Origin of the sequence: Flagellimonas sp. HMM57, assembly GCF_021390175.1 — a bacterium.
GTDB lineage: Bacteria > Bacteroidota > Bacteroidia > Flavobacteriales > Flavobacteriaceae > Flagellimonas.
This window is the reverse complement of the sequence record NZ_CP090004.1, coordinates 1,499,463-1,557,133: the sequence shown is the minus strand read 5'-3', so window position 1 is coordinate 1,557,133 and position 57,671 is coordinate 1,499,463. Positions and strand designations below refer to the sequence as shown.

General features: G+C 39.3%; 54 protein-coding genes and 1 pseudogene (1 of these 55 only partly in view). 25 read left to right on the top strand and 30 right to left on the bottom strand.

All coding sequences use genetic code 11. The features are described 5' to 3' along the window. Positions 1–281 precede the first annotated feature (281 nt). Positions 282–1,214, top strand: coding sequence for a DUF3078 domain-containing protein (locus LV716_RS06920; RefSeq protein ID WP_163417020.1), 933 nt, complete (start codon positions 282–284; stop codon positions 1,212–1,214). Positions 1,215–1,563: 349 nt separating this feature from the next. On the opposite strand, the gene hflX is transcribed toward LV716_RS06920, so the two are convergent. Then, positions 1,564–2,778 (bottom strand): GTPase HflX, encoded by a 1,215-nt coding sequence (hflX, locus tag LV716_RS06915; protein WP_163417019.1) that lies wholly within the window; start codon positions 2,776–2,778, stop codon positions 1,564–1,566. A gap of 33 nt (positions 2,779–2,811) precedes the next feature. Between hflX and LV716_RS06910 the strand changes: the two genes are divergently transcribed. Both LV716_RS06910 and LV716_RS06905 read left to right on the top strand, forming a co-directional pair. Further along, a complete protein-coding gene (locus LV716_RS06910; RefSeq protein ID WP_317167632.1) occupies positions 2,812–3,822 on the top strand; it encodes an endonuclease in 1,011 nt (336 codons plus the stop codon). Positions 3,823–3,980: 158 nt separating this feature from the next. Continuing rightward, positions 3,981–6,179, top strand: a complete 2,199-nt coding sequence (locus tag LV716_RS06905) for a S8 family serine peptidase (protein ID WP_163417018.1) — start codon at positions 3,981–3,983, stop codon at positions 6,177–6,179. Positions 6,180–6,275: 96 nt separating this feature from the next. Here the strand turns inward: LV716_RS06905 and LV716_RS06900 are convergent, their stop codons facing one another. After that, the gene (locus LV716_RS06900; RefSeq protein ID WP_163417017.1) at positions 6,276–6,989 is read right to left on the bottom strand and encodes a 3'-5' exonuclease; all 714 of its coding nucleotides are present in this window, start codon (positions 6,987–6,989) and stop codon (positions 6,276–6,278) included. 136 nt (positions 6,990–7,125) lie between these two features. Between LV716_RS06900 and LV716_RS06895 the strand changes: the two genes are divergently transcribed. Continuing rightward, a complete protein-coding gene (locus LV716_RS06895; RefSeq protein WP_163417016.1) occupies positions 7,126–7,932 on the top strand; it encodes a hypothetical protein in 807 nt (268 codons plus the stop codon). A gap of 10 nt (positions 7,933–7,942) precedes the next feature. Here LV716_RS06895 and LV716_RS06890 read toward each other — a convergent pair whose 3' ends face one another. From LV716_RS06890 to hemA, 12 genes and pseudogenes are all read right to left on the bottom strand, one after another. Continuing rightward, entirely contained in the window at positions 7,943–8,413 is a 471-nt protein-coding gene (locus LV716_RS06890; RefSeq protein ID WP_163417015.1) for a methylated-DNA--[protein]-cysteine S-methyltransferase, read from the bottom strand. Beyond that, positions 8,413–9,534 (bottom strand): CNNM domain-containing protein, encoded by a 1,122-nt coding sequence (locus tag LV716_RS06885; protein ID WP_163417014.1) that lies wholly within the window; start codon positions 9,532–9,534, stop codon positions 8,413–8,415. The genes LV716_RS06890 and LV716_RS06885 overlap by 1 nt, the downstream gene beginning before the upstream one ends. Before the next feature lie 34 nt (positions 9,535–9,568). Further along, positions 9,569–10,879, bottom strand: a complete 1,311-nt coding sequence (locus LV716_RS06880; RefSeq protein ID WP_163417013.1) for a serine hydrolase — start codon at positions 10,877–10,879, stop codon at positions 9,569–9,571. 22 nt (positions 10,880–10,901) lie between these two features. Next, entirely contained in the window at positions 10,902–11,891 is a 990-nt protein-coding gene (gene hemB / locus LV716_RS06875) for a porphobilinogen synthase (protein WP_163417012.1), read from the bottom strand. A gap of 73 nt (positions 11,892–11,964) precedes the next feature. Continuing rightward, entirely contained in the window at positions 11,965–12,324 is a 360-nt protein-coding gene (locus LV716_RS06870; protein ID WP_163417011.1) for a four helix bundle protein, read from the bottom strand. A 50-nt stretch (positions 12,325–12,374) separates the two neighbouring features. Then, a complete protein-coding gene (gene hemF / locus LV716_RS06865) occupies positions 12,375–13,277 on the bottom strand; it encodes an oxygen-dependent coproporphyrinogen oxidase (RefSeq protein WP_163417010.1) in 903 nt (300 codons plus the stop codon). After that, entirely contained in the window at positions 13,267–13,761 is a 495-nt protein-coding gene (locus LV716_RS06860) for a hypothetical protein (RefSeq protein ID WP_163417009.1), read from the bottom strand. Before LV716_RS06860 ends, hemF begins: the two co-directional genes overlap by 11 nt. 3 nt (positions 13,762–13,764) lie before the next feature. After that, on the bottom strand, positions 13,765–14,313 hold the full coding sequence (locus LV716_RS06855) for a GNAT family N-acetyltransferase (protein ID WP_163417008.1): 549 nt from the start codon (positions 14,311–14,313) through the stop codon (positions 13,765–13,767). A 9-nt stretch (positions 14,314–14,322) separates the two neighbouring features. Then, positions 14,323–15,347, bottom strand: a pseudogene (hemE, locus tag LV716_RS06850) (uroporphyrinogen decarboxylase). Next, positions 15,340–16,005 carry a uroporphyrinogen-III synthase gene (locus tag LV716_RS06845; RefSeq protein ID WP_163417006.1) on the bottom strand — a complete coding sequence of 222 codons (666 nt, stop codon included), beginning with the start codon at positions 16,003–16,005 and terminating at the stop codon, positions 15,340–15,342. The pseudogene hemE and the gene LV716_RS06845 overlap by 8 nt, the downstream one beginning before the upstream one ends. Further along, the gene (gene hemC, locus LV716_RS06840; RefSeq protein ID WP_163417005.1) at positions 15,983–16,909 is read right to left on the bottom strand and encodes a hydroxymethylbilane synthase; all 927 of its coding nucleotides are present in this window, start codon (positions 16,907–16,909) and stop codon (positions 15,983–15,985) included. Before hemC ends, LV716_RS06845 begins: the two co-directional genes overlap by 23 nt. Next, positions 16,906–18,162 (bottom strand): glutamyl-tRNA reductase, encoded by a 1,257-nt coding sequence (gene hemA, locus LV716_RS06835; protein ID WP_163417004.1) that lies wholly within the window; start codon positions 18,160–18,162, stop codon positions 16,906–16,908. Before hemA ends, hemC begins: the two co-directional genes overlap by 4 nt. Before the next feature lie 208 nt (positions 18,163–18,370). Here hemA and LV716_RS06830 point away from each other — a divergent pair, with 208 nt between their 5' ends. Together LV716_RS06830 and LV716_RS06825 are read left to right on the top strand one after the other, a co-directional pair. Continuing rightward, entirely contained in the window at positions 18,371–19,249 is an 879-nt protein-coding gene (locus LV716_RS06830; protein WP_163417003.1) for an AraC family transcriptional regulator, read from the top strand. 10 nt (positions 19,250–19,259) lie between these two features. Continuing rightward, positions 19,260–20,015: a ThuA domain-containing protein gene (locus LV716_RS06825; RefSeq protein ID WP_163417002.1), complete on the top strand. Its 756-nt coding sequence runs from the start codon at positions 19,260–19,262 to the stop codon at positions 20,013–20,015. Here LV716_RS06825 and LV716_RS06820 read toward each other — a convergent pair. Continuing rightward, complete coding sequence (locus LV716_RS06820) at positions 20,001–20,849, bottom strand: N-acetylmuramoyl-L-alanine amidase-like domain-containing protein (protein WP_163417001.1); 849 nt, start codon at positions 20,847–20,849, stop codon at positions 20,001–20,003. The genes LV716_RS06825 and LV716_RS06820 overlap by 15 nt on opposite strands. A gap of 122 nt (positions 20,850–20,971) precedes the next feature. On the opposite strand from LV716_RS06820, the gene hemH reads away from it, so the two are divergent. Further along, positions 20,972–22,003 carry a ferrochelatase gene (gene hemH, locus LV716_RS06815; RefSeq protein ID WP_163417000.1) on the top strand — a complete coding sequence of 344 codons (1,032 nt, stop codon included), beginning with the start codon at positions 20,972–20,974 and terminating at the stop codon, positions 22,001–22,003. Positions 22,004–22,087: 84 nt separating this feature from the next. Continuing rightward, entirely contained in the window at positions 22,088–23,467 is a 1,380-nt protein-coding gene (locus LV716_RS06810; RefSeq protein ID WP_163416999.1) for an MATE family efflux transporter, read from the top strand. A gap of 17 nt (positions 23,468–23,484) precedes the next feature. Here LV716_RS06810 and LV716_RS06805 read toward each other — a convergent pair whose 3' ends face one another. The 4 genes from LV716_RS06805 to LV716_RS06790 all read right to left on the bottom strand — a co-directional run bounded on the left by LV716_RS06805 (position 23,485) and on the right by LV716_RS06790 (position 26,739). After that, entirely contained in the window at positions 23,485–23,907 is a 423-nt protein-coding gene (locus LV716_RS06805; protein ID WP_163416998.1) for a nuclear transport factor 2 family protein, read from the bottom strand. Positions 23,908–23,921: 14 nt separating this feature from the next. Next, positions 23,922–24,464: an NUDIX hydrolase gene (locus LV716_RS06800; protein ID WP_163416997.1), complete on the bottom strand. Its 543-nt coding sequence runs from the start codon at positions 24,462–24,464 to the stop codon at positions 23,922–23,924. Next, positions 24,465–25,643, bottom strand: coding sequence for a PQQ-dependent sugar dehydrogenase (locus LV716_RS06795; protein ID WP_205600106.1), 1,179 nt, complete (start codon positions 25,641–25,643; stop codon positions 24,465–24,467). 85 nt (positions 25,644–25,728) lie between these two features. Then, positions 25,729–26,739, bottom strand: coding sequence for an AraC family transcriptional regulator (locus tag LV716_RS06790; RefSeq protein WP_163416996.1), 1,011 nt, complete (start codon positions 26,737–26,739; stop codon positions 25,729–25,731). Positions 26,740–26,922: 183 nt separating this feature from the next. On the opposite strand from LV716_RS06790, the gene LV716_RS06785 reads away from it, so the two are divergent. Continuing rightward, on the top strand, positions 26,923–28,020 hold the full coding sequence (locus tag LV716_RS06785) for a lactonase family protein (RefSeq protein ID WP_233759251.1): 1,098 nt from the start codon (positions 26,923–26,925) through the stop codon (positions 28,018–28,020). A 14-nt stretch (positions 28,021–28,034) separates the two neighbouring features. Here the strand turns inward: LV716_RS06785 and LV716_RS06780 are convergent, their stop codons facing one another. From LV716_RS06780 to LV716_RS06770, 3 genes are read right to left on the bottom strand one after another with little or no spacing between them, the layout of a single operon-like run. Beyond that, entirely contained in the window at positions 28,035–28,541 is a 507-nt protein-coding gene (locus tag LV716_RS06780) for a hypothetical protein (protein WP_163416995.1), read from the bottom strand. 20 nt (positions 28,542–28,561) lie between these two features. Beyond that, positions 28,562–29,653, bottom strand: a complete 1,092-nt coding sequence (locus LV716_RS06775; protein ID WP_163416994.1) for a DNA helicase PriA — start codon at positions 29,651–29,653, stop codon at positions 28,562–28,564. Positions 29,654–29,689: 36 nt separating this feature from the next. Next, positions 29,690–30,829: an SPFH domain-containing protein gene (locus LV716_RS06770; protein WP_163416993.1), complete on the bottom strand. Its 1,140-nt coding sequence runs from the start codon at positions 30,827–30,829 to the stop codon at positions 29,690–29,692. Positions 30,830–31,007: 178 nt separating this feature from the next. Between LV716_RS06770 and LV716_RS06765 the strand changes: the two genes are divergently transcribed. Continuing rightward, complete coding sequence (locus tag LV716_RS06765) at positions 31,008–31,373, top strand: DUF2237 family protein (protein WP_163416992.1); 366 nt, start codon at positions 31,008–31,010, stop codon at positions 31,371–31,373. Here the strand turns inward: LV716_RS06765 and LV716_RS06760 are convergent. Continuing rightward, entirely contained in the window at positions 31,366–32,598 is a 1,233-nt protein-coding gene (locus LV716_RS06760) for an NAD(P)/FAD-dependent oxidoreductase (RefSeq protein WP_163416991.1), read from the bottom strand. The two genes, LV716_RS06765 and LV716_RS06760, sit on opposite strands and share 8 nt — an antisense overlap. A gap of 216 nt (positions 32,599–32,814) precedes the next feature. Between LV716_RS06760 and LV716_RS06755 the strand changes: the two genes are divergently transcribed. From LV716_RS06755 to LV716_RS06710, 10 genes are all read left to right on the top strand, one after another. Continuing rightward, positions 32,815–35,952: a glycosyl hydrolase gene (locus tag LV716_RS06755; RefSeq protein WP_163416990.1), complete on the top strand. Its 3,138-nt coding sequence runs from the start codon at positions 32,815–32,817 to the stop codon at positions 35,950–35,952. Positions 35,953–35,960: 8 nt separating this feature from the next. After that, complete coding sequence (locus LV716_RS06750; RefSeq protein ID WP_163416989.1) at positions 35,961–39,077, top strand: glycosyl hydrolase; 3,117 nt, start codon at positions 35,961–35,963, stop codon at positions 39,075–39,077. Between the two features lie 83 nt (positions 39,078–39,160). Continuing rightward, positions 39,161–39,709, top strand: a complete 549-nt coding sequence (locus LV716_RS06745) for a CopD family protein (RefSeq protein WP_163416988.1) — start codon at positions 39,161–39,163, stop codon at positions 39,707–39,709. A 194-nt stretch (positions 39,710–39,903) separates the two neighbouring features. Further along, complete coding sequence (locus tag LV716_RS06740) at positions 39,904–41,310, top strand: ATP-binding protein (protein WP_163417887.1); 1,407 nt, start codon at positions 39,904–39,906, stop codon at positions 41,308–41,310. 223 nt (positions 41,311–41,533) lie between these two features. After that, positions 41,534–42,316: an enoyl-CoA hydratase/isomerase family protein gene (locus LV716_RS06735; protein ID WP_163416987.1), complete on the top strand. Its 783-nt coding sequence runs from the start codon at positions 41,534–41,536 to the stop codon at positions 42,314–42,316. Between the two features lie 27 nt (positions 42,317–42,343). Next, complete coding sequence (locus LV716_RS06730; protein ID WP_163416986.1) at positions 42,344–43,894, top strand: hypothetical protein; 1,551 nt, start codon at positions 42,344–42,346, stop codon at positions 43,892–43,894. 309 nt (positions 43,895–44,203) lie between these two features. Then, positions 44,204–44,851 (top strand): hypothetical protein, encoded by a 648-nt coding sequence (locus tag LV716_RS06725; protein WP_163416985.1) that lies wholly within the window; start codon positions 44,204–44,206, stop codon positions 44,849–44,851. 134 nt (positions 44,852–44,985) lie between these two features. Beyond that, positions 44,986–46,059 (top strand): PA0069 family radical SAM protein, encoded by a 1,074-nt coding sequence (locus tag LV716_RS06720; protein ID WP_163416984.1) that lies wholly within the window; start codon positions 44,986–44,988, stop codon positions 46,057–46,059. 206 nt (positions 46,060–46,265) lie between these two features. Further along, positions 46,266–46,619, top strand: coding sequence for a YciI family protein (locus LV716_RS06715; RefSeq protein ID WP_163416983.1), 354 nt, complete (start codon positions 46,266–46,268; stop codon positions 46,617–46,619). Positions 46,620–46,711: 92 nt separating this feature from the next. Next, on the top strand, positions 46,712–47,959 hold the full coding sequence (locus tag LV716_RS06710; RefSeq protein WP_163416982.1) for an RNA polymerase sigma factor: 1,248 nt from the start codon (positions 46,712–46,714) through the stop codon (positions 47,957–47,959). Between the two features lie 2 nt (positions 47,960–47,961). Here LV716_RS06710 and LV716_RS06705 read toward each other — a convergent pair whose 3' ends face one another. Together LV716_RS06705 and LV716_RS06700 are read right to left on the bottom strand one after the other, a co-directional pair. Further along, positions 47,962–48,426, bottom strand: coding sequence for a GNAT family N-acetyltransferase (locus tag LV716_RS06705; protein ID WP_163416981.1), 465 nt, complete (start codon positions 48,424–48,426; stop codon positions 47,962–47,964). A gap of 12 nt (positions 48,427–48,438) precedes the next feature. Beyond that, positions 48,439–49,863 (bottom strand): Gfo/Idh/MocA family protein, encoded by a 1,425-nt coding sequence (locus tag LV716_RS06700; protein ID WP_163416980.1) that lies wholly within the window; start codon positions 49,861–49,863, stop codon positions 48,439–48,441. Between the two features lie 347 nt (positions 49,864–50,210). Between LV716_RS06700 and LV716_RS06695 the strand changes: the two genes are divergently transcribed. After that, positions 50,211–51,515, top strand: a complete 1,305-nt coding sequence (locus LV716_RS06695; protein ID WP_233759273.1) for a glycosyltransferase family 2 protein — start codon at positions 50,211–50,213, stop codon at positions 51,513–51,515. A gap of 61 nt (positions 51,516–51,576) precedes the next feature. Here LV716_RS06695 and LV716_RS06690 read toward each other — a convergent pair whose 3' ends face one another. The 3 genes from LV716_RS06690 to LV716_RS06680 all read right to left on the bottom strand — a co-directional run bounded on the left by LV716_RS06690 (position 51,577) and on the right by LV716_RS06680 (position 53,522). Then, positions 51,577–52,236, bottom strand: a complete 660-nt coding sequence (locus tag LV716_RS06690) for an HD domain-containing protein (RefSeq protein ID WP_163416978.1) — start codon at positions 52,234–52,236, stop codon at positions 51,577–51,579. Further along, the gene (locus LV716_RS06685) at positions 52,233–52,970 is read right to left on the bottom strand and encodes a 1-acyl-sn-glycerol-3-phosphate acyltransferase (protein ID WP_163416977.1); all 738 of its coding nucleotides are present in this window, start codon (positions 52,968–52,970) and stop codon (positions 52,233–52,235) included. Before LV716_RS06685 ends, LV716_RS06690 begins: the two co-directional genes overlap by 4 nt. A gap of 141 nt (positions 52,971–53,111) precedes the next feature. Continuing rightward, positions 53,112–53,522, bottom strand: coding sequence for a BrxA/BrxB family bacilliredoxin (locus LV716_RS06680; protein ID WP_163416976.1), 411 nt, complete (start codon positions 53,520–53,522; stop codon positions 53,112–53,114). 123 nt (positions 53,523–53,645) lie between these two features. Between LV716_RS06680 and LV716_RS06675 the strand changes: the two genes are divergently transcribed. The 4 genes from LV716_RS06675 (at position 53,646) to LV716_RS06660 (ending at position 57,398) form a co-directional block, all read left to right on the top strand. Beyond that, the gene (locus LV716_RS06675) at positions 53,646–54,383 is read left to right on the top strand and encodes a TerB family tellurite resistance protein (protein WP_163416975.1); all 738 of its coding nucleotides are present in this window, start codon (positions 53,646–53,648) and stop codon (positions 54,381–54,383) included. A 160-nt stretch (positions 54,384–54,543) separates the two neighbouring features. Continuing rightward, complete coding sequence (locus tag LV716_RS06670; RefSeq protein WP_317167631.1) at positions 54,544–55,233, top strand: HupE/UreJ family protein; 690 nt, start codon at positions 54,544–54,546, stop codon at positions 55,231–55,233. Positions 55,234–55,317: 84 nt separating this feature from the next. Beyond that, a complete protein-coding gene (locus tag LV716_RS06665; RefSeq protein WP_163416974.1) occupies positions 55,318–55,755 on the top strand; it encodes a dCMP deaminase family protein in 438 nt (145 codons plus the stop codon). A gap of 14 nt (positions 55,756–55,769) precedes the next feature. Then, positions 55,770–57,398 carry a S41 family peptidase gene (locus tag LV716_RS06660; RefSeq protein ID WP_163416973.1) on the top strand — a complete coding sequence of 543 codons (1,629 nt, stop codon included), beginning with the start codon at positions 55,770–55,772 and terminating at the stop codon, positions 57,396–57,398. Here the strand turns inward: LV716_RS06660 and LV716_RS06655 are convergent. Together LV716_RS06655 and LV716_RS06650 are read right to left on the bottom strand one after the other, a co-directional pair. After that, positions 57,389–57,598, bottom strand: a complete 210-nt coding sequence (locus tag LV716_RS06655) for a hypothetical protein (RefSeq protein WP_163416972.1) — start codon at positions 57,596–57,598, stop codon at positions 57,389–57,391. The two genes, LV716_RS06660 and LV716_RS06655, sit on opposite strands and share 10 nt — an antisense overlap. 16 nt (positions 57,599–57,614) lie before the next feature. Continuing rightward, a protein-coding gene (locus tag LV716_RS06650) for a MarC family protein (protein WP_163416971.1) crosses the window boundary here: on the bottom strand, positions 57,615–57,671 show its end. The gene runs 522 nt beyond the window's last position; only the last 57 of its 579 coding nucleotides appear in the window; its start codon lies off the right edge, out of view; the stop codon is at positions 57,615–57,617.

Sequence of the window (57,671 nt, the reverse complement as noted above, 5' to 3'; positions counted from 1 at the left end):
GCGCAAGAAAGGTGTATTATGGACAAGTTGCCCATGTCAATTGACGGATGCAGGGTTTGGGTTGACGGTTGGGGGTTTTTGGATTTTGGGTGAAGGGTTTTGGGTAAAAGTTGTTGTGTGTAGGGTTTTGGGTAAAGGGTGAAAGGTTATTTTTTGGAAATCAGAAATCAGAAATCAGGAATCAGGAATCAGAAGTTAGGAGTCAGTAGTCAGTGGAGCAAAACTTTACCTTTAAAAGTGACATTTCTTATTTTTGGGGTCTAAACATTAAACTCCATACTATGAAACAACTACTTTTAGCTACGGTAGCCTTTTTTATGATGCTGACCGGTAGCGCACAAACAGCAGAAGAGCTAAAGTCTGAAATGGCTCCTAAAAAAGACTCCATTGCTGCTATTCAGGCTCGGGTGAATGCCCTACAGGCCAAGCTAGATGCCTTGCCCGGTTGGAAAATAGGGGCTTTTGGAACCATTGGGGGAAGTATCTCTGAATTCAACAATTGGTTTGCCCAGGGAATTCCCAACAACTCATCCGGGAATATTGGTTTTACGGTCAATGCCTACGCCAATCTACAGGAAGAAAAATTCTTTTGGCGCAATGCGGCCAACGTTAACTTGGCCTGGGTGAAATTGGATGATAAAGATGATCCAACGGACGATGATAGCTTTAGGGAAGCTACGGATGTATTCAATATTTCTTCGCTCTATGGAAGGAAGCTCAGTGAGAAATTTGCCATATCTGGATTGGTCGAATATCGTACTACATTGTTGAGCAACTTTAACGATCCTGGGTATTTGGACGTAGGGGTCGGTGCCACATGGACGCCCATTCAAGATTTGGTGGTTGTGATCCATCCGCTCAACTACAACTTTGTCTTTAGTAGTGAGGATACCATTTTTGAATCTTCGGCAGGTGCCAAGATCGTAGCGGATTACACCAAGAAAATTGGCGCGATCAATTTTAAAAGTAACCTGTCCATGTTCCAAAGCTATGAAGACGGGGATTTGAGTAATTGGACCTGGACCAATTCCTTTGCATATACGCTATGGAAAGTAATAGGGGTAGGGTTTGATTTTGGCCTGAGAAACAACAAACAAGAAACCTTAAACTATATAGTAAACTTGGCCCCAACCCCAAATGCCGATGCTACTTTCGATACCATTGACAACGAACTACAAACCTATTGGACCTTAGGTCTGAGCTATTCGTTTTAATAGAAAGAGAGAAATTATTATACTAAAAAAGCCGCTCGATCCGAGGGGCTTTTTTTATGGGGTTATGTGTAATTTGGGGTGTTTTAAAAACCAAGCTCTAAGTAGGTTAAGTTTATGAAAGATTAGGTTTGTAACACTATCACTTAAACACATTATAAATCTAGGATTTCTGTGGTTTGTCCTTAAACTTTTGTTGTGAACCTGCAAAAAGTTGTGGTAGAACAGGTTAATGGTTGCGTTTTATCGATCAAAAGATGCGTATGTTCCAAAGTGGGAATTACCAATTGTTATGAAAGGTAAAAATACTGGGATTGTAAACGTATTTATTTTAACAAGAATTACCTTTCAATCAATGATATTCATCCAAATGCTCTGGATATAAAAAATTGTTATATGGAAAGCGAGTCACATGAATATCGCGAACCTCATTGTACACCCGTTTTCTAAACTCATCAAGATTTTCCTTGTTGAGCGCAGAGATGAACAGCGCGCGATCACCTATTTTGTTGTACCACGTTTTTTTCCAATCTTCAATGGTAAAATGAGCTTCGGTTCGTTCGGTGACCAAGTCGTCTTCGTCAATGGTTTCGGGCTTATAAAGGTCTATTTTGTTAAAGACCATAATGTTTTTTTTGTCGGCACTCTTGATTTCATCCAGGATTTGATTTACGGATGCGATATGCTCTTCAAAATTAGGGTGGGATATATCGACTACATGTAACAATAGATCCGCTTCCCGTACCTCGTCCAAGGTACTTTTGAAACTTTCCACCAATTGCGTAGGCAACTTTCTGATAAAACCTACAGTATCGCTCAATAAAAAGGGGAGGTTGCCAATTACGACCTTCCTTACGGTAGTATCTAGTGTGGCAAACAACTTATTCTCTGCAAAGACCTCACTTTTACTTATCACGTTCATTAAAGTGGATTTGCCCACATTGGTATACCCTACCAAAGCTACTCTTACTAGCGCACCTCGGTTGCCTCTTTGGGTTTCCATTTGCCGGTCTATTTTGGCAAGCTTCTTTTTTAAGAGTGAGATTCGGTCACGAACAATCCTTCTATCTGTTTCAATCTCCGTTTCCCCCGGACCGCGCATTCCAATACCCCCACGTTGGCGCTCCAAGTGTGTCCAAAGTCCGGTTAACCTAGGCAAAAGATATTCGTACTGGGCCAATTCTACTTGTGTGCGTGCATAGCTGGTCTGTGCACGTTGTGCAAAAATATCGAGGATAAGACTTGTTCTGTCCAATATTTTACAGCGAAGGAGCTTTTCAATATTGTTCTGTTGCGCAGGGGAGAGCTCGTCATCAAAAATTACCGAACCTATCTCGTTTTGTTTTACATACCGCTCTACCTCTTCCATTTTACCGCTGCCTATGTAGGTTTTTGGGTTGGGGACATCTATGCGCTGCGTAAATCTTTTGGTTACCTCGCCGCCAGCGGTATAGGTCAAGAATTCCAGTTCATCTAGGTATTCTTTGACCTTGCTCTCATCTTGGTCCTTATTGATCACTCCAATAAGCACCGCCTTCTCATAATCTATACTCTTTTTTTCTAGCATTAAAAACAATTAATATGCAAATCTAAACAATGTTTGAAAGCCTTTTTTGTACTTTGTGTTTTTATTGAACTTCAATCCATATTAACATCATATACATTGAATCAGCTGGAAGATTATTCTACCATAGCATTTTACAATCTTGAGAATTTTTTTGACCTAAAGGATGACCCCCATACCCTTGATGATGATTTTACTCCAATAGGGATGCGAAATTGGGATGAGGACAAATATTTTGGAAAAGCCAAAAAGCTAGCCAAAGCTATAGCATCTATAGGAAAGGAAGATAGTGGGGCATCTCCGGTTTTAATAGGTTTGGCCGAAGTGGAGAACAAAAATGTTATCCAGACGCTACTGCACGAAAAATCACTAAAGGATATTGATTATGCGTATGTACATTTCGACTCGCCGGATGAAAGGGGGATAGATACCGCTTTACTTTATAATAAAGAACACTTTACTGTTTTGGAATCCGATACGATTCCCTTAATTGTGGATAACTCAAACGGGGAGCGTGATTTTACCCGCGACATTCTATATGTACTCGGTAGGTTGCACCAAGAAGAGGTGCATATTTTTGTAAATCATTGGCCATCGCGCAGGGATGGTGCCACTGCAACAAGTTATAAAAGAATAAAAGCCGCCCACACGATTCTACAAAAAATAGAAAGTCTTAATACAGCGGTTTCCAATTATATCATAATGGGCGATTTTAACGACAACCCCAATTCCAAAAGTATTAAAACACTTATGGAGACGGGCATGTTTATGAACCCAATGCAAAAGCTGCTCTCACCTTCTACGGGAAGTGCAAATTATAAGGGAAAATGGAGTCTTTTTGATCAAATTTTGATTTCACACAGTTTTTTAAACTATGAAAAGGGAACCCATACGTTTAAAAAAGCCAGTGTATTTGCTCCGAATTTTCTCAAGGAGCGAAAAGAAAAATATAAGGGAAATCCATTCCGAACATTTGCGGGGAAAAAGTATCTTGGAGGTTACAGTGATCACTTTCCTGTTTATATTCTGTTGAAAGAAAATAACTAATCCAATAGAAAGAATTTTTTTCGCAACATAAAAATGCACTTACACAACAGGTCACTTCTAAATTCGTAGTATTTCATCGAAATAACAGGTGTTTTTATCGATTTATCATGAATTGATAAATAACTTTGTAGTCCAAATCTTACCTAATCTGTTTAAGCATGTACTACAAGAAACTTACTTGTGCAACTGGAAACTACTTATACGTAATCATTTCATTATTAAGTTTTTTAACTGTATCTGGACAGTCAAAAACCAGTATAGAATCCATCAAATCCAGTTATGATCACCATAACATTTCTTCTTTTGTATCTAAAATGGAAGTGGAGCACCAATCCAAACAATTCAGAATAGATCAAATACTGAAAACAAAAGGTTGGAAGAAATCTGAGAAGTTACAAGATGGTACAGTCATAGCATTACAAGATATTGGAACGGATGGCACTCCACTTTTTTATACCACATTAAATGATTTTTCGCATCAAGTATCCAGGGCGAATGCCCTTTACGAGGATGGACTCCTAAACTTGGGTCTAAATGGTAGCGGTCTTCAGGTAGGTGTATGGGATGCGGGAGTTGCATTGACTACACACCAAGAATTTGATGACCGTGCAAAGAATTCGGACAATACCAACGAAGTAAGCTTGCATGCCACTTTGGTTACGGGAAACCTTATATCCTCAGGTATACGTCCCAATGCAAAGGGAGTCGCCTATGGCGCACAAGCACTAACGCACGATTGGACAAGGGACAAAATAGAAGTGGCAGAAGCTGCAGCTAATGGCCTGTTGTTGAGCAACCATTCCTACGGAATAAAGTCCGACAGAGTGCCCGACTGGTATTTTGGATCATACATTAAAGTCTCACAGGATTGGGACAAGATCATGTACAATGCTCCATACTATTTAATGGTAAATGCTGCTGGCAATGCTCAAAGATCATATGATAACGAATCGCCAAGTTTTGGAAAAACCGCAGATGGGTTTGATTTATTGCTCGGATTTGGTACATCTAAGAACGGACTTACCATTGCTGGGGCTAATACTAAAATTGGAAACAAGGGAGAGCTAAAAGAAGCTCATATTGCAGCCTATAGCAGTTTAGGTCCAGTTGATGACGGTAGAATAAAACCAGACTTGGCAGGTGATGGGTCTTCTATATTTTCCACAAGTTCAACGAACAATTCAAGCTACGACACTTCTATTGGCACTTCTATGGCGGCACCAGGCGTAACAGGTTCCCTTCTGTTGTTGCAACAGTATCACGAAGAGTTGTTCGGTACTTATATGAAAGCGGCAACACTTAAAGGATTGGCATTGCACACAGCAGATGATGTAGGTGCAAAAGGACCAGACTATAAAATGGGGTGGGGTGTAATAAATGTAAAATCCGCTGCCGTAACATTACAGAACAAAGGTTTCAGTACGCTTATGGAAGAAGAAAGCCTTGCTGAAGGGGATACATTTTCCTTAACGGTCTCTGCCAATGGAACAGAAACATTAATGGCTTCTATTTCTTGGACAGACCCCGAAGGTGAATACATCAATAGAGGTGACTTGAATAACAGGACAGCTGCGTTAACGAACGACCTAGACATTAGGATTACAAAAAATGGCTCAACTTATTTTCCCTGGAAATTGAATCCTGCAAAAGCAAATGATTCTGCCATAAAAGGTGATAATTTGGTGGATCCCTTTGAACGGGTAGAGGTTGCGAATGCAAAAGGCGACTATACGATTACGATTACCCATAAAGGTGGATTAAAAAATGGATTACAGGATTTTTCGCTTATCGTTTCTGGCGTCCAAGTTTCTAAATGTACTATTGATGTACCATCTGAAGTAACCTTGCTTTCGTCATCAGATAATGCTTTAAACATCGCTTGGTCAGACGCAGAGGAAACACTTTTTGAAGTTCAGTACAAAGCCTCTACCGAGGAGAATTGGAAAAATGAGTTGCTATGGAAGAACAATTATGAACTTACCAATTTACAAGTTGGAACTATATACACAGCAAGAATTCGCTCTATTTGTACCGAAAATATGGTTTCCGATTTTTCTGATGAAGTCAAGTTTGAATTCAATGGTACGGAAACAGAACTTTTGATTTATGAGCCTTTAGGATTTAATGAAGAATTAACGGTAAAGGTTTTTCCAAACCCTGCAACGGAATGGATAGCTTTAGATGCCAAACTATCGGAAGATGCCATGTATTCCATTGTTACCACTTCTGGCAATATTGTAAAAAAAGGGAGTGCCATTGACGAGCGTATCAATGTTTCAGATTTGGCATCTGGACTATACGTTTTGGTAGTGGAGGATCACTCAGGAATGAAAAGTTCTAAATTTTATAAAAACTAAATAGTTCTCATAGGTACTTTTTCAAAACAGGCTCAATAGTTTCAACCGAGTTTGGAAAGTTGAAACTTCTACAAAAAACATTGCTTCAGTTGACAGTTATACTCTTTTAATTTCTTCCTGCTCCAATAATGCTTCGTTACGCAATTTAAGGAAAACCTGTGCCGTGGTAATCACATCCAATTCACAGTACGAAACAATTCGGTCCAAATCATTTTCTTCATAAAAAACATCTTTGACCATGCTACCGTCCATGTCTTCTTTTGGAGATGGAATGCCCAATACATGGGCCAGGAGCTTTAGGGAAGTATAGTGTTTGTAATCACCAAATTTCCAAAGTTCCATGGTATCCAAATGTGATACTTCCCAAGGTTTTTTTCCGAACAGGTCCAGTTTATAGGGAAGATTCATGCCGTTAATGACCATACGCCGGGCAATGTATGGAAAATCGAATTCCTTACCATTATGGGCACAGAGCAAATGTCTGGCCTGATTAAAATGGTCCTGGAGCAATTGTTTAAATTGTTTTAGCAATTCAACCTCTTCTCCATAAAAAGAAGTCACCCTAAAATTTCGAATTTCTCCTTTCAAAACAAAATACCCCACAGAAATACAGACCACCCTTCCAAATTCTGCCCATATCCCTGCACGTTCATAAAAGTCTTCGGCGCTTATTTCGTCCTTTCTTTGATATTGGGACTTCTGCTCCCAAAGTATTTGAAAATCTTCATCTAAATCTGAGAAGCTTGGTTTTTGGGGTACAGTTTCTATATCCAAAAAGAGGATATGTTCTAGGTTAAGTTTGTAAAGCATTGTTTTTAAGTAAGTAAAATCTTTAGGAAAGATAAATATTTTAGGATTAATCGATAACCGGTAAAAGAATTGATAAGGAATGCCGTTATTAAAAGAGATAAACTTTTTGCTTTTAACATACCCCAAATCAACTATAATGAAATCCCCAAACATTGATTTTTCCATTAGAACTTTAAAATATGTATCCATGGCGCTCATATTGGTATGGAGCGTTTCGTGTTCAGATTCATCTGATGAAGATGGTCAGACGGAAAGTGAAATACCTGAAGAAGGTTCTGAAGAACCAAAAACCCCACCAGATACAGTTAGCGAATGTTCAGACCCGGGCAGCTTTGTTTTTAATGAAAAGGATGGTTTGGTAAACGTTGAGTTTGAAAATGCGGAGTTTTCTGGAGATTGGGAATTACAAAGCACGGATACAGATCATACTGGGGAAGGCTATATGGTTTGGACGGGGAGTCAATCCTTGGGAAATCCTGGGAGTGGACTAACTACTTTTAAAATCAGCATAACCAATACGGGAACCTATCAATTTATTTGGAGGTCTTCCGTAAAAACAGGTAATAACGGCACAGAACATAACGATACCTGGTTACGCTTTGATGACGCCGATGATTTTTTTGGTGAAAAAGGAAATGGCAGTATCGTATATCCGGCTGGTAGGGATAAATCACCTACTCCAGAAGGTTCAAGTAAAGACGGATGGTTTAAAATTTATAGGAGTGGTAATGATTTAAGCTTTAAGTGGCAATCATCTACATCGGATAATGATGCACATGATATTTTTGTAACGTTTGATGCTCCCGGTACGTACACCATGGAAATTTCGGCGCGATCTTCTGGTCATGCTATTGATAAGTTTGTTCTTTTCAATGATTCATTTTCAAAAAATGATGCGACTGACAGTGCAAATGCTTTGAGTGAGATTACTTGTGGGGATTAAAAAAGAACTCTTAAAATAGCGAAGTTTGCTTTACGGGGCTCTCGTGTTCCAATAGCCACCTTTTTCGGTGTAGTCCACCGGCATAGCCAACCAAATCTCCATTGCTCCCAATGACGCGATGACAGGGAACTACGATCCATAATGGGTTTTTACCATTGGCCGCAGCTACGGCGCGAATTGCTTTTGTATCGCCCAGTGTTTTGGAAAGTTCTAAATAAGAAACGGTTTTCCCATAAGGAATTTGTTGTAATGCTTCCCAAACTTTTTTCTGAAAGTCGGTTCCGGTAGGATTCAATTTAAGGTCAAATTGTTTGCGGGTTCCCTCAAAGTATTCTTTAAATTGATATACTACGTCTTCCAAAACCTCTGGGATTATACCAATAGGTTTTTGTTCGTTCAAAACAGATACAGAAGCAAGCCCATTTTCATCGCCATGAAACTCTGCCAAACCTACAGGTGTTTGCAAATAAGCTATTTCCATTACTCTATCTCATTTTTATCTTCAATAATGCCTAAGCGCTTAGCCCTGCTCTCCCAGTTCTTTCTTGCCAGTACTTGAAGGTCTTCCACATTATCGCTTTCATCCATTATCTCCAATCCGAGCAAGGTTTCGATTACATCTTCCATGGTTACCATTCCGCTAACAGAACCATATTCATCAACCACTAGGGATACATGCTCTTTTTGCTCAACAAATTTTTCCAATAGGTTAGGAATAGGTTTGGTTCTATTGGTGATCAATATTTCCCTTTGTATGGTCGCTAAAGGTTCATTGCCTTTTTTATTGATGATGGCCTCCATGAGTTCATCCTTTAAAAAGTAGCCCGTAATATTATCGACGCTTTCTTTATAAAGGGGAATACGTGAAAATCGAAGGGGCCTGTTCTCTTCAAAAAAGGCTTTGATTGTCATCGCTTCTGATGCAATTTTCATGACGGTTCTTGGAGTCATGACATCTTTTGCCAATATTTCATCAAATTTCAACAGATTTTTTATCACTTTGGATTCAGATTCCTGGAAAACACCTTCCTCATGGGCGATATCTGTCATGGCCGTAAAATCCTCCCTGCTCAGTACACTTCCATGATGTCCCTTTTTGCCGATTAGTCTAGTGAACAATTGTAATAACCACAATAAACCTGTCCATTTAAGTACGAAGACCATAATGTTAAGGGCTTTGGAGGTGAAGTTTGCCAATTGTTTCCAATATGTTGCTCCAATGGTTTTTGGAATTATTTCAGATGCCACCAAAATTAAAATGGTCATTACTGTGGATACGACACCTACCATGAGGTCTTCTGTAAATTCGATACCAAAAATGTTGTACGTTGAGGTGCCATAAAGCTCAGCATAAGCTACTTTGGCCTGAACGCCCACGAGGATGGCGCCTACGGTATGGGCAATCGTATTTAAAGTCAGAATGGCAATTAGAGGCTTGTCGACATCCTTTTTTAACTGTTCCAGCTCCTCTGCGTATTCCTTGCCCTCCTGCTTTTTTAGATTTAAAAACGTGGGGGTTATGCTCAAGAGTACTGCTTCCAAAATAGAACAGAGGAATGAAAAGAAAATTGAAATGAATGCGTAGAATAAAAGAAGTCCCATTGGTTATAGCTAGAGCGAACAAGATAATGAATACCTATTTAATTTTTGGCCCATTCAGTAAGAAGGCTTCATAAAAAATATGCTGTAACGTTGTTCTTATGTTTAGTTCGTAGAGGTTCCGATGCGCTCTTGTTGGATAAACCCTATTGGAAAGAAAAATAAATACCAATTGGTTTTCTGGGTCTGCCCAAGCAAAAGTTCCTGTGAATCCAGAATGACCAAAACTGGATTTGCTCGCTAAGGGAGATGGATAAGCGTCTGCTACGCTTAGCGTGTCATTCCCTATCAAAGGTTTGTCAAAACCCAACCCACGTCTGTTTTCGTTTTGCGGAAACTGGATTCTGGTAAACTCTTTCATGGTTTCTTTTGATATCATCTGTTTTCCATTATGAAGTCCATAATTTTGATATAACAACATCATTTTGACCAAGTCATCTGCCGTGCCAAACAATCCTGCGTTGCCCGAGACCCCTCCCAAAAGTGAGGCATTTTCATCATGAACCCATCCTTGCACCAAATCCTTTCGGAATAGTGTGTCATTTTCGGTGGGAACAATTGCATTTGGAAAATCTTTCATGGATGGATTAAACCCTAAAGTATGGGCGCCAATTGGTTTGTAGAATTGATTTTGTAGATAGGTTTGGTAATCGGTTTGGGTCAATTGGGCAATAAGCTCAGGAAAAATAAGAAATGCCAGCCCTGAATACTTGTAGGTTTTATCATCAGAAACTTTTGAACGATTAATGATACGGTACATTTTTCGTTTAAAGCGGTTTTTGATATAAATATTAGGATAGGCCTGTTTTTGGAATTTTTTGCTTGTTGAGGTTTTTATGAATCTTTTTTTCAGCTTCCCATTTTGCATCACTTTACTTAAAAAAACAATATATGGTGTTAAACCTGCTTGATGACTTAGTATCTCCCTTAAGGTAATACTCTTCTTAGTTTTTCTATTGCGCCAAGGTTTCCAATACGCACTAAAAGGGACATCTAACTTTAGTTTTTTCTCATCCACCAGTTTCATGAGAGCTGGTAAAGGTGCTGTAATTTTGGTCACGGAGGCCAAATCGTATACATCGGTCAGGCTTACTTTTTGAATACTATCATACGTATGGTAACCGTAAGCTTTATGAAAAATCACCTCATTGTTTTTGGCAACCAACACCTGAGCTCCGGGAAAAGCATGGTTTTGTATACCGTTGGTCATTATTGAATCTACTTTGAACGCAACGGATATTGAATCGAAACTTGGTTTTGATAGTATTCTATCCTTGGACAGTTGCTGAGCTTGGGCGTTCCATATCAATAAGAAGATTGAGAGAATCGCCAAAAAGAGGGTCTTCATAAAAAGCTTTTTAATATAGCGTTTAGCCCATCACACGGATAAAATCCTTCGCAAAATAACTTGCAATGATGTTGGCACCGGCTCTTTTAATGGCGGTCAATTGTTCTAACATGACACTGTCATGGTCCAGCCAACCCTTTTCGGCAGCTGCTTTCAGCATGGCATATTCTCCGGAGACTTGGTACACAGCTACAGGTACATCAACTTCGTTTTTTATTTCGCGAACAATATCCAAATATGCCAAACCAGGTTTTATCATAACAATATCAGCCCCTTCGTCAATATCCATTTGGGTTTCTCGAATGGCTTCAAACCGATTGGCATAATCCATCTGATAGGTTTTTTTGTCCTTTGGTACGTTGGCGATATCCACGGGAGCAGAATCCAAAGCATCTCTAAAAGGCCCATAAAAGGCACTGGCATATTTGGCGGAATAGCTCATAATCCCCGTGTTTTGAAAACCCTCATCTTCCAAAGCTTCCCGAATAGTTAGAATACGACCATCCATCATATCGCTTGGCGCAACAAAATCGGCACCAGCGTGTGCATGCGAAACGCTCATTTCTGCTAAAACCTCAGAAGTTTCATCGTTCAATATTTGTCCTTCTGCAACAATCCCATCGTGTCCGTAGGAAGAGAAGGGGTCCAGGGCGACATCGGTCATGACCAACATTTCTGGACAAGCATTTTTTACGTTTTTGATGGCGCGTTGCATCAATCCTTCAGGATTTAGCGCTTCTGTTCCTTTGTCGTCCTTTAAGCTATCTGGAACCTTCACGAACAATAAGACGGAACAAAGGCCCATTTGCCATAATTCTTTTACTTCTTTCTCAAGGTGGTCCAGACTCATGCGATAATAGTTGGGCATGGAAGGAATCTCTTCTTTAATCCCTTTTCCTTCAACTACAAATAGCGGGACTAAAAAGTCATCTGGGGTCACAATGGTTTCACGAACCAATCTTCTTATGGATTCCGATGCACGCAATCTTCTATTTCTTATAAGTGGATACATATCTTTTGTTCTAAGTTTTAAGCTGGAAGCTATAAGTATTTGGTTTTAAGCTTTAAGTTGAAAGTTACTATATCTAAAGTGTTTTTTTGATGGTTTTTATGAGTGCTGCCAGCATTTTTTTGATTTCATCGATTTCTACCAATAAGTCCTCCGCTTTTTTCGGATTTATGAGGCCAAGTTCTTTTGAAACCAGAATTAGATAGTCCAATTCATGCGCAGAGCCAGATGAAATATATAAAAATCGAATCAGTTCTTTCTGTGTTTCCCTGCCACAACCTTCAGCGATGTTGGTTGGAATTGAAACGGATGCCCTATTCATTTGTGAGACCAATCCAAATTGCTCGGATTTAGGATATTGTTCAGTTATTTTATAAATTTTAAGTACTAAATTATGGGAACGCTGCCACACTTTGTAGTTTTTATAATTCACCATAGCTCGTAACACTTAAAACTTTTCACTTAATGCTTAAAACTAATCATAATTTATACCCATTCCTTGGGACTTTGCAGTACTTCAATCAATTTCTCCTCGTCACTTCCTTTTTCTGGATGGTGGTCATATCTCCATTGTACATGCGGCGGAAGGCTCATCAAAATACTTTCGATACGTCCATTTGTCTTTAATCCAAACAAGGTTCCTTTATCATGTACTAGGTTAAACTCCACATACCTTCCGCGTCTTATTTCCTGCCAATCCCTTTGTTTTTGGTTGTATGGAAGCATTTTTCTTTTTGAAACAATCGGTATATATGCTTCTAAAAAACTATTGCTAACTTCGGTTACAAAGTTGTACCAATCTTCCATGGTCATGGTATCGATTGCTTTACAATAATCAAAGAAAAGCCCACCTAATCCTCTCGCTTCATTACGATGTGAGTTCCAAAAGTATTCATCACAACGCTTTTTATAGTTGAAATAGAATTCAGGATTATGCGCATCACATGCTTTTTTACAAATGGTGTGAAAGTGTTTTCCATCTTCTTCAAATAAGTAATACGGCGTAAGGTCTTGTCCTCCTCCAAACCATTGATCGATAATACTCCCGTTCTTATCATACATTTCAAAATACCGCCAATTGGCATGTACTGTGGGCACCATTGGGTTTTTAGGATGCAACACTAGACTTAGGCCACAAGCAAAAAAATCAGCATTTTCAACACCAAAATATTGCTGCATGCTTTTTGGCAGTTCCCCATGCACGCCAGAAATGTTGACACCACCTTTTTCAAAAACCGCTCCATTTTCTATGACCCGCGTTCTGCCACCTCCGCCTTCAGGACGTTTCCAAAGGTCTTCTTGAAATTTGGCTTTCCCATCAACTTCTTCAAGCTTGTTTGTAATGGTATCTTGAAGGGTTTGTATATATGCGTAGAATTTATCTTTCATCGGTTATATGAACTAATTTGTTTTTAAAGGTAGCAAAGTTGGAAGTGGCATCTACTTTTGAGGATGTTGCCGTCATTTCCCTAAAGATTTCGATTACTTCAAGTATTGTTTTGTTGGGATGTTTCTTAAAAATATACCGACCGATTTCATTATTGTGCAAATCCATATTTTTTGCCAGTTTTCGGTTAGGGAAGGCATGTTCGTGCCAATCAGTAATTTTTTCTGACCAGCTTAGGACTCTGATTTTATTTTTACTCCAGCGATAGCAACTTTTAGCAATCAAATAATTCCAAAGTGCATGTCGAAAAGCATTGGCAGGACCATTTTCATAGTGCGCACGGCCATAATGTTGTGTGGAAACTGACATACATTTTCTTGTGGCGGACAGCGTAGGGAAAACAAACAAAGGAAACCGAAAACATAATTTGACCAAAATCCCAATACTTTTTGAATCCAATTGTTTAAATGCCCTAATTGCATTCATTGTTTAGTGTATGGTTTTTGGATGATGAAGCTCAAACAATTCCATATCGAGAATTTCTCCATTTCCTGTTGTGTGCTCTTTTGGCAAAGTTCGTTTCCAAGCAAATCCATTCCTTTTTGCAATTTGTTTACTGGCCAAGTTACGGTCATGAACAATGATTTGAAGTGTATGTAGTTTTGCCTCTTTAAAACACCATGGAATCATTTTTTCAACACAAGTTTTCGTAATGCCCAGTCCTTCATAACGATAACTAATACAATAGGCCAACTCTCCCTGACCTGCTACTTTTTGAAGCTCTTTTACATATAACAGTCCAATAATAGACCTATTGGTATTTTCTTTAATTGTAAACAAGAATTCGTCTTTTGAGACAAACTCCTTAACCTTTTTTGCTACAAACAATTCGGCCAAAGTTGGGGTTAGATTTTGTTGTAACGTTTTTGGAAAATCCGCTTTTAATCGTTCTGAATTTGAAACCACAAAATCGCAAAGCCTCCAAGCATCTTTTTCTTGAATTGGGCTAATACTATAGTTTTCAAAATCGATTTGCATGATAAAAAACTATTCGGTATATTTTTTTACGGCATCAATAAAAGCTCTTGCATTTTCTACTGGAATATGAGGAAGGATACCGTGCCCCAAGTTGACCACATATTTGTCTTTACCGAATTCACGAATCATTTGAGTGACCATTTTTTTGATGGTCTCTGGCGGAGAAAGTAACCGTGCAGGATCAAAATTCCCTTGTAATGTAATATTTCCTCCTGTTAGATATCTGGCATTTTGTGCAGAACAGGTCCAATCCACACCCAATGCAGAAGCCCCAGATTGTGCCATTTCTTTTAAGGCAAACCAACAACCTTTTCCAAAAACGATTACAGGAGCATCATCTTTTAAGGCATCTACGATTTGCTGAATGTATTGAAATGAAAATTCTTGATAATCCACGGGAGACAACATTCCCCCCAAGAATCAAAAACTTGAACAGCGTTTACACCTGCTTTTACTTTGGCCTTTAAATAGGCGATGGTGGTATCTGTAATTTTTTGAAGTAGTTGATGGGCAGCTTCGGGCTGGGTAAAACAAAATCCGCGCGCTTTATCAAAACTTTTGCTTCCCTGTCCTTCGACACAGTAGCAAAGAATGGTCCATGGAGACCCTGCAAAACCTATTAATGGAATCTCATCCTCTAATTTTTCCTTGGTCATGCTTATGGCATCCAGCACATAACCAAGTGATTCCTCTATGCTTGGGACGATGACCCTATCCAAATCTTCTGCAGACCTAATAGGGTCTGGGAGATAGGGCCCAAAATTAGGTTTCATTTGAACCTCGATATCCATTGCCTGTGGAATGACCAAAATATCACTGAACAGTATAGCCGCATCCATACCAAAACGACGAATGGGTTGTATCGTTATTTCAGAAGCCAGTTCTGGAGTTTGACAGCGTGTAAAGAAATCGTACTTCTCTTTAAGTTCCATAAATTCGGGAAGATAACGTCCAGCCTGGCGCATCATCCATACAGGTGGTCTGTCTACAGTTTCACCTTTTAAGGCTCTTAGAAATAGGTCGTTTTTAATCATGTTTTTTAAAATATTTTATAGCTTGAACCAATACATTTTCCACAGTTGGTCTGTTGGCGATTATAATTTTATCTGTGTGCTTTTTTACTTCATTGGCAGTAGTATTGCCAATACAGAAGGCCAAACTTTTTGAAATTGAATTTTCTTGCGTATAACTTTTTATACCGCTCGGGCTAAAAAAAAGAATACCGTCAAAAATGCGATTGAATTTTCTAGGAATCAAATGAGTATTATAGGCTATAATTTGAGTACACCGTATTTTATTTCTTGATAACATCTCCGGTAATTCCTCTCTTCTTAAGTTTCCACATAAAAACAAAAACTTCTCATTTTCATGATTTTTGATGATAAAATCACCTAAATCTGAGGCATTTTCTTCAGCTTTAATGACTTTCATGCCACTTTCTTCCAAAAGCATCCTTGTTTTTTCACCCACACAAAAAGCATTGCATTTGTTTCTATCGAGGTGTTTTGAACGATTCAAAAATGCTTTTACAGCATTCTTACTGGTGAAAATATAATTTTGGTAATTATCAGGAATCGCTATGTCCAAAAATTCAATATGGAGCGCATCATACTCGACCATACCTATTCCCGAGTTGAGAAATAATTCCTTTTGCGAAGGGGAGAGTAATTTAGTGGAGAGCACTGTTTTCATTTCGTATTGCGTCCATAAGTTTATCTCCACCCATATTCAAGACCTCTTTGGCACAAGCTTGTCCAAACCCTGACGAATTTTTTGGTTCAGTCTCTTTTTGGATTTCAATTTTTTGCTTGCCATCCAAAGAAAAAATAACTCCTTCAAAATGAACTGATTGGTCTTTTATTTGAGCCAAAGCCCCAATGGGAGCCGTACAACCGCCTTCAAGCGTTCTTAAAAACTCACGTTCAATTGTGGTCGTAATCTCAGAATCTTTGTGATTGAGCTTTTGAGAAGCATCTTTGGAAAACTCATCATTTTCCTGTGCTACTATAAGCATTGCTCCTTGTGCTGGTGCAGGAATCATCCAGTCCAATTCCAAAGCATCTTTGGGCAATAATTTGATGCGTTCCAATCCTGCTTGGGCAAAAATGGCACCGCTCCAGTCGTTTTCAATAAGTTTTAAGAGCCTTGAATTTACATTACCCCTCAAATCCACTACGTTATGATGCGGATATTTATGCAACCATTGTGCTTTTCTCCGCAGACTACCGGTAGCTATCGTAGCTTCGTTGTCAGATTCCATAAAATCCAATCCTTTGTGAACCAGAATATCATTGGTTACGGCACGTTCTAAAACCGCGGTTTGGACAATACCTTTTGGTAATTGCGTAGGAACATCCTTCATGGAATGTACTGCAATATCAATTTGGCCTTTTAATAATGCAATATCCAAGGTCTTGGTAAAAATTCCCGTAATTCCCAATTCATAGAGTGGTTTGTCCAAAACCTGGTCGCCTGTAGATTTAATGGGTACTAACGTAGTATCGTAGCCTAATGCTTCCAGTTTTTGCTGTACTGTTGTTGCTTGCCACAATGCCAATTCGCTATCGCGGGTTCCAATTCGTATGATTTTGCTCATTTAGAATCGATTTCTAGCTGAAAAACTTTTTGGATAAGCTCTAGACTATCTTCGGTATCGACCTCTGAACTTTTTAAATGGTTTGCAAATTGCTTGGTTATTTTTTGAATGATACGTTCGGAAATGATTTCTGCCTGATTTTCGTTAAAGTCAGATAACTTTCTGGAATGAAAGTCGATTTCTTCGGCTTTCATTGTTTTTAGTTTCTCCTTTAGAGCGTTGATAACAGGGGCAAACTTCCTTGTTTCCAACCATTTTAAAAACTCTTCCCTTACATGGTCTATTATTGCTTCTGCCTTGGGGACGAATTCTTTTCTTTTGTTCAACGTATCGTCTGTAATCTGGGAAAGCTGGTCTAGATGTACCAAGGATACATTTTCAAGTTCCAAGACGTCATCGGACACGTTTTTAGGAACAGAAAGATCTAGAATAAGCAATGGTTTTTTTGTGTAAATAAGTGCTTTGGAAATTGTTGGCAGTTGTGCTCCGGTGGCAACGACTAAAATATCCGCTCTTCGTATTTCGCTTTGTAGGTCCCCGTAGTCCTTAACCGTTAAATCAAATTTTCCTGCAACCACCTCAGCTTTTTCCCTTGTTCTATTGATAAGGGTGATTTGAGAATTCTTGGAGTGCTTTACTAAATTTTTACAGGTATTTCGTCCTATTTTTCCCGTACCAAAGAGTAAAATATTTTTTTCTGAGATATTGGGAACCGTATCTAGAATGTACCTAACAGAAGCAAAAGCTACCGAAGTAGCACCCGATGATAGTTCAGTTTCATTTTTAATACGCTTGCTTGCCTGTATAACAGCGTTGCACAAACGCTCCAGAAAAGGATTGGCCATTTCGTGTTTTTTGGAACGGTAAAACCCTTGTTTAATCTGGCTTATGATTTCAAAATCACCAAGAATTTGACTATCTAAACCAGTACCCACCTTGAACATGTGTGAAATGGCATCATGGTTCTTATATACATAGGCAACTTTCTGAAACTCCTCCACAGTACCTTGGGTCTGGTCACAGAGCATTTTAATAAGTTGATAAGGATGCTGTGCGAAACCATAAAACTCTGTTCGGTTGCAAGTAGATATGGCAAGAAGAACATCTATACCCTGCTCCTTTGCCTGTACCATGATGTTATCTATGGCAGGAACGTCTAGGCTAAACTTTCCCCTAATCTCGGCATCAGCTTTTTTGTAGCTAAGGCCAATGGCATAAAATGAGTTATGTTTGGAAATATGGTAATTCCTCATAAAGGATTAAATCGCGACACAAAAATAGGGGTGTCATATTTCAAAAAATAACGCTAGCGGAACTATAAATATCATGCTTTGGACAATTATCTGTACTTTTAGCTTAAATTCTTCAAAAACACTGTATTTATTGATAAATTTGAATTATTAAAAACAATTTAGAGTCATTCTAAATAGAATTAATCATTTCAAAAAGTAGTATTTAGAGATGGAAAATGTCGCCCAAGGTTCATATGAGGAAATTTTGATAGAAAATGGATTTTACATTCTTAAAATTCAGAACGATACCGATGAGAGTAGGATAATTGAAAGAGAAATCAACAGTTCTTTCATTCAGTTTCATTTTTGCCTAAAAGGAAGGTCCCGGTTTTATTTTAACAAAGGACAATATCATTTAGAAGTATCTGAGGAAAACTCATTACTATTATATAACACACAAAAAGACCTGCCCCTACATTTAAATGTTTCTCCAAACACATGGTTGTTGTCCGTAGTTATGACCATAAGAAGATTTCATTCACTTTTTTCGAGTGAAGCAAACTATATTCCTTTTTTAAGTGAGGACAACAAGGAGAAGAAATACTATTCGCAGGAGGCGGTCTCACCTGCAATTGCGGTAGTATTGAGCCAATTGATGACTTATAACCTACATCCATCCATAAAAGAACTGTATGTAAAGGGAAAAGCATACGAACTAATTTCCTTGTATTTCAACAAGACCCAGAATGCAGACTTGGAACAATGCCCTTTCTTGGCCGATGAAGAAAATGTAAGGCGTTTAAAAATGGCAAAGGAAATCATAATTTCAAGAATGTCAGAGCCTCCCACATTAGCTGAGCTTTCCAAGGAAATTGGGCTTAGTCTAAAGAAATTGAAAGAAGGGTTTAAACAAATCTATGGTGACTCCGTCTATGGTTTTCTGTTTGATTACAAAATGGAGTATGCCAGAAAAATGCTGGAGACCGGAAGCCATAACGTTAACGAAGTTGGGTTGCGTGTGGGTTACAGTACCGCAAGCCACTTTATAGCATCTTTCAAAAAGAAGTACGGTACCACACCAAAAAAATATTTAACTTCCAATGTTTAAAGGATATAAGATGAAGTTTTATAGTTTTCTTTTTTTGGTTGTTTTTTTTCTAGGATGCACAAATGCCCAAGATAAACCTAAGACAGAAGATGTACCCAAAGCCCCAGAATTGGTATTGGTATTTAGCAAGACAACAGGATATCGCCATAAATCTATAGAAAAAGGAGTAAAAACCTTAAAAGAGTTGGGACGACAAAACGGGTTCATTGTATTACAGACCGAAACAAGCGCTGATTTTAATCCCCAAAATTTAAAAAATTATAAACTGGTCGTTTTCCTTAGTACGACTTCTGAAGTTTTAGCGGACAACGAACAAACGGCATTTGAAAACTATATAAAGAACGGAGGAAGTTTTTTAGGGATACACGCTGCCACCGATACCGAATATAACTGGCCTTGGTATGGAAAACTAGTAGGAGGCTATTTTAATGGTCACCCGAACGACCCAAATATTCGTGATGCTAAAATAGACGTTGTAAATAAGGAACATCCATCTACGGCACACTTAAAAGATACGTGGCAACGAAGTGATGAATGGTACAATTACAAAAATTTAAACCCTAATATTTCCGTTTTGCTCAACTTGGATGAAACCAGTTATGAAGGTGGGACAAATGGTGAAAACCACCCTATAGCTTGGTATCATGAATTTGATGGTGGCCGCTCGTTTTATACTGGTGGTGGTCATACCGAAGCTTCTTTTGATGAACCTGATTTTAAAAAGCACTTGCTAGGGGCAATTATATGGTGTTTAGGAAGGAATTAAAACAGGTCTTGCCACTATAATTCCAATATTGTTTTTTATTTTTTTGAGATAGTCGACCAAGGGTTCTTCGGTAATCATTACCGACCCAGAACTCGAAGCATGTAGTAAGTGAATTCTACCGTTTGGTTGGCGAATAGCGATTCCAGTATGGGTTACATCCAACCCTTTTATAGAAGTTGCCAGTGCAATGATATCACCAGATTGAATAAGGCTTTCGTTTTGTTTAATTTGATGTTGTGGAAGAATACATAGATTCTCCTCGGCTATCATTTTCTCAACTTCTAAAATTGCATTGTAGTTGTCATTTTGCTTTAAAAATGGATACAACTTTCTGTGCGTACCCATAAAGTTAATTGCCTTTTTAGTCTCGACACCTCCCAATTTGGAAGTAACGTCCATGACCAAACCTTTTTGTTCATTGTTTCTAATCCATTCTGTAAAATAATGTAAACGAGAAGGATAGCCATTTAACTCTCCATTCCTATACCGAATAGTTTGAAGATTTTTGGTAAAATCCGTAAACTCATATTGTTGGTTTTTGTGTAGCAAACCAAAAGCCACAACATTTTCGACAAAAGTCGTACAATCCAAACCCCTTAGATTCACTACAAGGGTCTCGGTTTCGCCAACTTCCAGTGTTTTCTCAACATAAGGTATTCCCAAAAATGTTTTTCCTATGGAAACAATTGTATTTCCTGTAGCCTCTTCTTCAATTTTTTGAATGTCTTTCAACTTGGAGTAAAATAACGTAGAATCTTTAGAAGTGCAGGTAATCTGTGCCTGCGCAACAAATCCGAAAATCAAAAGGAGATAAAATAAAACCGTACGAAACATAGCCTATTTTGGGTTCATCAAACTAAATTAGGATTATCTATGGAATAATAGAGAAACAAATTGACAGAATCAAATATTAAATCAACCTCAAATAGTATTTTTACTGCTCTTAACGAATTGCTATGAAAGGAGTATTGTTGGTTAATTTGGGCTCACCGGATAGCCCTACCGCAAAAGATGTAAAACCATATCTGGATGAATTTCTGATGGACGAACGGGTAATTGATGTTCCAAAATTGTTGCGGAATCTTTTAGTACGAGGAATTATTCTTCAGACCCGTCCCAAAAAATCCGCGGAGGCATATGCCAAAATCTGGTGGGAGGAAGGTTCTCCGCTAATTGTTATTTCGGAACGATTTATGGAAAAAGTTCAGGAGCAAACAGATATGCCCGTTGCTCTAGGGATGCGTTACGGTAGCATGACCATTAAGAATGCACTTCAAGAATTAAAAGACAAGGGAGTGGATGAGGTTTTATTAGTGCCATTATATCCACATTATGCCATGTCTTCCTATGAGACCGTTGTGGTAAAAGTGATGGAAGTACAACAAGAATATTTTCCAGAAGTCCATTTGACCACCTTGCCTGCATTTTATAATAGTCCAGAGTATATTAAAGTACTATCGGAAAGTATTGCAGATGGTCTGAAGGATTTTGAATATGACCATATTCTCTTCTCGTACCATGGTATTCCAGAACGACATATTAGAAAATCGGACCCGACCAAATTCCATTGTAAGATTGATGGTAGCTGCTGTAAAATCAATTCGGTAGCACACCACACCTGTTATAGGCATCAGTGTTACGATACTACAGAATTGGTAAAAGCATATCTTGACCTTCCCGAAGATAAAGTGAGTTCTTCATTTCAGTCGCGATTGGCTGGTGACCCATGGTTGAAACCGTATACCGATTACGAATTTGAGCGTTTGGCGAAAGAAGGAAAAAAGCGACTTGCTGTGATTACACCTGCCTTTGTAAGCGATTGCTTGGAAACTTTAGAAGAAATTGCCATGGAAGGCAAAGAACAGTTTGAAGAGGCAGGAGGAGAACACTACAAGCATATTCCATGTTTGAACGATAGTGATGCTTGGGTTGCTTTAATGGGCAAATGGGTCAATGAATGGAAATCTAACGAAGTCCTGCCCGTTTAGTTAACGTCTGGTCGAGCGTAGTCAAGACCTAAATCACAATTGTTGTCCATATCCAAACTGCGTTCGATATGACAGCCCATTAGTATGGCAAAGGTTTCATCAGATCAACTGGGCGAAGAACCTATTGGCAAGTTGCTGATCAAACAAGCCGTACCTGCTTCCATAGGCATACTGGTCATGTCTCTGAACATTCTGGTGGACTCCATTTTTGTAGGAAATTGGATTGGTTCCATTGCTATAGCCGCCATCAACGTGGTGCTCCCCGTTTCTTTTTTTATTGCGGCTTTGGGAATGGCCATCGGTATCGGTGGGTCGAGTATCATTTCTAGAGCACTTGGTGCGGAAAACAAGGAAAAGGCATTAAAAACGTTTGGTAATCAAATCACCCTTACCCTTTTGGTGACCATAAGCATGGTTGCCTTGGGGCTCTATTTTGTAGATGACCTTATCCCCGCCTTTGGTGGTAAAGGAACCATCTTTGACCCTGCGAAGATTTATTATACCATCATTTTATATGGAGTGCCGTTTCTTGCACTGTGTATGATGGGCAATACGGTAATTCGAGCGGAGGGCAAACCAAAGTTCGCTATGGTAGCCATGATCATTCCTTCCGTTGGGAATTTGCTCATGGATTATGTCTTTATTTATATTTTTGATTGGGGCATGCACGGAGCGGCCTGGGCAACGACTGCAGGGTATTTGATGTGTTTTGCTTATATCTTCTATTTTTTTACTTCTAAAAATTCAGAATTGAAGATAGGTCCTGCCCATTTTGGATTGGACATGCCGATTTTAAAGGAAATAGGGTCGCTTGGTTTTGTAACCTTGGCACGGCAAGCAGTAACCAGTATCACTTACCTTTTAATGAACAACATTCTATTCAATTTGGGAGGCGAGGCGATGGTTGCTGTATACGCTATTATCGGTAGAATGCTGATGTTCGCATTGTTTCCAGTTTTTGGAGTTACCCAAGGTTTTTTGCCAATCGCCGGATTCAACTATGGAGCCTTAAAGTACGAACGTGTAAAAGAATCCATCTCTACGGCAATCAAATATGCCGCTTTGGTAGCTACGTTGGTGTTTGTTGGACTGATGCTTTTCCCAGAAGCCATCACATCACTTTTTTTGAGCAATAAGGAGAATTTACCGGCCGAAGAATTACTAACGAATGCTTTCGTTTTGGAACATGCGCCTAACGCTATGCGATGGGTCTTTGCAGCGACACCTATTATTGCATTGCAGCTGATCGGGGCAGCGTATTTTCAGGCGGTAGGGAAAGCCACCCCAGCGTTGCTTCTGACCTTGACCCGACAAGGCTTCTTTTTTATTCCGCTTATTCTGATTTTACCCGGTTATTTTGGGGAACTTGGTGTTTGGCTTTCCTTCCCCATAGCCGACGTACTTGCAACTATCGTTACCGGCATTTACTTGGTTAGGGAAGTGAAAACTAAGCTGAAAACATGAAATTGAAATAGTTTTTTCTATTCAATTTGAGTAGCTGCTTTGCTGATGATTTTCCATTCCCCTTCAAGTTTTTTCAATAAGATTATATCGATGAACTTTAGGTTTCTTTTCGGAATTAGGATTTCCGCTTTGGCACAAGCAATGTTGTTGGCATAGTCTACCATCAAAATTTTTCCGACCCTTCCATTGAATTTTCCTTTTTCCCTGTTTTTGAAGAGGTCACTGTATTCTTTTGGGGATAGCACCCATAACTCTTGGTCTTTTTTGGACAAAAAGAGATCAGCTTCTTCATAAAAGGCAGCTTCAATCAATTCTTGATTATTGTAAGACGAGCCATCAAGATATTTTTGTAGGGTTGCTTTAATGCTGTCCTCCTCGGTTTGAGCTATTAAAGAGGCACTAAAGAATACGAACGATACTAAGAACAGTATTTTTTTCATAAGTTGGGGGTTTGTTACCTCAAGGAATAAAAATCTTCAGTGATTTTAAATTTTATTTCTTCATTTTCTTTATAGAGAAAGAATGCACCACCCCATAGTGTTGACACATCTTCAATAATTTTAGTGGCCATTAGGCTATAGACATCTTGACTTTTTAATTGTAAAAATTCTTCCTCTGGCATCCACTTTATAGCTTCCCATCCTTCTTTGACCTTAAGCGTTCCCGATTTGTATTTTGCCATATAGAACATTCTAAGAGCAGCAGTAGATTTAAAGCCGTACTTAAATGAAAAAACACCTGCCAATTTAGGTTTGGATATTTCTAAGCCAATATCTTTGGCTAAATGCAATAGGGATTCATTATACGTTTCTGACTTGTTAAACCGAAGTGGTGGTACATTCCATGTTCCATTGTATTTAACCATGGCAATCTCATCTTTATCATTGCAGATCAAAAGCCTTTTTATGGTATAGTTGTCCACTGGTTTTTCGATTTCTTGTGCCGATACGCTTCCAATAGATAGGCATAAAACAAAAACAAGTATTCTATTTCTCATTTATTCAACAGTTAAATTATTGGGTTTAGGTAGTATTCGTAATAGTTTTCCATTATCCTCATCGGTGAGCATGTATAGCTTACCCTCTGGACTTTGCATTACCTTTCTTGAGCGAACACGGTCATCAATAAAGAGTTCTTCAGCACTTTTTATGGTATCGTTTTCAATTCGGAATCGCCATAAACTTCCGCGTGAAAGTCCGGGAACGATTAAATTATCTTTCCATTCTGGAAATTCGTTGCCCGTGTAAAAAATAAGTCCAGTTGGTGCTACGGTGTGTGGCCAAAACCAAATTGGGGCTGTAAAAACCGCTCCCTCAATCTTTGGAGGTGTATAATCTTTACTTCTAAGTTTTCCCGAGGTCACATTGGGCCAACCATAATTGGCTCCAGCTTTTAGGATATTGACTTCATCACCTTGAATGGTACCGTGCTCACTGAACCAGATGTTTCCAGTTTTGGGTTCGACCGTTATGCCTTGTGCAGCACGGATGCCCATAGCATACAATCCAGGAACAGCATCATTACCAAAATCCGGATTGTCCTCTGGAATACTTCCATCTGGGTTGATTCGGTATATTTTTCCTCTTTTGTCCGTTACGTCTTGTGCTATGGGAATTTCGGGTTCATCACGTTCCCAAAACAAGCGTTCACCTATGGTCACGTAGAGTTTTCCATCGGTTCCGAAGGTCATTCCCCCTCCATAATGAAAATATTCCCTGGTATACGGAGCAGCTTCAATCAAGGTTTTATGATTGGTCAAGGAATCATTTTTCAATTGGGCTCGAATTACTTTGGTAGTAGTTCCAAAGCCTTTCTTAGCAGCGTACGAAACATAGACCCATGGGTCATTTTTAAAATCTGGGTCGACTAAAACTTCAAAAATTCCTGAATTATCACCAAAATGAATGGCTCGGATACTATCGGTTAAATTGATTGGAAAACCCTTGATGATTTTCTTCTCCTTGGACTCAAGATTAACCCGTAGCAGATTCCCATCTTTCTCAGAAATAAGGGCTTCATCTTCAGAAATAAAGGTAATGCTCCAAGGGTGGTTGAGACTGTCCAAGACTAGTTGTTTAATAGGTACAGTAGGATAATGATTTTTATCAGAAATGGTTTGTTCCTTACAACCGATTATCCCTAAAGTCAATACTGCAATTAAGATATATGTTTTCACTGCGTCGTTGAAATGTTGAAGCAAAGATGTCCAAGCACTGATTAAAATGCTTTAAAAATCATGATTCTTAAAACGAAAAAGAAACTTAGGAACTAAATCGGCTTCTATATTCCGAAGGGGTCAGTTGGGTTATGGCCTTGAACGCCAAATTGAAAGAGGTGACATTGCCAAATCCACAGTCATACGCTATTGTTGCTATTTTTTGTTGGATGGAATCTGGCTCCGACAACAATTGCTTGGCCTTTTTTATTCGATAATGGTTAACGAATTCAGAAAAATTCTTTTGCTCATTCTCGTTAATGGCCTGGGACAATTTTCTTGGGGAAGTATTTAATTTTTCCGCAATGATTTCCAAGGAAATGGTTTTATGCAAGTACATTTCCTCTTGTGCAAAAAGAGCTTTTAAAGAAGTAACCAATTTTTTTGAGGTATCGCCATCCAAAGTTGATTTGGTATATTTTCCCAATTGAAACGCATGTTTCTGTAAGAAGAGAAAGGAAAAAATATAAATCAAAAATGAAAAGAAAACCGCTCCACCAATGTACCAAGAAAAAAATCCTGCAAGATGTCCCATATAAAAGCACCAAATAATACCAATGCCTATAATCAGGTTCCTGTACCAGTTGTGTAATTGTTTATGTACTGATCTACCCTTCGAATACAGCAGGTAAATGGACAAGCCTATATATAGAAGCAAATGAAAAAAAACAGCAATGTAAATGCCGTATGACAACGCATCACCTCTGTTAGGAATAAAAGTGCACAATAGTACAAAAACACCAAAAGGAACAAGATGCAGATAATTTCTTGGAGAGAACGTTTTTGATTTATCAAACAGTGCTTTTCCATAGAACCATAAAAAAGGGCCTGTCAATAGAATACCAGATATTCCTAGATTTCGCTGCCAAGGCTCTAAATGAAAATAAGTGTTGAGCACCGATTTCCCTATCCGAATGGTGACCCCAAGAATTATAAAGGCCAAAAATACATTGGCTTTTCGTCTGCCTTTTTTTAGCGTGATTAGATACACAAACAGGAACAATGCTTGGACTAGGCCCAAACAACTTAAGACGAGTATTAAGGTGTCTTGATTCACGCCTTAAAATTACTAAGATGTGCATAAACCTAATAAATGAGTTTGAAGAATATTGATTCCCTCACATCAATTCAAGAGAAATTCGGATAATTGAGCCACATAATACACATCTATTATCTTGGTACTATAACGATACCTTAAAAAACGAAACGATTTCTTATTTTAGTCCAAAACACTATTATTTTGAAAAAACAATTCATCATATCCATATTGGCAATTGTTGCCTTGAGCTGTAAAGAAAAAGAGATGCCCATGAAAACATACAGTTTGTTTGTCGGCACATATACCGATGGAGATAGCGAAGGCATCTATCGTTTTACCTTTAATACCAACTCTGGGGAACTTGAGCGGAAAACCTTAGCCGCAGTATTGGCCAACCCTTCTTTTTTGGCCATATCCAAGGACAAAGCAAACTTGTATGCAGTACATGAAACTGCGGATTTTGATAGTTTGGGTGGTGGTGTTACGGCTTTTAGATTAAAAGAGGGGTTTTTAGAGCTTCAAAACAGTATGGGTACAGGAGGGGCACACCCTTGTCATGTTACATTATCGGGTGATGGGCATTTGGCCGTGTCAAATTATACTGGGGGTAACTTGTCAATTTTTGAATTGGAAGATGATGGGGCACTAAAACCAAATCCACAGCTTATAGACCATAAGGTATTGGATACCGTAAAGGCAGCACATGTGCACAAAGCCCATTTTAATGAAGATGGTCTGTTTGTATCTGATTTGGGGTTGGACGCTTTGAAAAGGTACAGTAAGCAAGATGGAAATTGGAAACCAGCCCATCAATTTTCTTTGGATTTTCCTGATGGTGCAGGACCAAGGCACTTTACGTTTAATACCGATAGGTCTTTTCTGTATGTCATCAATGAATTGAATGCTACAATTACTGCATTCAAACGGGACGATGAAGGGAGTTACAATCCAATTCAAACTGAAAATACTCTAGCTCCCGATTGGGAAGGGGTCAAGTCTTGTGCAGATATTCATTTGTCCCCAGATGGAAGATTTCTATATGGGTCGAATAGGGGTGAAAATACCATTGTGATTTTTGAGGTGGATTCAAAAACTGGAAAACTCGGTTTGGTAGGTCGTGAATCGGTTCATGGGGACTGGCCCCGGAATTTTTCAATCGATCCTTCTGGGAATTTTCTGTTGGTGGCCAATCAAAGAAGTAATAACATTGCTGTTTTTGAACGCAATACGGAGAAAGGGACGCTCACTTACCTTAATGATATTTCTATCCCTTCACCTGTTTGCTTAGAGTTTTTATAATAACTTTTGGTCTTTTACTCCTTGCTAAACAAAGGAACCGAAGTTTTGTTTGAACCACCTTTGGCGAACCATGTCATAATATGTTTTTGCGGCCATCTTCTGATCAGGGTATCGGCTTTTTTATCATACCAGACCGCATCAAAGTTACTTTTGGTAGATAGTACTACACGCCACTCTTGTTGTAACTTAATAGAATCTTTATAGCTAACATTTAAGCTGTCCCAGTCAATGTGCGACAAAACTTGAGGGTCCAAATGTGCCATAACTTCTTTTTCATTGAGAATGGCAAGCCAAATGGGTGCGGACAAATGTTCAATAGACAGATTTTCACGCTTTCCACCCCATCCAATTTTTAGGTCTTGACCATTTCTAATGGCATTGATCAACTCTTGTTTGGATCCTTTCAGAATACTTCCATCCCTATCCGTTTTTAAAACTATATGCCAATCATTTGAACGTTGCTGTCGCCCTACACATGAAGAGAGAATGATAAGAAGCAACAAAAGGAAGGTGTTTTTCATAATGAAGATTTTGTTTGGTATTACCCCTGTGTAAAGTAGATAATTATCAGAATCAATATAACTACAAAGAGGACTGCAAAAAATATTTTCCAAAAGCTATAGGGCCGTGTTCCCGAAATCTGTCCGTTTTCGCCATTGATAAAGAAGTTATATTCTTTCCCCTTAAAGCGATAGGCACTCACATAAACGGGTAACAGAATATGCTTAAAAGTCTCCTCGGACAAGCTCATGTCCATGCTGTTTATCCGTTGGGTATCGCCGCCTATATCCTGCTTGCACCAACGTGTGGCAATATTGTGTGCCACCTCTTTGGATTGCAGATGACCTTGCTCTAATGGAATCGTATATTTTTCCGTAACAAAACCAGATAAAAAATTACTGTTGAAGGGCTGTAGCTTTTTCAAGTTCCAACGGGCAATTTTATTGGGGATTCTACCTGTTTTTTGTTTGGATGCCTTGATTAAGGTATCGTCCACAAAACCAGATACATTTCCAGAGGCAGAATACCATCTGGTCTTACGAACTCTTCGCGTCTGTTTTTTACCGTTACTGTCCCGGTAGCTTTGGGTTTCATAATAATATTCACCCCGTTTTCCGGTATACGAAGCGTAGAGTTGTGCATCAAAAGTCCAGTAGGGCAGATACAATCCCTTGGTAAATTGTGGGTCAAGTGCTGCTTTTTTCAATTTGTTGGGTGCCCACCACAATCGATCCACCCATTTTTTAAAAATGGTGAATGACTTTTCTTTTTCAATTTGAAATGGGAGAACAGCTCCCGGCAAAATCCATTCTTCCTTGTAGGCATCGGCAATCACCAAAGGCATACTACAATACACACAATGCAAAGACTTATAGTTTTCCTCCACATGCTGATTGGCGCCACAGTTTTTGCAATGGAGCATGGAGATCTCTTCACTGTGCTTTTGAGCACCCATCTCTTTCAGATAGGGATATAACTCTAGCTCTTCAAAACCATTTTCATCAATGGTTATGGACTCCTCATGGCCACAATACTCACAGGTGATATTGGTTGTGCCAGGTTTGTACTTGAGCTCAGCCCCACAGTTGGCACAGGATTTTTTAAGCTCTGTTTTTTGGATAATTTTCTCCAAAGACTTCTCTTATTTATGGATTGCCAACTAGAAAACTTATGCTGTAGGTAATGGTGGAGGGGTACTTCCTCCCAAAAATGATTTTAATTCATCGACCTCTTTGAGCGCCGTCCATGCTGCCATGCCTTGTTTCCAAACCAAACTATCCCTGTTGATGGTGCGGCCGGCAAAAAGTGCTTGTAATTGTTCAAAAGAAACAGGACCTTGCTGTGTTCCATTGACTGCATAAAAATATTGTACTGCCGTAGGCATTGGAGGTGGAAAAGCACCTGTTTGTTGTTGGTTGCCCATTTGAGTATTTGCCTGCGAGCTCCCCGCCATCATGCCGCCCATTTGTTGAGCGAGTACAAAGCCCATTCCCATGCCCATTCCAGCACCTGCGGTACCGCCTTCGTTTTTGGCAGCAGCTTCAATCGCTTTGGCAGTTTTGAATTTGGTCAACTTATCCAAATCCAATTTATCTATACGGCTATACTCGAAGATTTCCTTTTTGAGGTCTTCGGGCATGGAGACATTTTCAATATAGAATTTTTCAAGGGAAATACCCACGGAAAGAAACTCAGCATTCATCACTTCTTGGCAGGTCTCTGAAAGTTCTGAGGTATTTGCTGCGTAAAGTTCTATAGGAAGATTGGCTTCCCCAACTGTATCCGTAAAACGAGTAGCGATAAGACTTTTTAAATGCTCGTTAATTTCAAAATTGGTGAAGTTACTGTCCGTACCCACAATGTCAACGATAAATTTTCCTGGATCTGATATTTTAAAGGCATATGTGCCAAAAGCACGAATTTCTACCAATCCAAAACGGTCATCACTTAGTGTAATGGGGCTCTTGGTTCCCCATTTTTCATCAGTAAAGAGGTGGGTGTTCACAAAATAAACCTCCGCTTTGAACGGAGAGTTGAAACCATATTTCCAACCTTTTAATGTGGTGAGAATTGGTAAGTTTTGTGTGGTAAGGTCATAGGTTCCGGGTGTAAAGACATCCGCCAGTTGCCCTTCATTTATAAATACGGCGGTTTGCCCTTCGCGCACAATAAGTTTAGCACCGTTCTTTATTTCGTTTTGGTAGCGCTCAAAGCGATGAGCTATAGTGTCATCCGTATAATCGAGCCATTCGATAATATCGATAAACTCATTGGTGAGCTTCTCTTTTATTTTCCCAAAAATATCCATGGTAATGTGTTTTTATGTTAATGTTCTAAAGCTAAGAAAAATGGATGAGTGAATCCTTCAATACATTAGTATAAAATTATTCACAACGTTACATGGAAGTTTCAATTTATGGAGGAAGAGTGGTGAAAAAGAAAAATAACTGCTTTTAATAGTATTTTTACTGTCAAGAAAAGCTCCAATGGAAAAAAATGTACTGGGAACAGAACTTCAACCCTGTTGTTATGCCCCTAAAACCGGATTTTATCGTGATGGCTTTTGCAGAACTGGACCTGAAGATATAGGAACCCATGTGGTCTGTGCTATCATGACCGAAGAATTTTTAATCTATACAAAAAACCAGGGCAATGATTTGAGCACTCCCATACCGATGTACAATTTTCCGGGTCTTAAACCCGGTGATACATGGTGTTTGTGTGCATCTCGTTGGAAGCAGGCATGGAAAGTTGGCAAGGCACCAGATGTGATTTTGGAGGCAACCCACGAAAAGGCATTACAGATCATTGATTTTGAAGCCCTTTTAGAACATAAACATGTGGCTATTTAATAACACTCATTAATTGCTTGGCAGTAGCCTCACCCGAAGCCATTGCAGCATTCAAAGAACCATTCAATACGTAATCACCTGCCAAAAAGACTTTTTTGAAAACTTGGACATTATCGGGCGAAAGCTCCATTTTTAAATCTTTGACATCAGGAAGTGCCTGTCTTATGGTATACTTTTTCAAAAAGCTTTTGATGGTAATTCCACAGTGCTCCAATAGTTCTGAACTAATAGTGTCTACCAAATCCGCTTCATTCAAGGTATGGGATTTGACAACGGTCACAGAAAGCACAACATCCCCTGAAACAGTTTGACCAAACGGATAGTATAGATTGTTTGTTAGTGCATCGTTATCGGCAATCAATCCAATAATACCTTCTTCAAAAGTTCTCTTTTCCACAGCAAAGTAGAGATTATCGCAACTTTTCCAATCAACCGCGGAGAAATTCACTGCCCCTGTCTTAGCATCTATAGGTATGGTTGCCAAAGTGGCATCACTTTCTAAAATTTCACCGCTTTCCATATGGATACCTTGGGAATCTATGGCTTTTACTTTTTGCCCATACCTAAATTGGCTATGATGTAACTGATTGAAAAGTTGCTCTGGAATAGCGCCAATTCCGTTCTCTGGAAGTGTAGCGTAACCTTCCCCAAACATTTTAAAGACAAACTCGAACATTCGAGAAGAAGTCTGCAATGCTTCCTCTAAAAAAATTCCTGTAAAAAATGGCTTAAAGAAATCCGAAATGATGCGGCTGGAAAACCCGTAGCCTTTAAGGTATTTTAATGTGGTGGTTTCTACTGAAGTAAAAATATCCTGAATCGATTTCTTTTTTAACCGCTGTGTCAAAGTGAAAATCTTGATTTTATCGGAAATGGAACCTATTGAAGAAAAAACCGTGGGAAGCAATGCTGAAATATCACGTAAAGGGTCACCAATACGCTGAGCTTTTCCATTTTTAAAAATTAAAGCACCGGGCTTAAATTGATGTAACTTTAAATCAGCATAGTTTAGATGCTTTTTTGCTTGCGGATATGCCGAGAGCAAAACCTGAAAGCCGTGGTCAAAAAAAGTTCCTTCGATTACGTCGGTCTTAACTCGGCCTCCGACTGAATTCGTTGCTTCGAGAAGTGTTGGGGCATAGCCTTTTTCTTCTAAGGTTTTGGCAGCAATCAAGCCGCTTATTCCTGCACCTATGATATATATTTTTGCTGATTTCTTTTCCATGGAATTAATCTGGTCTTTATGTAAAAATAGCGATTTCAATTTCGGAGAATTTGATGACTCTATTACAATGTTTGGTCATCAATTTTTGAACTGTTTTAAGGTCTTTTTATGTTCTCAAAAATTTCAAAATAGTTAATCTCCTTTTTAGTAACAACTTAACTGTTTACATTTCTGGGTTTTTCCTTACTTTTAGTACTGACTAATACAACACAAAAAATGAAACAACTGCTTTCCAGAGCTGGCACCCTATTGCTGGTATTTACGCTATTCTGCACATCTGCACAATCCCAACGAAAAAAGAAATCATCAACCGTTAAAACTGCTTATCCGCAAGAGCTATATTCCAGTTTGGAGTATAGATCTATTGGACCGCACCGTGGTGGGCGTTCGGCTGCTGTGACCGGAGTGCCTGGTGAGCCCAACCTATTTTATTTTGGTGCTGCAGGCGGCGGTGTATGGAAAACCCTTGATGGTGGACGTACATGGGAGAATATTTCCGATGGTTATTTTGGAGGTAGTATCGGAGCTGTTGAAGTGGCCCAAAGTGACCCCAACGTGCTTTATGTTGGAGGTGGTGAAAAAACTCTTCGTGGAAACGTATCTTCTGGCTATGGTATTTGGAAAACTGAAGATGGCGGGAAAACATGGAAATCAGCCGGACTAAAGAATAGTCGTCATGTGCCACGTATCCGCATTCACCCAAAAGACCATAACATCATATATGCTGCGGTATTGGGCAATATTTATAAGCCCACACAAGATCGTGGCATTTATAAGAGTACGGATGGTGGAAAAACATGGAGCAAAAAATTATTTGTCAACGAACAATCAGGTTTTGTTGATTTGACCTTAGACCCGAACAATCCCCGTATTTTATATGCTTCTTCATGGCGTGCAAAACGTACTCCATATAGTTTGAGCAGTGGTGGAGATGGTTCAGGATTATGGAAAAGTACAGATAGTGGTGAAACTTGGACGGAAATCTCTAAGAACGAAGGCTTTCCTAAAGATACCCTTGGAATCATTGGAGTCACGGTTTCTCCAAAAAACAGCGAGCGGGTCTGGGCCATTGTTGAAAACAAGGAAAAGGGAGGTTTGTATCGCTCTGAAGATGGAGGTAAAAAATGGGCTCTGGTCAATAGCGAACGCAAATTGAGACAACGTGCCTGGTACTATACTCGGGTTTATGCCGATACCGAAGATGAAAATATTGTTTATGTTTTAAATGTGCGCTACCATAAATCAACAGATGGAGGTAAAAGTTTCAATACCTTCAATGCGCCGCATGGCGATCATCATGATCTTTGGATTGCCCCAGAAAATTCCAAACGAATGATTATTGGGGATGATGGAGGTGCACAAGTTTCCTACGATGGTGGGGAGACCTGGAGCACATACTACAACCAACCAACGGCACAGTATTATCGAGTGACCACAGATAATTCACATCCATATCGTATTTATGTAGCTCAGCAAGACAATTCTACGTTGCGTGTAAATCATCGTAGCGATGACGGTAGTATAGGTGAAGACGATTGGGAATCTACCGCAGGAGGTGAATCGGCCCATATTGCTGTAGACCCAAACAATAATGATATTGTATATGGAGGAAGTTATGGTGGCTTCTTGACTAGGGTTAACCATAAAACAGGAACGGTTAGGGGTATTAACGTATGGCCAGATAATCCAATGGGGTATGGCGCCGAAGGCATGAAATACCGTTTTCAATGGAACTTCCCCATCATGTTCAGCAAACATAATCCCAAAAAACTGTATACGTTTTCGAATCATGTGCATATGAGTACAAACGAAGGGCAAAGCTGGGAACTATTGAGCGATGATTTAACGCGCAATGATCCAACAAAATTGGTGTCCAGTGGAGGCCCCATTACTCAGGACAATACGGGTGTAGAATATTACTGTACCATTTTTGCGGCCAATGAAAGCCCCTTAAAGGAAGGTTTGCTTTGGGTTGGAAGTGATGATGGATTGGTTCATGTCTCCAAAGATGGGGGACAAAACTGGGAAAATGTTACGCCTTCGGGAATGCCAGAATGGAATATGATCAACAGCATAGAACCTTCAGTTTTTGATGAAGGCACTTGCTATGTAGCGGCAACTCGATACAAATTAGGTGATTTTAAACCCTATCTCTACAAAACCACTGATTATGGAAAAACATGGTCTAAAATTACCAACGGTATTCCTGATGAACATTTTACCAGAGTGGTTAGAGAAGATCCAAAAAGAAAAGGATTGCTTTACGCGGGAACCGAAACTGGGATGTATGTTTCTTTTGATGATGGAAGCAATTGGAGTCCGTTCCAGCTAAACCTGCCCATCGTTCCAATAACCGATTTGGCATTAAAAGACAATAACCTTATTGTAGCGACCCAAGGAAGAAGTTTATGGATCATTGATGACTTAACGGTACTTCATCAATTGGAAGCTTCTGACAAAAGTGCCAACATAAAATTATACCGACCCAAAGATAGCTATCGTACCAAAGGAAGAGCTGCCAAAGAGCCATCCAAGACAGAAGGGCAAAATCATCCCAATGGTGTTATTACTCACTTTTATCTTAAGAATATGAGTGAAAAAGACAGCATCAGTCTAACATATTTTTCCAAATCTGGGGATACGTTAGCTACGTTCAGCAATTTTTCCAAGGATAAGGATAAAAAGCTAAAAGTTGAAAAAGGCGGGAATACCCATGTTTGGGACACACGAGGCAAAGGAGCCGAAAAATTGAAAGGGATGATTTTCTGGTGGGCCAATTTTAGTGGAGCAAAAGCAGTACCAGGAACTTATAAGGTCTCATTAAATGTAAACGGTTCAGAGCAATCCAAAGAGTTCAAGATTATTCCGGATCCTAGAGCTGAGGTTTCTGTAGCCGATATGCAAAAACAGTATGATTTTATATCGGATATCAATAGAACTATTGACCGAGCACATAAATCGATTAAGAAAATCAGAAAAATCAATACAAAGTTAGATGTCTTTACCAAACAATATAAGGGCAACGAACAGACCAAAGACTTGGTGGAGAAGGCGGAAAAAATGAAAGAGAATTTTGGTAAGATTGAAAAGGCCTTGTACCAAACCAAAAATAGAAGTAACCAAGACCCGTTGAATTTCCCGATACGATTGACCAATAAGCTTGGGCATTTAAATAGTTTGGTTTCAATTGATGACTTTCCGCCTACGGCCCAAGATATAGCTGTGAAGAATGAAATGACCACAAAGATCAATACGCAATTAACCACTTTCGATAAACTAGTCGATGATGAGATGAAGGCATTTAATGTGGAGTTTAATCAACTAGGTTTGGAGTACTTAAGTATAGAAGAATAACCAACGCTATGAAAAATATTATGTGTGTAGTAGCCCTAATTCTTGGGGCTACTTCTTTTGCGCAAACAGCTGAAGAATACTTTAAACCAGTTAAGTACAGAAATATTGGTCCCTTCAGGGGTGGACGCTCTGTTTGCGCCACCGGGGTTGTAGGCGATGCCATGACCTATTATATGGGAACAACAGGAGGTGGCCTTTGGAAAACTACCGATGCAGGTCAGCACTGGAACAATATTTCCGATGGTTTTTTTGAAATGGGCTCTGTTGGGGCGGTTGCTGTTTCCCAATCCAGTACCAACATAGTGTATGTGGGAATGGGAGAGCATGCTCCTCGTGGTGTAATGACGTCCTACGGAGATGGCGTCTATAAATCCATTGATGCTGGGAAAACATGGCAACATATTGGTTTGAAAGAAACGCAGCATATCGCAAGGATCGTGATCCACCCAACCAATCCCGACATTGTATTCGTAGCTGCTCAAGGAGCATTGTACGGCCCAAATAAAGAAAGGGGAATTTTTAAAACTACCGATGGCGGAAAGACTTGGAAGAATGTATTGTTTGTAAACAATCTCACTGGCTGTTCAGAGCTTTCCATGGATGCCAATTTTCCCGATATACTCTATGCCACCATGTGGGAACATCAACGCAAACCCGAAGTTGTGATAAGTGGAGGTGGAGGCAGTGGCGTCTACAAATCAGTGGATGGTGGGGAAACTTGGAAGAAGATTGAAAAAGGGCTTCCAAAGGAAAAGGGAAAGATGGCGATATCCGTGAGCCCTGCAAATTCAAATAAAGTTTTTGCACTGGTGGAAAGTGATTCCAACGCGGACAAAGGAGGACTTTTTGTTTCCAATAATGCTGGTGAAAGCTGGAGTATGGTAAGTGGTGACAATCGTTTAACGCAAAGGGCTTGGTATTACACAGAAGTGTTTACGGACCCCAACAATGAAAATGTGGTTTACGTATTAAGCGCTCCTGCTTTGCGCTCTATTGATGGTGGAAAGACATGGAGTAGACTTTCTGGTACTCATGGGGATTATCACGACCTATGGATTAATCCGAATAACTCGAATAATATGGTAATAGCCAATGATGGAGGTGCTGCAATCAGCTTCAATTATGGCAAAAGCTGGTCAACCCAGGCTATAATGCCTACCGCTCAATTTTATCGTATTAATGCAGATAACCTTTTTCCATACAATATCTATGGGGGTCAGCAGGATAACACTTCGGTAAAGATTGCCAGTCTTTCTATAGGGAGACGAAGTATCAGCAGGGAAGATTGGAGCTATTCCGCAGGAGGGGAAAGTGCTTTCTTGGCATTTGATCCGGATAACCCTAGATACGTTATGGGTGGCAGCTATTTGGGGACCATCAATTTATTGGATACCCATACCAAGGCCTCTACCAAGGTTATGGCTTCTCCTATTCAATATTTGGGACGTGCCGCAAGGGATATGAAGTATCTCTACAATTGGAATGCTCCCATTATTTGGTCCAAGCATGAACCCGGCACCTTTTATCATTGTGCGCAATTGGTGCTTAGAACAAGGGATAATGGAGTGACCTGGGAAGAGATTTCCCCAGATTTGACCCGAAACCAAGATGACAAGCAAGGAGAAGGGGGCAGACCCTACACCAACGAGGCTGTAGGTGCAGAAAATTATGGAACCATTGCGTACATGATAGAGTCACCTCATGAAAAGGATGTTTTTTATACAGGAAGCGATGATGGATTGGTACACATCACAAAAAACGGAGGTGAAACCTGGGAAAATGTCACTCCAAAAGGATTGCAGGAATGTCTGATCAATGCCATCGAAGTATCGCCTCACGATCCTGCAACGGTTTACATTGCAACCACACGGTATAAATTCAATGATCATACACCGGCCATATACAAGTCCACCAATTATGGAAAAAGCTGGACCAACATCAGTTCCGGAATTCCTGACGGTTCATTTACCAGAGTGGTTCGCGAGGACAAGGACAGAAAGAATCTATTGTACGCGGGAACGGAAAAAGGAATGTATATTTCTTGGAACGGAGGTCAGAATTGGGAATCGTTCCAATTGAATCTGCCAAAAACCCCAATATTGGATTTAATGGTCCATCAAGGGGATTTGATTGTGGCTACTTCAGGTCGGTCTTTTTGGATTTTGGATGATTTAGGATTGCTTAAAGGGTATGATAAACCTCAAAAAGTGGCAAAGCTGTATGAGCCTGAACCTGCCTACAACGCATCTTGGGGTAGTGTATTGAACGGTAATTCTGCTAAATTTAAAGGAAGTCAAGCTTTTACTGGAGTAAATCCGGCGAATGGATTGGTGTTGTACTATGAGTTGCCCAAATTGGATTCTACCGAAATTAGTATGGAGATTTTTGACACTAACGGAAAACAAGTCAATTCATTTTCATCAAAAAAGGATGCGAACTATAAGAAATATGATGGCGGGCCGCCACCTGCCCCAAAGCTTGACAAAAAAGAAGGCCTCAACCGTTTTGTATGGAATATGGGACACAAAATAATGCCTGGCGTGAAGGATACTTACATTGAAGCCAATTACAGAGGGCATCGTGCCATTCCAGGTACGTATACGATTAAGCTCAAAGTTGACAACACCATTTTGGAAACCAAAGGGATAATCAAAGAGCTACCTAAATACAATATCAAACCCGAGCAATACAAGGCATTTGATGTTTTCATGACGGAGACTGAAGCCAATCTGACCGAGATGCATACTATGGTGAACACGCTTTTCAATGCCAAGAATAAACTGAAAGAGGTACTCAAAAAAGTAAAGGACGAATCACTAAAGAAAGAGGGCAAAGCATTGATGGATGAGTTGGATACTTGGGACAAAGAGATGGTGCAGCGAAAGTCAAAAGCATACGATGATGTAGAGAATTTTCCAAACAAGTTTACCGCGGAATATCTATTTTTGATAAACGCAACCAATAGCACCTTGCCAAGAGTCAACAAATCTTCAATTGATCGTAGAAAAGAATTGGATGAGCAATGGAAAGGATTTAAACAAAGAGGAAAAGCATTTGAAAATGTAAAGATTCCAGCCTTCAACAAAAAATTATGGGAAGCAGGAATTGGAGCTATACAACTTTAAAAAGCAAATAAGGTTTTGGGCTAAAAGTAAAGGGTCTTGCTTCTCTTCTTTTTACCTTTGCCCTTAACTCCTTTTACCTAAAAGTGGAATATTACAATTATATAAAAGCATTGCATCTCATTTTTGTGGTTACCTGGTTTGCGGGGCTGTTTTATATTCCTCGATTGTTTATCTATCATATTGAAGCATGGCAAAAACCATCACCTGAAAAGGAGATTCTTGCCGACCAATTAAAGTTGATGACCAAGAGACTTTGGTATATCATCACATGGCCGTCTGCCGTCTTGTGTACTATTTTTGCCATCTGGCTGTTATTTTTAATGCCGGTCTGGCTTCAGCAAGGATGGATGCATGTAAAGCTGTTATTTGTCCTTCTTTTATTTGTGTATCACGGAAAATGCCATCAAATCTTCAAACAATTGCAGCGGGATGAGGTAAAATATACTTCCCGCTTTATGCGTATCTGGAATGAGGGATCTACACTTATTCTTTTCGCGGTAGTTTTTTTAGTGGTCTTAAAGAATGCTTTCAATTGGATTTATGGAGTGATTGGAATTTTTGTGTTGGCCATACTTCTCATGTTGGGAATTCGATTGTACAAGCGTGTAAGGGATAAGAATCCGAATGCTTGACAAGTATAAAAGCTGTAAGCGTAAAGCCTTAAGCAATAATTGGAAACAAAGAGATTATAATCAAGCATAGATTTGAACTTGAATTTGTATTTGAGTTTTAAGTTTGAGTCTGGTTCGATTATTGCTAACTTTAAGTCCAAATTCAGCGCGAATTGTTCAAAAAGTTATCGTTACGGTCCCGTATTTTCTTCACAATGATATTATTGGTGCTCATAGCATCTGTACTCATAGCTGGGGTAACGCTTTATCAATATCAAGAACAGAGCAGAGATTATCACGAAAATAGACTGGAACGGAAGGAAGAACAGATTCTTCAAAGCATCGCTTATGTGCTTAAGGAAACCACGTACCCTGAGATTACCGAAAACCTTCAGCATATTTTTAAGAACGAGATTTATAAGATAGCAGATGTGCAAAATGTATCTTTCAATATCTATGACCTTGATGGAACATTGATACGAAGTTCTCGTCCCAGTTTTGAAATAGACTCCGTGTCAAATTGTTTGGATGCCGAAGTTCTGAATAGTCTAAGTATGAGCGCGGATAAACGATATGTAGAAGAAAAATCTGCTGCTGGGGATAACTATAAAGCTTCTTATACCTATATCAATGATACCAAGTTTAAGCCCATCGGCATAATGAATCTTCCCTATTTTGAGGACAACTCCTTTAACAATATGGAACTTAGGGAATTTTTATTTCGCTTGGGCGGAGTGTATCTGTTAATGCTGCTTTCGGCAATTATCTTGGCTTATTTTATTTCAAAATATATCACCCGTTCGTTGCAGACGGTTTCTGAAATGATGGCGTTGACAGATTTGACAAAACGGAATGAAAAAATCTTTATAAAGGATACCACTGAAGAAATTGGAAAGTTAGTAGACTCCTACAATGGAATGATTGATGAATTGGAAGAAAGTGCCGTAAAGTTGGCACGTAGCGAACGGGAACAGGCATGGCGAGAAATGGCAAAACAAGTGGCCCACGAAATCAAAAACCCATTGACACCGTTAAGACTTACCGTACAGAGCTTTGAACGCAAGTTTGACCCTAATGATCCTAAGGCTGAATTGAAAGTAAAAGAGTTTTCAAAAACCTTGATTCAGCAGATAGACACCATGAGCAATATAGCCTCTGCTTTTTCCAACTTTGCCAAGATGCCGGCTCAACAGAACGAAACACTGAATGTGGTGAAAATCGTGAAGTTGGCTTTGGACATCTTTAATGAAGATTACATTCATTTTCTAACCGACGAAAAGGAAATCATTGCCAAACTAGATCGCACACAATTGATTCGGGTGGTCACTAATTTGGTCAAGAATGCTATCCAAGCAGTTCCAGAGGTAGGATCTCCACGTATTCTGGTAACAGTTGCATCTGAAGGGGGCCATGTAAAAATCTCAGTCGCCGATAACGGTATCGGAATAGCAGACGAGTTCAAGGAAAAGATATTTGAGCCAAAGTTTACCTCTAAAACAAGTGGTATGGGGCTTGGCTTGGGGATGGTTAAAAATATTGTCGAAAACTACAATGGAACAATTCAATTTACTTCACAGGTCAATAAAGGAACTGTTTTTACCGTAAAATTCCCAAAAGAATAAAAGTAGCTTTAAAAACCTTTCGAACCTTTACATGTTTTCATAATGGTCTTTCAATGTAATGGTGAACTCATTATAGCTCCCTATAAAACCTGAAGCGATAATCTATAACCTGACCTTGAAACAAATTCAGGAAAATGCTTCAAGTTTAACAATTATCAATGTATGGAAAGGATTAATTTTACTATAATTTATATCATCATTTTATACTTAAAATAGCATCAAAATGAATTACGAAAACATCTATATCGAAGAAGAAAACAAGATTGCAACAATCACTATAAATCGGCCTAAAAAACTGAATGCACTTAATAAAAGGACTATCGAAGAGCTCCATACAGCCTTCAAAGAACTGGACGATGATAAAGAAATAAAGGTAATTGTGATAACCGGCACAGGCGAAAAAGCATTTGTAGCTGGAGCGGATATATCTGAGTTCGCTGATTTCTCGGTAGCGGAAGGTGGAAAATTAGCTGCGGAAGGGCAACGAATACTTTTTGATTTTGTGGAAAATCTATCCACACCGGTAATAGCCGCGGTCAATGGGTTTGCGTTGGGAGGGGGATTGGAACTGGCCATGTCTTGTCATTTTAGAATAGCAAGCACCAATGCCAAAATGGGATTGCCAGAGGTTTCTTTGGGAGTAATTCCCGGTTATGGAGGAACCCAGCGCTTGCCCCAACTTATAGGAAAAGGAAGAGCGATGGAAATTATCATGACGGCAGGAATGATCGATGCCGAAAAAGCTCTTGGCTACGGATTGGTCAATCATGTAGTGCCTCAAGAAGAATTATTGCCACTTTCTCTTAAAATTGCGAGCAAGATATCGAATAACTCCACTGTGGCGATAAAATATGCAATAAATGCCATAAATGCAGGTTTTAAGTATGATGAAAATGGTTATGCCATAGAAATCGATGCTTTTGGAGCGTGTTTCGGCACCAACGACTTTAAAGAAGGTACTACTGCCTTTCTTGAAAAACGAAAAGCCGATTTCCCTGGATCGTAACCTTTGGTTTAACCCAACCAGACGATTATGACGAAACAGCTAGTAGTACTATGCCTCCTTTTAGTGGGAGTACTCGGGTATGCCCAGAAGATGCCCGTTTCCTATGATTTTGGAGAAAAGTTCAATGACAGGCACCGTTATTCAAACCTGCTCACCATTGAAGAAGATGGAGAAGGTGGCTATATTTTGGTTCGAGGCTATTTCCAGGGAATGATCCTAAAACCAAAGGGTTATTTGATAGAACATTACAATAGCGACCTAGAATTGATTTCTGAATACAATTACAAACTCAAAGGCTTGGACTTTATAGATGGTTTTTTGACCAACGGACAGCTAAACCTTTTGTTTCTGAACTACAATTATGGAACGGGCCAATATGAGTACTGGATTCATAGGACCCCGATAATCGATATCAATTTTAGGCCACAAAAGCTACTTTCAATTTCTTCTGAAGAAGTTAGAAACCCTGTGGGCAAGAATTATTACAACCGTAATTTTTCCAATGGGTTTTCAACGGCGATACTCTTTAATCAAGAGAAGACAGGTTTTATTATCAGTACCCACCACAAGAAAGGGAAAAGTAACAAGCATATTATCCATATGTACGATACAGCGTTGAACAAAAAGTTTGAACATGACTTTTCCTATGAGATCGAGGAGAAAAACTATGCCTTTGAAAACGTAGCCTTTTCAAAAAATTTACAGACTGCCTATATCGTTGGGAAGGCATACTTTAAAAAGAAGCGTTTTCGGGTCGAAGAACGAAAGTTTCAATATGAATTGGTGAAAGTTTCTAAAGGAGGAAGCCAAACCCAATCCTTTGATGACCCCGGAAAATATTCGGAGAGTTTGTTTCCAATAATTTTGAATGACAGACTGGTCTGTACAGGTTTTTATGCGGATAGAAAGGATAATCGATACAATGGAATTGCCTATTTTGATGTAAATCCGACTACCCTTACCATCAACACAAAAAAATACAATCCGTTCTCCCAACAGTTTATGGAAGACAAGTTTGGAAGGGATGAGGACAAGGTCATCAAGAACCTCGTTTTTAAGGGAGTGGAGGTGACACCGCAAAGCGAAATCTTTTTTAATGCCGAAGAATACTTTGTCACCAACAGCATACAAGCTACGGGTGCGGGACAACGGGTAAAAGTGGAGCGATACCATCATAATGATATTGTAAGCGCCAAGTTAAAGACCAATGGCGATCTGGCGTGGGCACGAAACATTAACAAAGCAGAGGTGACCCAAGGTGATGGTGCTTATGCTTCCTACAGTTCGTATTCCAAAGATGGAAAGACGTATTTCTTTATCTGTACGGCTTCAGAAAATCCACAGCTTATCAATAATGAACGTCTTATTTTTAAGCAAGGTCTAAGCAGAAACAGGAACGTCTTCATGATTTCATTGGATGAAAATGGGGTTATGGATTATGAAAAGATAATAGATAATCAAGAGGCACGCTTACCGTTAATGGTCTCAAAACCTTTAAAAGATATAGATGAGAAAAAAATGCTCTTCTATGCAAAACGAGGGAACAAAAAACAGCTGGTTAAAGTGAACTTCAAATAGATTGAGCACTTAATTCTTACCATATATTTTTAGAATGAAAATCCAAGAGACCTTCTTTAAGAAGGTTTTTGTTGTTGTACTAAAATGTTCGTAATACCCAAATGGGGTTTTCCTAGCGGTTACAGGTTATAGTTGAACTATATCCATGGTTATCTATGGGTTGGAAACAAGAAAAGCCGCTCAAAAATCGCCTCATATCAACTCAATCTAGGCATCCATCAATCTATATAGGGCAAAGGTCAATTGTACTATAAATGAACTTTAAGGCCAAACTACTTTTGACGGTATAACCCATAAAAAAGTAAACCGATGAAAACAATTAAATTAATGAACATGGCCCTACTTTGTACAGCATTGACTTTATGCGCATGCTCCAATGGTGAGAATGGAACGGACGGACTGCCCGGTGCCGATGGTGTAAGCTGTTGGGACCTTAATGGTAACGGAACTGGAGATGCAGAAGAGGATGTCAATGATGATGGCAACTTTGATGCCCTTGATTGTAAGGGAGAGCAAGGAGAACAGGGTGATGATGGTAATGCCAATGTATTTCGTATGGACGTGGACGTTAGCGGATTCTCTGGTAGTGAGCTTGTCTATGATCTAACTACCAGTTTCATCGCATTAGAGGAAATACCCAAGTATGCTTGGTTTATTTATCTAGAAGATAATAATTTAATTTATTCGGTACCTGGACCCATAGAATCAAACTCTAAATATACTAGATACTATATAAATGAGGAGACAGGGCTCTTGATAATTCGTTTTCACAATACTATAGATGACAGCATATATAATGTTCCTGAAGGCAAGTATGATGAATTAAGAATAATCGCCATTGAGGCTTTGGTTCAATCGCCTGGTAAAGGTGCTTCCCAAAGCATAGTGGATGAACTTAAAGCAGCAGGCGTCGACACTAACGATTACCATGCTATGGTCGATCACTTTGGATTATAACAAGATTGTTCTTTTGACTTTATGTCATTTTTAAATTAATCAATTGAAAAGCTGGGCAGGTCGCCCAGCTTTTTTTATGTATGGACGATATAAAATATTGGATAAATTCCATAAATTTGGAATAAATCCAATAAATGAAATCCAAAGAATTCCTAAAAAGTCACGGTGCCCAGAAAAACACACCCAATAGATTTCTTCAACATGTGTATGAAATGCGTGAGGACTTCTTGGAATTCTGTCGTTTGGAAGATGAAGAACCTGAAAAGACCAAGACCGAGTACATCCCTATATTTCCCAAGACCATTGTAAACAAAGTGGACAGCCCAGATGTGGGCATGTCCTATTCCATGAATCCCTACCAAGGTTGTGAGCATGGCTGCGTGTATTGCTACGCGCGCAACGCCCACGAATATTGGGGGTATAGTGCCGGACTGGATTTTGAGCGAAAGATTTTGGTGAAGAAGTCTGCCCCGGAGCTGTTGGAAACCAAAATAAAACATAAGAATTGGAAGGCACAGACCATCGTCATGTCCGGGAACACGGATTGCTATCAACCTGCGGAGAAACAATTTGAGATTACCAGAGCTTGTCTAAAGGTTTTTTTAAAGTATCGCCATCCAGTGGGTATCATCACAAAAAACGCTTTGATACTTCGGGATTTGGATGTCTTAAAGGAATTGAATGCCCATCAGTTGGTGGGGGTGAACATTTCGGTCACCTCACTTTCAGAAAAAACAAGAAGGAAACTGGAACCGAGAACAGCTTCCATTCAAAAACGTTTGAACACCATCAAAGTATTGTCAGAAAATAAAATTCCGGTCAATGCCATGCTCGCTCCAATGATTCCGGGAATCAACAGTCACGAATTGTTGAAACTTGCAAAAGCGGTAGCAGATAATGGTGCGGTCTCTTTTGCCTTTACGGTTGTTAGATTAAATGGCGCCATTGGTCAGATTTTTACCGATTGGATTAAAAAAGCCATGCCGGATAGGGCCGAAAAAGTGCTGCACTTGATTCAAGAATGTCATGGAGGAAGCATTAACGACAGTAGATTTGGATTGCGAAACAGAGGTGAAGGTCATGTGGCAAAACAAATTCACGATATGGCGAAGCTGGCCAGAAAAAAGTATTTTCAAGGCAGAGAGTTTCCCGCTTTGCGAAAAGATTTGCATGCAGCATACAAAGATGGACAGATGAAATTGTTCTGATATGCCATTTCGAGCTGATACCCTAAGCGTAGTCGAAGGAGCAGTCGAGAAGTATCGACCAAAGATTTCTCACGTTCGTTAGAAATGAGAACTAGAATTTTTTAAATAAATTTAAAGAACTGTCCAATTCGATAATTCATTTTCGTCAATAAGATGAAACAAAGTATAAACCGGTCCATTCAGCAATGGACATAAAACGTAAACCAATGAGTAATTTTTTGTATTTGTTTAGAGGTGGGGACGAAGCCTATGAGAAATTGTCCCAAGAAGAAAAGCAGGCCCATATGGAAGTATGGGGAAAGTGGATGGGAGGTCTTCAAGAAAAGGGCCATCTTTTGGATGGCCTCCCATTGGACGCGGATGGAAAAGTAGTGCATAACCGTGGAGAAGTGGTCACTAACGGCCCCCATGCCGAAGGCGCAGAATTGGTAGGAGGTTATCTGATAATTTCTGCCAAAAGCTTGGAGGAGGCTACGGAAATATCCAAGGGATGCCCTATTTTCGACTATGAAGGCAGTACCGTTGAAGTACGCCAGATTATGGACCTTGATGAATATTAGGCAAAAAAGCTATACCGACCAATTAGTCTTTAGGCCATGATGTGGATATACATAACACAATATGGCCTTTTGCTGTTACCATACAACGGATTATGTCAACCCACCAACTTAATCAAACGCTTGAACATCTTTTTCGTAACGAATACGGAAAAATTGTGGCCTTGCTCACGAATAAATATGGGACCAGTTTTCTTGAGCAAATTGAAGATGCGGCACAGGACACATTTTTAAAAGCGATGCAGGTATGGGGGTATAAATCTATTCCTGATAATCCTACGGCATGGTTATTTCGGGTAGCGCAAAATCGGCTTATTGATATACTTCGCCGAGACAAGAAATCGGATTTGGTGGGGAACAAACCTTTTTCGATAGAAAAGGGTAAAAAAGAGAGTGAAATTGTGTTGGAAGACGCTCTTGAAGATAGCCAGTTGAACATGATTTTTGCATGTTGCCATCCAGCGCTCTCCCAAGAATACCAAATCATATTGAGCCTTAAACTGATGGGGGGATTCAGTAACAAAGAACTTGCCGATGCTTTGTTAAAGAAAGAGGAAACCATTGCAAAATCGTTTACTAGGGCCAAGAAACAGTTTAGGGAGAAGGTGCAGTTCCTTCAGATACCGGTTCAGATGGGTTTGCAGTCACGATTGTTCCAGGTGCTTCGCATCATTTATTTATTGTTTTCTGAAGGATATGCCGCCACCACTGGAGCACAACTGTTGAAAAGGGATATTTGCTATGAGGCACTGAGGTTGGCGTTGTTGTTGCGGAAAAATAGATATTGCTCCCACCCAAATCTGGAAGCGTTGATTGCCTTGATGTGCTTTCATGCCTCCCGGTTTGATGCTCGATTGGATAAAGAAGGGAGTTTAGTCTCTTTGGAACATCATGATAGGAGTTTGTACAATCAAGAATTGATTCGAATAGGAATCCATCATTTGGAAAATGCCGGAACAGCGGACAAAAATCCTTCAAGTTATCATTTAGAGGCTGCACGTTCGTATTACCATTGTATTGCGAAGACATTTCAACAAACAGACTGGAAAAGTATTCTGTATTTGTACGATGTGCAATTACGGATACAATACACACCCATGCTGGCGTTGAACCGAATAGTACCATTCGCCAAGGTCCAAGGCTCAGAAAAAGGGCTTGAAGAGTTACAAAAAGTTGCAAAAAATAATGATTTTGATACCACTGGATTATTTTTTGCGATTAAGGCAACGCTATTGCTAGAATCCAAAAGTTTAAAAAAGTACAACTCAACACTTCAAAAAGCCATTGATTTAACAGAGAACGAATTGATGAAAGAGCACCTTAGGAAAAAATTAAAAAAGTGATTTCACGAACTTGATTGAATCTCAAAATTAAAATGGTCTACCTTTTCACGTTCTCCAAATACCGATCCGTAAAACGCAACTGCTTGTTTATCTTCAGAATGTGCATCAACAAAAATGGTTGATATGCTATTTTCAGAACCCAATTCTTTTAGGTGTTGAATTAGTTGTTTGCCAATCCCTTTGTTTTGAAATTCACTCTTTATGGCAATATCATAAATGTACAATTCGCTTTTATCATTATAATAGCTTTGAAGTTCATAGGCAGTAAGTCCCCCTAAAAGTATATCATTGGTGATTGCAACTACAGCGTAAAATTCTGGCTTGGCGATTAGTTTTTGCAAATGGGCATCTGATGCAATTGTACTGTTTTCCTCAAAAACTTCATTAAACAGCGTAACTAGCTTTTTAAAAAGAAGTAGGTCTGTTTTCGATAACCTAATGATCTGTATTTTTCCAGTACTTTCCATTGACCAAAAATACTAGCTCAATTCCCACCCCTTGCGATATTGACGGGTAACCCATTCATTTGCCTTATCGTAATTGGTGATTTTCATATTCTTGCCGTCCCAAAGCAATTTTCTTCTACCCGGGTAGTCATAAGGCGCCCAATCACCTACTTTTTTACCTTCTTGCAATACTTTATATTGATATGCTTTTACGGCAAGGTTTCCCATAAGAACTGTTTCCGTAAGCGGACCTGCTTTGGCAAAGTTTGAAGAGGTGGTCGTTCCATTCATGCATCCATCCACAAAATTGGCAATATGTCCATCAGCTCCGCCCGCAATTCTGGGATATTTTGGTTCTGGGGAATTTATAAGACCTGTCATCTCTGAGGGTAGTAAACGTGGGTTTTTAGAATAGGTATCACATATCAAGATTCCTTTTTCGCCATACATTATAGTACCACCACCATTATCGCCGATAGTTTCATCATCTTTAAGCTCATCCGGAAGGTCCGGTTTTATACCACCATCGTACCAGTTCAACGCTATATCGCCATGATGTTCATGTTCAAACTTCAGGTGTATTTTGGATGAGGGAGGGCAAGAGGGGCTATAATCGGCCTCAACAAAATCCCCTACCCAAACCGTTGTACAACTGGCCTCTGCCTCGGTAGGATAACCTAGGTCCAAAACACTAAAAGGAGTTTCCATGATATGGCACCCCATGTCTCCCAAGGCTCCTGTTCCAAAATCCCACCAACCACGCCATTTAAAAGGCAAGTAAGCAGCATTATAGTCCCGCATGGCAGCAGGACCAAGCCATAGGTCCCAGTCCAATTCCTTTGGTACCCGTTGTTTTTTTGAAGGCAATGGAACACCCTGTGGCCATACGGGGCGATTGGTCCAACAATCGATAGTATGGATTTTGCCCAGTAACCCAAGGTCTACCCATTCACGGGCAATACGACTACCATCACTAGAAGCGCCTTGATTTCCCATTTGGGTTACAATTCCGTTTTCAGCTGCAACTTTGGTCATCAATCTTGCTTCATGAATATTATGGGTCAATGGTTTTTCAACATAGGCATGTTTTTTTTCGCGCATAAAAGGAAGTGCAATGGAAGCATGTGTATGATCGGGGGTAGCGACCATTACAGCATCTATATCCTTTACATGTGCATCGTAAACTTTTCTGAAGTCCTTAAAGCGTTTTACATCAGGAAAGAGTTCATAAGTCTTTTGTGCGCGTCTTTCGTCCACATCGCAAAAAGAAACAAACTTTACTTTTCCCGTATTGGCCAAACCCTGTATTACACCATTGCCCCTTCCGCCTACGCCGAAGGCTGCGACATAAAGGGTGTCACTTGGTGGAACATGTGTTTTTCCTAACACATAACTTGGGACGATTGAAAATACGGTAGAGGTTGCTGCCGCCTGTTTAAGGAACTTTCTTCTTTGCATTTTACTGGAATTAGATGTTGCCTTGAAGATACAAAAAAGTGATAGTCGTTTTACGGTTTGATTTGCTCAAAATAAATCGATCATATGCGACCAATATGCGCTCATTTACCATTGTAAAAATGACAGATTCCCGTTAATAATAGAACTCGTTGTGGATTTAACGTTAAAAAAGTTTAAAAGGTCATCTAAAAAAGAATTGGCTGCGTATAACACTATGATATTTGAATGATAACTATATGAAAATTAAAAATACATCTCATAATTCCCAATTCAACTCAAAAAATTTAGGGTTGAAAAATAAGATTCAGACTTTTTTTGAAACAGCAGATGCTTGGGGTGTTTTTGTCATGGGGAGCACTTTTGTGCTAATGATTGGAGCAGCGTATTTAATATATATTCTACAAAACGATTTCACCAAATTTAATTTGGAAAGAATGGATTCTACCATTGGGTTGACTTTTATGATCGTTGCAAGTAGCTTGTTTGTATTCAAAGCAGTTTTTTTTGCTTATACGCTTTATCTGTATTTTAAATATAAACCTATTAATACGGTATCTGATGAAGAGTTGCCAACCTGTACTGTGATCGTACCTGCTTATAACGAAGGCAAACAAGTTTGGGATACTTTGATGAGCTTGGCGGATAGTGATTTTCCTAAGGAAAAACTGCAGCTCCTTGCAATCGATGATGGTAGTCAAGACGATACTTGGGATTGGATTCAAGAAGCAAAAAAGGAAATAGGTGAATGCTTGATGATTTATAAACAACCCAAAAATATGGGTAAACGTCACGCCTTGTATCGAGGTTTTAATGAAGCAACAGGTGAGATTTTTGTAACGGTCGATAGTGATTCCATAGTAAAAAAAGATACTTTGAGGAACCTGGTAAGTCCATTTGTTACCAACAAAGATTGTGGCGCCGTTGCAGGTAATATTCGAGTTTTGAACAATGAGCGAGCTTTACTGCCCAAAATGTTGGATGTAAGTTTTGTTTTGAGCTTTGAATTTATTCGTTCAACAGAAAGCAGTCTTAAATCGGTGCTCTGTACGCCAGGAGCTCTTGCTGCCTATCGGAACAAAGCAGTTTTTGCATGTCTTGAAGATTGGATAAATCAAACTTTTATGGGAAAGCCCTCAGATATTGGTGAAGATTGTGCATTGACAAACATGATTCTTAAACAAGGGTATCATGTATTGTTCCAAAGAAACGCATATGCCTATACAAACGTTCCTGAAAAATATCGAGGATTGTATAAAATGTTCATCAGATGGGGCAGAAGTAATGTTCGCGAGAATATAGCTATGTCCAAATACGTTTTTACAAATTTTAGAAAGGGCGCTAAATTGGGAACAAGGCTCTTGTTCATTAATCAATCTTTGAAAATAATCATGAGCTATCCATTTTTGATCTTTATGCTCTTCTTCATCATAACTCACCCATTATTATTTTTAAGTTCAACACTTTTCAGTATTCTTATAGTATCTACCTTTCCCGTTTTAATCTATGCAAAGCGTTACGAATTATCAGAATCCCTGTGGGCATATTCATACAGTATTTTGTTCACTTTTGGCTTATCATGGATTACACCCTATGCCATTGCAACGGTTAAAAGAGGCGGTTGGTTGACCCGCGGCCTACCTGAAAAAAAATAGATTGAATTTAGAATTAAGTCCATTAGTTAGCCAGTTGTAAAAGGCATGTTTTTGCAGCTGGCTATTTTTTCGAAGGATTCCATTCACTATAGAACTGTTCCAGAAACCCCAACATGTATTGATGCCGCTTCTCTGCCATTTTTTTACCAGTTTCGGTATTCATTTTATCTTTTAATAACAATAACTTTTCATAAAAGTGATTTATGGTAGGCGTGTTGGATTTTTTGTACTCCTCTTTGGTCATATTCAAGTTGGGAGAAACACTCGGGTTGTAAAGTTCCCTGTTCTTGAATCCACCATAATTAAAAGCCCTGGCAATACCAACGGCCCCAATGGCGTCCAGCCGGTCAGCATCTTGTACTACATGCAGTTCTTTTGAAGAAAATAGATGCTGTTTTTCCAAACTATTTTTGAACGATAGGTTTTTTATGATGTTGACAACATGTTCGATTATCTCAGGTCCGACTTGCTTCGACTCTAAGAATTCCCTTGCAGTTCTAGGTCCAACGGATTCATCCCCATTATGAAATTTGGGGTCTGCAATGTCGTGGAGCAATGCTGCCAATTGCACTACCAATGTATCTACTCTTTCTGAGCTTGAAATCAATTTTGCGGTGTTGAAAACACGTTCAATATGAAACCAATCGTGCCCTCCTTCAGCACCATGTAGTTTTTGTTTCACAAAATCGACGGTGGCTTCTATAAGTTCGGAATTCTTCATGCTGATGTTACCACACTTTGCGTTATCTCTTGTTCGGTTTTGGCAATGAGAGCATCCAAATCTCCATTGTTTTCAAAGGGTTCATGGACTTTAAACCTTAAATAAGAGCCTAGTCCCATTGGAAACTTACCAAAACGGAGCAACTTCCACGAATTATTAATACTTATCGGTACAATTAGGGCAGATGGGGCATTCTTCATAAGGATCTTTAAACCTGTAGCATGAAATTTTTTGGGAACTCCCTTTCGGCTGCGGGTACCTTCAGGAAATATAACGGCACTCCTATTGTGTTTTTCTATGTAAGCACCTAGCTTTCTCAATTCTTGAATGGATTGTTTGGAATCTTTTCTATCGATAAGCGCTGAACCCCCATGTCTCAAATTGAACGAGACACTAGGGATACCCTTACCCAATTCAATCTTACTAACGAATTTTGGATGGTGTTTTCGCATGTACCATATGATGGGCGGAATGTCGTACATGCTTTGATGGTTCGATACGATTATGAGAGGTCTATTGGTTGGAATATCTTGGGTGTTTTCAAAACTGTAGCGGGTGCCCAAAACATTGGTACACCGCATCAAAAACCAGTTTAAGATTGCGACACTTTCCCTATGTGCGTTATACCCAAAAACTTTTAAACAAAACCATTGTATTGGGTGAAATATGACCAAAGCCAATCCAAAAAAAATGAAAAAGAGTACGGTCAAAGGATAAGAAAGCAATTTTTGCATCACTACATTCTATTTAAAAGCCAATTTGGTAAAATCTCAACAATTTTACTGATGAAATAGTATCTTTTTTATACACAAAACATATAAAAAAAGAAAACCACCTCAAAACAAGGTGGCTTTTTAATTTGTTCAGAACGTTGCTTAACAGAATTCGTTATAGGCCTCCATTAAGTTTTCCGCGATTAATTCTGCTGGTCTACCTTCAATATGGTGTCTTTCTATCATGTGCACCAATTCACCATTTTTGAACAAGGCCATACTTGGCGATGAAGGGGGGAACGGCACCATGTGATTTCTTGCCGTATCAACAGCATCTGTGTCCACACCTGCAAAAACAGTCACTAAATTAGCAGGCTTTTTGTCATTTTGAAGACTCAGCTTAGCGGCAGGTCTTGCATTTGCAGCTGCACATCCACAAACAGAATTGACCACTACCAATGTGGTTCCTTCTTGTTTTAGTGCATTTTCAACTGCTTCACTTGTATATAATTCTTCAAACCCGGCAGAAGCTAGGTCCGCTCTCATAGGTTTTACCAATTCTTCAGGATACATAGTCTTATTTTTAATTCACTGTCAAAGATACGGCTTTTGTCGATTTTTTTCATGTTCCTTACTATTGGGCAACGGTTTCTTTCCCCTGCAAAGCCCTATCTTTGGGGTTTAATATCTTTAATCATGATCAAATGGGTAGCCGCCTTTCTAGGCTATTTTATATTTCGGTTTCCAGGGGCTATATTAGGATTTATTGTTGGGAGTCTTTTGGATAATCTTGGAGGTTCCAATGGAGGAGCTAGAACGGTTTTTAAGGATTTTACCCAACAAAATGTATCTCCCGCAGATTTTGAATTGAATTTACTTTCACTATGCTCTATAGTAATAAAAGCGGATGGACAAGTTAGTCAAAGGGAATTGGACTACGTACGGCAGTATTTTTTGAGCACGTATGGTAAAGAAAAAGCAAATGCTATTTTCCGAACGTTTAACGATGTGGTCAAAAAGAGAGAGGTTTCCGCACAGCGAATCTGTACGTATTTAGTTCAGCGAACCCGGTACGAAGTAAGATTACAGCTGGTACATTTTCTGTTTGGAATTGCGCAAGCCGATGGCCAGCTCAGTAATCTGGAAATCAATAAATTGAAAGAACTTGCAGGGTATTTAAGAATAGGGCATCACGATTTTGAGAGTATCAAGGCCATGTTCATAAAGTCCGCGGACAACGCATATAAAATTCTTGAAATAGAAAAATCAGCTTCTGATGATGAAGTAAAAAAGGCCTACAGAAAAATGGCAAAAAAATACCATCCCGATAAAGTGGTTACTGAAAATGAGGCTATAAAAAAAGGAGCTGAAGAAAAGTTCAAAGAAGTACAAAAGGCATATGATACCATCCAAAAGGAGCGGGGATTTGTGTAACTTAGTGGTCAGTGGTCAGCTTAGCGATGTTTAAGCTACAAGGCATGAAATGAAGTTTGTACTCTAAGCCATGGTCATTACAGTTTTTGGCTGATAGATGAAGGGTTGAAAGGTAAAGAGTGATGGTGGAAAAATGATTTTTCTGTAGAAAAGTACATTTTTGAACAACGAACAACGAACAACGAACAACGAACAACGAACAACGAACAACGAACAACGAACAACGAACAACGAACAACGAACAACGAACAACGAACAACGAACAATGCAAGAATTTTGGTTTTACGTAAAATTGGGACTGAACCATGTACTGGATTTTGGCGCTTATGACCACATACTGTTTTTATCGGCATTGGCTATTCCTTTTACTTTTAAAAACTGGAAAAGGGTAGTTATTTTGGCAACGGTTTTTACTGTTGCGCATTGTATCTCATTGGCGCTATCCGCTTTCGATATATTTACAGTGGATGTAGGATTGGTAGAATTTTTTATTCCAGTAACTATTTTGCTTACGGCCCTCTTTAATTTAATCTACATGACAAGGGGTACCAAAGATGTTGGAATGTTTCTGCACACATTGGTTACCGCTTTCTTTGGACTCATACATGGATTTGGGTTTTCCAATTATTTTAAAATGCTAATGGCCGAAGAAGAAAATAAGCTCAAACCTTTATTGGGTTTTGCCACGGGAATCGAGTTTTCACAAGTAGCCATCATTTTGTCGATACTTGGTATCGCATTTATGGTTCAAGACTTGGTGAAGGTAAAAAGAATCCATTTTATTGCTGGCGCATCTATTTTGGTCATATGCATTACAATACCCTTACTAATTGCCACGTTTCCCAAGTAGAGCCTTCGTTAAATTTAATCGAATAAGGTTGTAAGGGTCTGTTAAAGCAGGTATATTTATTTAAAAATTGGCTATTTCCAATGTATGAAGGAGGGTAAACAAGAGAAGTACGACAAAGCTTATCTGCGCATGGCCAAAGAATGGGGGAAACTTTCCTATTGTAAACGAAAACAGGTCGGCGCTATCATCGTAAAAGATAGAATGATTATATCCGATGGATATAACGGAACGCCAACTGGTTTCGAAAATATATGTGAAGATGATGAAGGGTATACAAAGTGGTACGTTCTGCATGCAGAGGCCAATGCTATCTCAAAGGTAGCCTCCTCTACGCAATCATGTGAGGGAGCCACGCTGTACATAACACTATCACCTTGTAGGGAATGCAGTAAGCTCATTCATCAATCTGGCATAAAACGTGTGGTGTATCAAACCGCATATAAAGATGATTCTGGATTACAGTTTTTGGAACGTGCGGGAGTAACGACTCATCATCTGCCTATTTTAGAAGAAATGGTATAATTGCCATTGATGTTATGGAGAAGAAAAACAATTATTTATGGCCTACACTGCTCGCTTTTGCGGTGGCTATTGGAATTTTTATAGGGGGAAAGCTTCACTTTGGCGATACCCCGGAAAAATTATTTTCTACCAATTCCAAAAAAGATAAGCTGAACAGACTCATAGATTACATTGACCATGAATATGTTGATGAAATAGACACTGACAGTATCGTGGACGTTACCGTGAACAATATATTGGGGAAGTTAGACCCACATTCGGTTTACATACCCAATAGTGAAATGGAGCAGGTCTCTGAAAGTATGAAAGGGGATTTTGTAGGGATAGGAGTCAGTTTTTATATGTACAAAGACACCATCACGGTGATACGAACCATAAAAAACGGCCCCAGTTATATGAGTGGTATTAAGCCTGGGGATAGAATATTGGTTGCAGATAACGATACACTTTTTGGAAGGCGAATACCTAATAAAACCGTAGTCTCTACGCTAAAAGGAAAGATAGGAACCAAAGTAGATTTGAAGGTATACCGAAAGTCAAAAAATAAAATTTTAGATATTACCGTGGTTAGGGATAGAGTGCCCATTAAGAGCGTTGATGCATACTACATGCTCAAAAGGGATATGGGCTACATCAAAATAAATCGTTTTGCTGAATCTACCTATAGTGAGTTTAAAGATGCATTGCGAAAACTAAAGCTTCGTGGCGCTGAAAAATTAGTGTTGGATTTAAGGGATAATCCAGGAGGTTATTTGGGTATTGCAGAGAAGCTTGCCGATGAATTTTTGACAGATGACAAACTCATTCTCTTCACAAAGAATAAAAAGGGGAGAATCAAAAAAGCTTTTGCTACTAGAAAAGGTGATTTTGAAAACAAACCCGTGTACGTTCTGATCAATGAACGCTCGGCATCAGCCAGCGAGATTATTGCCGGTGCTCTTCAGGATAATGATATTGGTACTATCGTTGGAAGAAGGTCTTTTGGTAAAGGTCTTGTACAGCGCGAAATGGATTTAGGAGATGGCTCAGCAGTACGCCTAACAGTTTCAAGATATTATACCCCAACAGGAAGATCTATTCAAAAATCATACAAAAAAGGCCATAAGGACTATTACCAAACATTCTTGGACCGTTATCGTAGTGGAGAGCTCATTTCCGTGGATAGTATAAAAGTGGCCGATTCCTTAATTTTTAAGACCCCAAAAGGAAAAATTGTATATGGTGGTGGCGGAATAATTCCAGATGTGTTTGTGCCCATAGGAAGCAATGAAGAAGAAGCTATAGATAGTATGGACGATACCTACGAATTCTTTTCACGCTTTATTTTTGAACACTTGGAAAAAGACAGGCTACAATATTCCAGTCTCTCGAAAAATCAATTTTTGGAAGAATACCAAGTAGATGACATACTCTTTGACGAATTCATAGATTTTACGCTCAATAGAAAAATAAAACTTGATTTTTATGCGCAGGAGGAGCGCATAAAAGCATATTTAAAAGCAAACATTGCTGAACAATTATTCTCGCCCAATCTGTCCGCCCAGATAAAAGGAGATTACGATGCTATGCTGGAAAGAGTCAAGAAATTGGATTCATCAATCTTTGAACAACGAGAAGTTGGAGTGTTAAAGCTTCAGGATTGATGCCCTTTTATTTTCTTATCTATTTTTTTGGATATCATAAAAATAAGAAGCAATACCACAGCACATAACGAAGCCAAAATTCCTATTAGGGCAATACTACTATCGCCTTGTAGGGGGTTATTGAAATCCAACAAGGTTACATTATAGGCAATCAATGCCAAAGCCAAAATAATCAAGATAATAAAAAGTGTCTTTTTCATAGTTGCTACTTTGATGTTAGGTTGCAAACATCTGATTTACATTAGTGGCAAAGAGCTTTACCGCAATTGCCAA

Coding starts and splice junctions, on each gene's coding strand:
- LV716_RS06920 (WP_163417020.1), top strand. CDS start 282: ATGAAACAACTACTTTTAGCTACGGTAGCCTTTTTTATGATGCTGACC.
- hflX (WP_163417019.1), bottom strand. CDS start 2,778: ATGCTAGAAAAAAAGAGTATAGATTATGAGAAGGCGGTGCTTATTGGA.
- LV716_RS06905 (WP_163417018.1), top strand. CDS start 3,981: ATGTACTACAAGAAACTTACTTGTGCAACTGGAAACTACTTATACGTA.
- LV716_RS06900 (WP_163417017.1), bottom strand. CDS start 6,989: ATGCTTTACAAACTTAACCTAGAACATATCCTCTTTTTGGATATAGAA.
- LV716_RS06895 (WP_163417016.1), top strand. CDS start 7,126: ATGAAATCCCCAAACATTGATTTTTCCATTAGAACTTTAAAATATGTA.
- LV716_RS06890 (WP_163417015.1), bottom strand. CDS start 8,413: ATGGAAATAGCTTATTTGCAAACACCTGTAGGTTTGGCAGAGTTTCAT.
- LV716_RS06885 (WP_163417014.1), bottom strand. CDS start 9,534: ATGGGACTTCTTTTATTCTACGCATTCATTTCAATTTTCTTTTCATTC.
- LV716_RS06880 (WP_163417013.1), bottom strand. CDS start 10,879: ATGAAGACCCTCTTTTTGGCGATTCTCTCAATCTTCTTATTGATATGG.
- hemB (WP_163417012.1), bottom strand. CDS start 11,891: ATGTATCCACTTATAAGAAATAGAAGATTGCGTGCATCGGAATCCATA.
- LV716_RS06870 (WP_163417011.1), bottom strand. CDS start 12,324: ATGGTGAATTATAAAAACTACAAAGTGTGGCAGCGTTCCCATAATTTA.
- hemF (WP_163417010.1), bottom strand. CDS start 13,277: ATGAAAGATAAATTCTACGCATATATACAAACCCTTCAAGATACCATT.
- LV716_RS06860 (WP_163417009.1), bottom strand. CDS start 13,761: ATGAATGCAATTAGGGCATTTAAACAATTGGATTCAAAAAGTATTGGG.
- LV716_RS06855 (WP_163417008.1), bottom strand. CDS start 14,313: ATGCAAATCGATTTTGAAAACTATAGTATTAGCCCAATTCAAGAAAAA.
- LV716_RS06845 (WP_163417006.1), bottom strand. CDS start 16,005: ATGAAAACAGTGCTCTCCACTAAATTACTCTCCCCTTCGCAAAAGGAA.
- hemC (WP_163417005.1), bottom strand. CDS start 16,909: ATGAGCAAAATCATACGAATTGGAACCCGCGATAGCGAATTGGCATTG.
- hemA (WP_163417004.1), bottom strand. CDS start 18,162: ATGAGGAATTACCATATTTCCAAACATAACTCATTTTATGCCATTGGC.
- LV716_RS06830 (WP_163417003.1), top strand. CDS start 18,371: ATGGAAAATGTCGCCCAAGGTTCATATGAGGAAATTTTGATAGAAAAT.
- LV716_RS06825 (WP_163417002.1), top strand. CDS start 19,260: ATGAAGTTTTATAGTTTTCTTTTTTTGGTTGTTTTTTTTCTAGGATGC.
- LV716_RS06820 (WP_163417001.1), bottom strand. CDS start 20,849: ATGTTTCGTACGGTTTTATTTTATCTCCTTTTGATTTTCGGATTTGTT.
- hemH (WP_163417000.1), top strand. CDS start 20,972: ATGAAAGGAGTATTGTTGGTTAATTTGGGCTCACCGGATAGCCCTACC.
- LV716_RS06810 (WP_163416999.1), top strand. CDS start 22,088: ATGGCAAAGGTTTCATCAGATCAACTGGGCGAAGAACCTATTGGCAAG.
- LV716_RS06805 (WP_163416998.1), bottom strand. CDS start 23,907: ATGAAAAAAATACTGTTCTTAGTATCGTTCGTATTCTTTAGTGCCTCT.
- LV716_RS06800 (WP_163416997.1), bottom strand. CDS start 24,464: ATGAGAAATAGAATACTTGTTTTTGTTTTATGCCTATCTATTGGAAGC.
- LV716_RS06780 (WP_163416995.1), bottom strand. CDS start 28,541: ATGAAAAACACCTTCCTTTTGTTGCTTCTTATCATTCTCTCTTCATGT.
- LV716_RS06770 (WP_163416993.1), bottom strand. CDS start 30,829: ATGGATATTTTTGGGAAAATAAAAGAGAAGCTCACCAATGAGTTTATC.
- LV716_RS06765 (WP_163416992.1), top strand. CDS start 31,008: ATGGAAAAAAATGTACTGGGAACAGAACTTCAACCCTGTTGTTATGCC.
- LV716_RS06760 (WP_163416991.1), bottom strand. CDS start 32,598: ATGGAAAAGAAATCAGCAAAAATATATATCATAGGTGCAGGAATAAGC.
- LV716_RS06755 (WP_163416990.1), top strand. CDS start 32,815: ATGAAACAACTGCTTTCCAGAGCTGGCACCCTATTGCTGGTATTTACG.
- LV716_RS06750 (WP_163416989.1), top strand. CDS start 35,961: ATGAAAAATATTATGTGTGTAGTAGCCCTAATTCTTGGGGCTACTTCT.
- LV716_RS06740 (WP_163417887.1), top strand. CDS start 39,904: ATGATATTATTGGTGCTCATAGCATCTGTACTCATAGCTGGGGTAACG.
- LV716_RS06735 (WP_163416987.1), top strand. CDS start 41,534: ATGAATTACGAAAACATCTATATCGAAGAAGAAAACAAGATTGCAACA.
- LV716_RS06730 (WP_163416986.1), top strand. CDS start 42,344: ATGACGAAACAGCTAGTAGTACTATGCCTCCTTTTAGTGGGAGTACTC.
- LV716_RS06725 (WP_163416985.1), top strand. CDS start 44,204: ATGAAAACAATTAAATTAATGAACATGGCCCTACTTTGTACAGCATTG.
- LV716_RS06720 (WP_163416984.1), top strand. CDS start 44,986: ATGAAATCCAAAGAATTCCTAAAAAGTCACGGTGCCCAGAAAAACACA.
- LV716_RS06715 (WP_163416983.1), top strand. CDS start 46,266: ATGAGTAATTTTTTGTATTTGTTTAGAGGTGGGGACGAAGCCTATGAG.
- LV716_RS06710 (WP_163416982.1), top strand. CDS start 46,712: ATGTCAACCCACCAACTTAATCAAACGCTTGAACATCTTTTTCGTAAC.
- LV716_RS06705 (WP_163416981.1), bottom strand. CDS start 48,426: ATGGAAAGTACTGGAAAAATACAGATCATTAGGTTATCGAAAACAGAC.
- LV716_RS06700 (WP_163416980.1), bottom strand. CDS start 49,863: ATGCAAAGAAGAAAGTTCCTTAAACAGGCGGCAGCAACCTCTACCGTA.
- LV716_RS06695 (WP_233759273.1), top strand. CDS start 50,211: ATGGGGAGCACTTTTGTGCTAATGATTGGAGCAGCGTATTTAATATAT.
- LV716_RS06690 (WP_163416978.1), bottom strand. CDS start 52,236: ATGAAGAATTCCGAACTTATAGAAGCCACCGTCGATTTTGTGAAACAA.
- LV716_RS06685 (WP_163416977.1), bottom strand. CDS start 52,970: ATGCAAAAATTGCTTTCTTATCCTTTGACCGTACTCTTTTTCATTTTT.
- LV716_RS06680 (WP_163416976.1), bottom strand. CDS start 53,522: ATGTATCCTGAAGAATTGGTAAAACCTATGAGAGCGGACCTAGCTTCT.
- LV716_RS06675 (WP_163416975.1), top strand. CDS start 53,646: ATGATCAAATGGGTAGCCGCCTTTCTAGGCTATTTTATATTTCGGTTT.
- LV716_RS06665 (WP_163416974.1), top strand. CDS start 55,318: ATGAAGGAGGGTAAACAAGAGAAGTACGACAAAGCTTATCTGCGCATG.
- LV716_RS06660 (WP_163416973.1), top strand. CDS start 55,770: ATGGAGAAGAAAAACAATTATTTATGGCCTACACTGCTCGCTTTTGCG.
- LV716_RS06655 (WP_163416972.1), bottom strand. CDS start 57,598: ATGAAAAAGACACTTTTTATTATCTTGATTATTTTGGCTTTGGCATTG.